Raw genomic sequence first — 57,671 nt, forward strand, 5'->3', positions numbered from 1 at the left:
CAACCCGCCCTCCCCGCAGGCGAGTTGAGCCCTACGCAGCCGATTCACTCCCCGAACGCAGCAGCAGGGGCCCCTCCGCACCCGCCGCGAATTCCACCACCGCCGTGTAAGCCCGCGCGTCCCCGATCGTGCGCTCCCGAGGCGTCTCGCACGCCCCCGGCTCGTCGTCCGCGCCCACCGCGCAGTGCATCCGGACGGTACGGCCGCCGGGCGCCATGAGGGTCAGTACGGCGGTGAGGTCGTCGCCGGTCGCATTGCGGTAGTACGTACGCGCCCAGGTGTCCCGCCCCTGGGTCAGTACGCAGGTCTGCGCCTCGATGCCGTCGGGGGAGGCGAGTTCGGGTCCGCAGTGGGAAGTGCCGACGGGATCCCGACCCAGCAGCAGCGGACTCCGGACCGGGCCGGGTCGCGGTGCGGCCGCCCTGTCGGCGACGCGTTCGGATGTACGTACGACCGCGGGATTCTCCTGGCCCGCCGGCCCGGCGGAGGCCACGGCCAGCGGCAGCGTGGCCGCGAGGACGGCGACGCCCGTCAGCGTCGGGAGACGAACTCTTCGGAAGCCCGGGGGTCGCCCTCCGGAGGAACGCAGCATGAAAGGGACGATAACGACCAAGAGTGGGCGCGCGGTTCGCCGCGCGCCCGATTCCCCTACAACTCGGGTGCGCTCACACCCGGACGAGTGAGGGCCTCCACCACGGCGTCCACGACGGCCTCCACATCGGGCACCCAGGGCGCGGCCGAGCCGGGCAGCGGTGCCCGCTCCCAGCGGATCTGGCCCTGTCCGGTCTCGGACGGGGGCAGCGCGAGATAGCCGCCCTCTCCGTGGAAGCGCAGCGAGCCGGGCACGAAGTCCTTGGCGTACAGCAGCTCACCCAGCTGCTCGAAGGAGTACGGCTTCACCAGCAGCGCCCAGCGCGTGGGGGAAGCGATCACCGGGCCGAGGCGCATGCCCATGTGGTCGAGCGCCCCGAGCGCACGGGGGGCGGCGAGCGCCGGCAGGCTCACCGCGCACGGGGCCTGGCCCCCGGTGGCGAGGATGACCGGCGCCGCGGGGCGGTTCGTCCACCACCAGCGCACCATGCGCTCGTCGGTGGTGGCCGCGAGGAGACCGGGGTCGAAGGGGTGAGCACCGGGAACCGTGCACTCCGGATCGGGGCACCCGCAGCGCGCCCGCCCTTGCGGGTCCGGCGCGACGCCGGGGAGTACGGGCCACTGCCATGCGGTCGCGAATGTCAGGGCCGCGCCGAGCATCTCAGGCCTTCCATTGTTCCGCCTGGAAAGGAGCCTGCGTCGCCTTCCGAGGATCTCGCGCATGAGCGCTCGTTCCTTTCCGTTGCACGCCTGGCAACACCGAGGACCACATCACATCATGTGTCGATCACTTCACTGTGCGTACCTGCTGACGCATCACACCCCGGCCAAGGACAAGGGGAACCCCTATGGGTCGAGCATTGGCTTCGTCCGCGTCCATACTGCGCCTATCAACAGCATGGGCATGGCGTGGGGGTGGCGGCGCCTGGCGATTGCTGTCCCGCGTGTTGCTTGCCGCCTCCGCCACGGGAGGATGGGGCACGGTCGTCGATGGTTAAGACGCCCGGGTCCGTCGCCAGGTTCCGGGAGGATCCCAACCACCCCTGGCCTTCACCGAGTACGTACCCATCACGACCGCTGTGACGCTCCGTCGAACAAGGCCAGTCGACCGCAATACGCCGTAACCCGAGGCAGTTTTAAGCCAACTTTGCTTTTCTCAAGTTCCCCATCGGACACCAGGAATCCCAGCAGGACAATGCTGGACATCCCCTCACGAGTACGTGTACATGTGGAGACAGTGCTAGCGGCGCAGAATGACATGGGGGTTTGCGATGCTTTTGAGCAAAACGCACTGGTCCGAAAGTCGGACGCCATGAACTCCCCTCACCCTCCGAAAGTGGCCGGAATCGATTCAACTGTTCCGGCCCCCACACACACTGTCGCGCCCGCGCCTGCCGTCCCCGGTACCTCTGCAGCCCCTTCCCCAAACCCCCCGGGCGCCGTTCTCCAGGACCGTCTCGCCGGCTGGGTGTCCGATCTCACGACGCTGCACGAACTGACCGAGCGGATGGTCCGCACGGCGTCGCTGAGTGACGCACTTCATGAACTTCTGCGTGCGGGAGCCGCCCTCGTGGGTGCCCGGCGCGGTCTCGTCGTCATGGAGCCGGGGGACGGCCTCGGCCCGGACACGACCATCGGCCTGGGCCTCGCCCGCGCCGATCTCGGTCACATCGAAACGATTCCGCGCCGCTGCATGTCGTACGGGAAAATCCTGGACGGACTGCCCGGCGGCGAGGGTGAGATCGCACAGCCCGATTTGTTCTCCGAGGACGGGCTCGACCCGCGTCACCGCGAGGTGGCCGCCCGCCTCGGCTATGCCGCGAGCTACGCGCTCCCACTGTCCACCGAGACGGCGGGCCGACTGGGTGCCGCCGTCTGGCTGTACGACGAGCCCGCCGAACCGGTTGAGGGGCAGCGGCACCTCGTCGGCCTGTACGCCCGGTACGCGGCCGAACACCTGGCCCGGCTGGTCGAACTGGAACGCACGCGCGCGTGCATGACGACGATCACCGACGAGCTGCTGCCCTCGCGGCTGCCCCGGGTCTTCGGCGTCCAGCTCGCCGCCCGGCATCGCACCGGTCCGCGCGGCGGCGGCGACTGGTACGACGCGCTGCCCCTGCCGGACGCCGCGCTCGGTCTCGCGGTCGGGTCCGTCACGGGGTCGGGGCCCAGCGCGGTGGCCGCCATGGGACGGCTGAGGGCGTCCCTGCGGGCGTACGCCGTGATGGAGGGCGAGGACCCCGTCGCCGTCCTGTCCGACCTGGAACTGCTGCTCAGGCTGACCGAGCCCGCTCGCAGCGCCACCGCCCTGTTCGCGTACTGCGAGCCCGCCTCGCGCAAGATCACGATGGCCGGGGCCGGGCACAGCCCGCCGCTGCTGATCGGTGAGCGGCGCACGGAGTTCGTGGAGACGTCGCTGTCGGCGCCGCTGGGCATGCTCGCCTGCTGGGAGGCGCCGAGCGTTGAATTCCGGGCAGCGCCAGGAGAGACGGTTCTGCTGTACACGGACGGTCTGCTGCAGCGCACCGGCGACCCCATGGACCGGGCCTTCGCTCGACTGCACGCGGCGGCGGCGAGCGTGCCCAGGCCACTGCGTGCGGACCCGGGGGCGATCGCCGACCATGTGCTGCGGACGGTGCTTCCGGAGGAGCTCGACGCGTCCGACGGACTGGAGGACGTGGTTTTGCTGGCGGCACGCTTCGAGTGAGCCGCGCGGAGGGCACGTGGCTCGGAGGGCACGTAAAAGGGCTTCCGGCCCCCTGGGCCCCCTCCCGTACGACCGTACGATGGAGGGGGTCCAGTGCCGTATCTAGGAGGATGACCGTGGCCGAAGAGCTCACTCCGGAGACTGGGGACGAGTCTGAAGAGCCGATCAAGCAGCGCAAGAACGGTCTGTACCCCGGTGTGTCCGACGAGCTCGCCGAGAACATGAAGTCCGGCTGGGCCGACACCGAGCTGCACGGCCTGGAGCCCATCCCCCAGGCCGCGTACACCGCCGCCCGCCGCGCCGCGCTCTCCGCGCGCTTCCCGGGCGATCGGCTGGTCATTCCCGCGGGGAACCTGAAGACCCGCTCGAACGACACGGAGTATGCCTTCCGCACCTCCGTCGAGTACGCCTACCTGACCGGCAACCTCACCGAGGACGGCGTCCTCGTTCTGGAGCCCAAGGGCGACGGCCACAAGGCGACGATCTACCTGCTGCCGCGCTCGGACCGGGAGAACGGCGAGTTCTGGCTTTCCGGCCACGGCGAGCTGTGGGTCGGCCGCCGCCACTCTCTGGCCGAGGCCGAGCAGCTGTACGGCATCCCCGCCGCCGACGTCCGCGAGCTGCCCGACAAGCTGCGCGAGGCGACCGGCCCTGTCCGTGTCGTGCGCAGTTACGACGCCGGGGTCGAGGCGGCGCTCACCGACAAGGTGACCGCCGAGCGCGACGAGGAACTGCGGGTCTTTCTCTCCGAGGCCCGGCTGGTCAAGGACGCGTTCGAGGCCGGCGAGCTGCAGAAGGCCGTCGACTCGACCGTGCGCGGCTTCGAGGACGTCGTACGGGTCCTCGACAAGGCCGAGGCGACCAGCGAGCGCTACATCGAGGGCACCTTCTTCCTGCGCGCGCGGGTCGAGGGCAACGACATCGGTTACGGATCCATCTGCGCGGCCGGCGCGCACGCCTGCACCCTGCACTGGGTACGCAACGACGGTCCCGTCCGCTCCGGGGACCTGCTGCTGCTGGACGCCGGCGTGGAGACCCACACGCTCTACACGGCAGACGTGACGCGCACGCTGCCGATCAGCGGCACGTACAGCGAGATCCAGAAGAAGATCTACGACGCCGTGTACGAGGCCCAGGAGGCCGGTATCGCGGCGGTGCGGCCGGGCGCCAAGTACCGCGACTTCCACGATGCCGCGCAGCGCGTGCTGACCGAAAAGCTCGTCGAGTGGGGTCTGGTCGAGGGCCCTGTGGAGCGCGTGCTGGAGCTGGGGCTGCAGCGCCGCTGGACGCTGCACGGCACCGGTCACATGCTCGGCATGGACGTCCACGACTGCGCGGCGGCGCGGACGGAGACGTACGTGGACGGCACGCTGGAACCGGGCATGTGCCTGACGGTGGAGCCGGGCCTGTACTTCCAGGCGGACGACCTGACCGTGCCCGAGGAGTACCGCGGCATCGGTGTCCGCATCGAGGACGACATCCTGGTCACCCAGGACGGCAACAAGAACCTCTCGGCTGGGCTGCCGCGCCGCTCCGACGAGGTCGAGGCGTGGATGGCGTCCCTGAAGGGCTGACTTTTCGCGCTTTTCGCGAGTGCTCGACGAGGACGTCACGCGGGGCCGAAATGGCCTCCCTATAAGGGCTGATACGAGAGTGATGGCCGGGTGCCCTTCTGGGTACCCGGCCTTTCGGTGTGTCTAGGGGGGCGGCTTTGGTGGACGACTTCTGGTCCGGCGTCGGTGTCGATCTGCATCTGGAGCCGGATGCGCGGGCAGGGCGTCGGGCGGGGCTTGAGCGGGCTCTTCGGGATGCCGTACGCGAGGGGCGGCTCGCTCCTGGGACGCGGCTGCCCGCGACACGGCGGCTGGCGGCCGAACTGGGCGTCTCCCGTGGGACGGCGAAGGCGGCGTACGACCAACTGGTGGCCGAGGGCTATCTGACGGCTCGGCAGGGTTCGGGAACCGAGGTGGCGGCGCTGCCCACGACATCTCTGGACGCGTCCGGGAACGGGGCACACGCGCGTGCGCCCCGTTTTGATCTGCGGCCCGGCAGTCCGGACGTCGGTACGTTCCCGGCGGCGGCCTGGCTGCGGGCGTTGCGGCGGGCCATCGCGGTGGCGCCCTCCATGGCGTACGAATACGGCGATCCGCGCGGCCGCATCGAGTTGCGGACCGCCTTGTCGGGGTACCTGGGGCGGGCGCGCGGGGTGATCGCGCCGCCCGAGCGGATCGTGATCACGTCCGGTTACGTTCAGGGGCTCGCGCTCCTCACGCGCGTACTGGGGTCCGGGGTGATCGCCATGGAGGACCCGGGGCTGCCCTTCCACCGGGACGTGGTGCGGCACAACGGCGGTTCCGTGGCCCCGGTGAGCGTCGACGAACGGGGCGCCCGCGCCGAGGAGTTGGGCGGCGTGGCGGCTGTCGTGGTCACGCCCGCGCACCAGTACCCGACCGGAGTCACGCTCCACCCGGAGCGGCGGCGGGCGCTCACGGACTGGGCACGCGCGCGTGGTGGGCTGATCGTCGAGGACGACTACGACGGGGAGTTCCGCTACGACAGACAGCCCGTGGGCGCACTCCAAGGGATGGCACCGGGACAGGTCGTCTACCTGGGGACGGCTTCCAAGACGCTCGGGCCCGCGCTGCGGCTGGGCTGGATGGTGCTGCCGCCGCACCTGGTCGACGCGGTCGCCGACGCCAAGCTGCACAGCGACCACCACACCGAGTCGATCGGCCAGTTGGCCCTCGCCGAGCTGATCACCAGCCACGCCTACGACCGGCACATACGCGCCTGCCGACTGCGGTACCGGCGGCGGAGGGATCAGCTGCTCGCCCGGCTGGGGCCGCGCCGCAGTGTGCTCGGGATCGCGGCCGGGCTGCATGCGCTGGTGGACGTGGCGTACGAGGACGCGGTACTCGCGCGGGCCGCCGAGGAGGGGCTTGCGGTGGGGTGCCTCGGGGAGCACTGGCACGGGGCGCGTGAGGGGCGGCCCCAGGGGCTGGTGGTGGGGTACGGGACGCCTCGGGAGCGGGTCTATCCGGAGGCGTTGGAGCTCTTGGGGCGGGTGCTGGAGGACTGAGGGCGCGGGCACGCGGGTTTCTCGAGGGCTGGGCAGGGAGCACGGGTGCCGGACGATTGAGCAGGGGCACGCGGGTTTTTCGAGGCTCGTCAGAGGGCACGTCGGCGCTGGAATTGGGGCATGAAATGGCTTGCTGATTGGTTCTGTTGAGGGGCCCACTGTCTCCGTAGCGTCGTCCCCATGACGAACTCGCTTCTCCCGCCCGCGGGCCCGCAGCGCGTCCTGGCCGTCGCCCAGTTGAGCAACTCCGTCGGAGACGGGGCCTTCTACGTCACCTCCGTCCTGTACTTCACCCACATCGTCGGGCTCGCCCCCACGCGCGTGGGCCTCGGGCTCACCATCGCGTGGGCGGTCGGGTCACTGGCGGGTGTGCCCCTGGGGCGGCTCGCCGACCGGCACGGCCCGCGTGGCACGGCGGTGCTGCTGGCGCTGGCGACCGGTCTCGCGGTGGCGTCCTTCCTGGTCGTACGCGGCTTTGTGCCGTTCGTGCTCGCGGCGTGCGGGTACGCGGCGGCGCAGTCGGGGCTCGCGGCGGCCCGGCAGGCCCTGCTGGCCGGGCTGGTGTCCCGGGAGGAGCGTACGGGGCTGCTCGCGCACCTCCAGTCGACGCTCAATGCCGGTCTCGCGGTGGGGGCGGGACTCGGCGGGCTCGCGCTGCACATGGGGACGCGGGAGGCCTACCTCGGGGTGTTCGCGCTGGACGCGGTGAGCTTCCTGCTGTGCGCGGGGGTACTGCTGCGGCTGCCGGCCGTGAGGCCTGTGCACGCGCGCGTGGGCGCCGGTCAGGGGCGCGGAGGGAACGGCAGGGGCGACGCCCTCGGAGTGCTGCGCGACCGCCCGTACGCGGTCGTCACGCTGCTCAACACCGTGCTGCTGCTGCGGATGCCTCTGCTCAGCCTGGGCATCCCGCTGTGGATCGCCGAGCGGACCGATGCCCCGGCCTGGCTGGTATCCGCGCTGTTCGTGCTCAACACGGGTGCCGTGATGCTCTTCCAGGTGCGTATGGCGCGCGGGGTGACGGGCCTCGCGTCGGCCACGCGCGCGGTGCGGCGTTCGGGGCTGGTGATGCTGGCGTCGTGCGCGGTGTTCGCGCTGTCGGCCGGGGTCTCGGCCTGGGTGGCGGTGGGTTTGCTGGTCGCCGGCGCGGTGCTTCAAGTCGTGGCCGAGATGCAGCAGTCGGCGGGTTCCTGGCATCTGTCCTTCGATCTCGCCCCTGCCGACCGGGTCGGCGAGTACCAGGGCTTCTTCGGCACGGGCGTCACCGTGGCGCGCACGGCGGGACCGCTGGTGCTGACGGCGCTGCTCGTGGGGTGGGGGACGCCGGGCTGGCTGGTCCTCGGCGGACTCATGCTGGCGGCTTCATACGGGATGGGGCCCGCGGTGCGGTGGGCGGACGGAAGGCGGGCCACCGCACCGCGGGTCAGGCAGCCCGTGCCGGTGAACTGACCACCACCGGGAGCGGGAGCGAGTCCAGGAACAGGGCGCCCGCGAGGAGGCCGCTGCTTCCGCGGGGGCTCCACGCGCGCGCATGGAGGACGTCGTCGAAGGCGGCCAGAGCCGCGCGGCCGGCTTCCGTGGCCGTACCGCCCGCTTCCAGGACGCCGCGAGCGCCCGCCTGGACGTGCCGCAGGCCGTGCGGGCCCGCCGTGTACAGCAACTCCGTGTCCTGAAGGGTGGACATGACGGTGAGCAGGGCGTCGAGGCGGGCGTACGGCTCGGGGGCGCCCGCCGAGCGTGCTGCGGCCAGCGCGCTCAACGCCCGCCGTACGTGCGGGAATCCGGCCCGGGCCTCGCCCCGCGCCCCCGCGGCGCCGTACTCCACCGAGACGGAGGAGCCGCGGGAGGGGCGGCGCGGCGCTTTCCGGTCGGGATGTGCCGCGAGCCGCTTGGCGGTCGCGGCGAGGTCCCGGCCGGTGGCCCGGGGCTCCAGGGCGGCCGCGGCGACCAGCAGGCCGAGGACCCACAGTGCCCCTCGGTGGCCGCCGCCCGCGAGCCCTACCGAGTGCTCGGTGGACCGCCCGATCGCGCCCAGTTCGGCGCGGAGTTCGGACGTCGCCGAGCCGGTGCGGTGCGCGGCGGCCGCCATCGCCGCCAGACCGGGCTCCAGCGCCTTGGCCGACCAGCGCAGGGAGTTGTGGTCCCGGCCGGTGGCGCGGGCGCCGCGATCGCGCGGGTCGGGCAGTCCGGGCTTGGGGGCCAGCGCGAGTTGCCCGGTCAGGGCGGTCACAGCGGCCTGCGCCAGCGTTTCGTCCGGCGGGTTGCTCATCGACGTAAGCCTTTGCGTAAGCGTTTACGAGGAAGTGGCGGCAGAGGAGGCCGACGCGGGACAGGCCGTGACGCCGCCGTCTCCGCGGGGGTCGCTTTCCCGTCATGCGAGGAAACGTAGGGAGGGCAACCGTCAGGGAGCTGATGGGCAGCTGTGAGGGGCCTGAGAGTGGGTGTGCGACGGACGTCGCTCGCCGTCTCCCGTGGGCGGCATCACAGCTCGGGGAGGATTGCGCGGGGATGGGGTGAAACATAGCTTGTACGACTGCTGTGCGGGTCAAGGCATGTGAAAGGTGTTCCTGGTGGGACGACGCGAGAAGCCGGTCGACCCCGATGCCGGTCCCGTACAGCGGCTCGCGCACGAACTGCGTCTCCTCAGGGAGAAGGGCGGGAAGCCCCCGTACCGGGAGATGGCCAAGCGCGCGGGCTACTCCACGACCGCGCTGTCCCAGGCGGCGGCCGGTGAGCAGCTGCCGTCCCTGGCGGTGGTACGGGCGTACGCCGAGGCGCTGGATGCCTACCCGGACGAATGGGAACGGCGCTGGCGGGAGGCGGACACCGATCTCCGGGCGCCCACGCCGGACGAGAGGCCGCCGTATCGGGGACTGGCCCGCTTCGAGCCGGACGACAGCGATCTGTTCTTCGGCCGGGAGACACTCGTCGCCCCACTGGTGGAGTTGGTGCGCGAGCACCGGTTCGCGGCAGTGTTCGGGCCGTCCGGCAGCGGCAAGTCGTCGCTGCTGCGGGCGGGGCTGATCCCGCGGCTGCGGCAGGGGGCGGAGCGGCCGGCGGTGATCCGTGTGCTCACTCCGGGTGAGCGGCCGGCGCGTACGCACGAGAAGGCGCTCGTCGCGCGGGACGGCGACGGGGAAACCTGGGTGATCATCGATCAGTTCGAGGATCTGTTCACCCTGTGTCAGGACCGTGCTGAACGCGGCCGGTTCCTTGATCTGCTGCTCGCCGCGCGACGGCCGGAGAGCCGGCTGCGCGTGGTGATCGCCGTTCGTGGTGATTTCTACGGGCACTGCGCCGGCCACCGTGACCTGGCCGAGGCCGTCTCCCGGGCCAATCTGCTGGTCGGGCCGATGAGCCGGGACGAGCTGCGCGAGGTGATCACCGGCCCGGCCACCTCCGCCGGCCTGAACGTGGAACGTGCTCTCACCGCCGGGATCATCGACGAAGTCGTCGACCAGCCGGGCGCGCTGCCCATGCTCTCCCACGCGTTGCTGGAGACCTGGCGCCGCCGCCGCGGCAGGTTGCTGACTCTGGCGGCGTACGAGGAGACAGGTGGCGTACGCGGCGCGATCGCCGCCACCGCGGAAGAGGTGTACGGCGGGCTGTCGGCGGAGCAGGAACGTGTCGCTCGGCGGATTCTGTTGCGGCTCATCGCACCCGGATGGGAAGCCGAGAGTGGGGGAGAAATCGGGACTGGGGGAGGTACGGCGGACACCCGTCGTCCGGCGTCCCGGGCCGAACTCGGCAGCGGTGCGCAGGACGTGCTGGAACGTCTCGTCGTCGCCCGTCTGGTCACCCTGGACGGCGACACCGTGGAGCTTGCGCATGAGGCGCTGATCACCGGCTGGCCGCGCCTGGCCGGCTGGATCGAGGAGGGCCGGGACCGGCTGCGCGCGCAGCGCCGGCTCGGCGAGGCCGCTCGCGCCTGGGAGGAGCTGGAGCGCGACCCCGGCGCGCTCTACCGAGGTACGCGGCTGGCCCGTGCCGAGGAGTTGTTCGCCCGGCAGCCGGACGACAGCGGCACGCGGCCGGAGGAGGACGACGACCTCACCCGGCACGGGCACCCGAACGACGACCTCACCCCGCTCGAGCGGGCCTTCCTCACCGCTTCCCTCGCGGCCCGGGACGCCGAGCGGGAAGCCGAGACCCGCACGGCACGGCGGACGCGTTCCCTGACCGTCGGTCTGTCGGTGTTCCTCGTCCTGGCGCTGGCCGCCGGTCTGGTCGCCTGGCAGCGCGACCGGGTGAGTGAGGAGGAAGCCGCCAAGGCCGCCGCCCGCCGCCTGGCCACTGTGGCCGGCAGTCTGCGCTCCACCGATCCCCGTACCGCTGCCCTGCTCGGGGTGGCGGCGTGGAAGGTCGCCCCGCTCACCGAGTCCCGCTCGGCGCTGCTTGGCGCGCTGGCCCAACCGGAGCGCGATGCCTTCACCGATCCCCTGGCCGGGAGGGGCGTCCGGCGTTACCTCGCCGACGGCGGCCGGACCCTGCTCAGCGTCGACGGCACCGCGGTGACCGCCCGGAACGTGGCCGACCACAAGGTCACCGCCACCTACCGCCTGCCCAGCGGCACGGAGGTGGGCGGTGTCGGACCCGACTCCCGGTTCCTCGATGTCACCGGGCCGGACGGGGGCGCAAAGCTGTGGGACCTTCCGCTGGGGAGACCTGCCGCCGAGCTGGGCGGCGTTTCGCTGCAGGGCAGCGCGTCCGACGGGAGCGCGTACCTCACGGGACCCACGGACGGCCCGGGCACGGTCGGGCTGCACCGTGCGGACGACGGCGAGGTCCTCTTCAGCACCGGCATCCCGCGCACGCTCTCCACCTCGGCCGTGGGCCCTGGCGGGCGTCTGCTCGCGCTCTGCCCCGCCGAAGGGCCGCTCCAACTGTGGGACACCGCGGACGACAAGCGGCTGCCGGGAGACTGGGAGCAGGCGGACGAGACCCTGTGCGGCACCGGATCCGGCGCGGACGGCGGCCCACGTCTGCTGCGGTTCAGCGCGGACGGCAAGCGGCTGTCCGCCGCCTACAACACGACAGCCCTGGTCTGGGACGTCCGCAGCGGACGTACGATCGCCGAATTCTCCAGTGGCGGGATCACCGGCTTCACCCAGGCCAGTCTCTCGTCCGACGGGGAGTTCCTGGCCACGGCGGACGACCACGAGCTGGCCGTATGGCGGCTGGCCACCGGCGGTACGCAGGTCTTCCGCCGACCGCTTTCCAAGGATGAGGCCACCGGGCTGACCTGGGACCGGGGCATGCCTCGGCTCCTGCGCTACCTGGATGGCGCCACGGTCCACACCTTCGACCTGACCGACCGGCTCACCCCGCGGTGGCAGAGCACTCCGGCCGACGCGAGCGTGCTCAGCCCGGACGGCGCCGCCCTGGCCACCGTCACCCGGTCCGGCGGCGGCTACCGTCTCGAACTGCGCGCCACCCGGACAGGAACAGTCCTCGCCCGCGCGAAGCTCGGCGTGCTGCCGGGTCAGTTCGACGAGGAGACCCCCCGGCTGGCCTTCAGCCCGGACGGCCGGGCATTGGCCGTCGCCGATGCCGTGTCCTCGCGGGGCGCGCTGCGACTGCGCTTCACCGTGTGGGACGTACCGGCGCACAAGGTGCGTACGGTTTTCGACACTTCCGGTGCGGTCGGCCGCCCGGCCACCACTCTCGCCCTGGGGCCCGGCGGCCGCACGCTGCTGGCCGGCCGCTCCGCCACCGACAGTGACGGCTATGGAACGGAGATCTGGGACACCGAGAAGCACCGGCGGTCGGGGACCGTGGAGGGCTTTTCCGGGGTGGCACTGGCCGTGCGGCCGGACGGGGATCTACTCGTGAGCTCCGACGACCAGTACGCCGATCCAGGGACCGGCGACGTCACCGGGCGCGCCCTCGCCGACGGCCGGGAGGTCACCGCGCTGGCGTTCAGCCCCGACGGCACCCGGCTCGCCGTCGGCGACTCCACCGGGCACGTCACCCTGTGGGACGGCGACGTCCGGCACCGTACGGGTGCGCTCACCGGCACCTCCGACACGGCCACCCAGGGCGAGCCGGAGGCCGTGGGGGCGCTCGCCTTCTCCTCCGACGGCGGCACGCTGGCCGTGGGCGGCGCGTACGGAACGCTGCGGCTGTGGGACACCGAGGGACAGCAACTCCTCGGGACCGACCTGCCCACCCCCGGCGACGAGATCCGCTCCCTCGCCTTCGCCGAGGACGGCGGCACGGTCTACGCCGGCGGCGCCCACGTACCGCTCCAGCGTGTCCCCGTCGCCCCGGACCAGGCCGTCCGCACCATCTGTGCGCGCACCGGCGGCGGGCTGACCGAAGCGCAGTGGCGGACCTATGTCCCTGACGCGCCGTATGAGCAGACGTGCGCCCAACGCGATAGAGGCGCCTGAAGCGTCTGAAACCGTGAGAAATCAACCGGGACTGATTGTTCAGGGTGGCTCTGTGCGTCGCTGAAAAAGGCCTCTGACCCGAACGATCAATGACCAGAACGACCGCGGCGTCCCGTCGTCGGCGTCCGCCCGTCTCCTCCGTCAGGTTCTGGTCTCATGCGCACTCGCACTCTGCTCCCTTCGCTTCTGCTGCTCGCTGCCCTCTCCTTCACAGCCCTCTCCTTCACAGCGGCCTGCTCGTCCGGTTCGGACGGCTCCGCGGGTACGGGATCCGCCGGCGGGCGTCCCGGATCCACCCCCGCCCCCTCGCCGGTCCGCACCATTGATCCGTCGAAGATCAAGGGTCTGGAGATCGTCAGCGACAGCAGCGAGCACCGTTCCTGCTCCTTCGCGACGAGCTATCCGGACGTGCCCGGCGCGGAGGCGATGACGGCCGCGATGAAGAAGGACGTGGAGGAGCGCCTGGCCAACTTCCGCTCGGGGGTGTGCGAGGGAGGCTCGGCCACCGCGGAGGGCCGCGAGCTCAACATCAGCCATCACTTCCTGGCCGCCTCCGGCGACGTGCTCGGCGTGCGGCTCAGCACGCAGGACCACAGCGGCGCCGGGTCGGGGCTGTCGACGAGAACGTACTGGTACGACGGCAAGGCCGACGCGTACCGACCGGCCCTAGGGCTAGTCGCCGAAGACTCCCGAGACGCCTTTGTCGGCGCCTTGAAGGATCAGCTCAAGGGCCGCGAAGGCTTCGACCCCGACCTCTTCGACGCCACGCTCTCCGAGGACTCCATCACCGCCGCCCTGGACGATATGACCTTCACCGCCGACGGCGGACTGCGCGTGACCTTCGACCGCGGCGAGGTCGGCGTCCCGCCCGCCGGGACCTACATCGTGACCCTGTCCAAGGGGACGGTCACCCCCTGGCTGTCCGCGTTCGGACAGCGTGTCCAGCGGCAGGCCATGAAGCCCAGCCGCTCGCTCAACCTGGGTGCGACACACGTCCCCGAACCGGCCGTCCCCACCCACACCGCCCCCGGCGACGACGACACCGACTGCAAGAAGGTCAAGTGCATCGCGCTGACCTTCGACGACGGACCGGCGGCGCCGGAGACCGGGACCCTGCTGAGCTACCTCGCGCAGTACAAGGCGCGCGCCACCTTCTTCACCACCGGACAGAACGTCGCCGCCCACCCCGAGCTGGTGCGCGCCGAAGCGAAAGCCGGACACGAGGTCGGCAACCACTCCTGGAACCACCCCGATCTCACCAACCTCACCCCCGAGCAGATCGCCTCCCAGCTGGGCCGCACCAGCAACGCCATCAAGACCGCCACCGGCAAGGCTCCTACTGTCTTTCGTCCGCCCTACGGCGCGATGAACGCCCAAGTGAAGGCCGCGACCACGCTCTCGCCGGTGATGTGGGACGTGGACACCGAGGACTGGAAGTACCGCGACGCGGCCAAGGTCGCCCGGACCGTCATCGACCAGGCGCAGCGCAACGACGTCGTCCTGATGCACGACATCCACCCCACCTCGGTCGCCGCGGTCCCGCAGATCCTGCGCACCCTGACCGCCCAGGGCTACCACTTCGTCACCATCAGCCATCTGCGCGCCACCCTCTGAGGCGCTGAGCAGCCCTTCCGTACAGGTGGGCCGGGGTGCTGTTTCACGTGAAACAGTGCCCCGGCCCACCTTCAGCAGCACTACACCGCCACCAGCGGCGCGTCTTTCCTCCACTTGAGGATCTTGTCGAAGCTGACCACCGCGCCGCCCCGGCCCGGCTTGTTGCCGATCTGGACGTGGTCGGCGAGCTCCTCGATCAGACACAGTCCCCGGCCGTGCTCGGCGTCGCCGGGGGCAGGTCGGAGGAGAGCGCGCCTGCGTGCGGAGGGGAAGCCGGGGCCGGTATCGGCCACTTCGATGCGGCATTTCTCGCCATCAAGGTAGGCGGTGACCCGGAAGGCCTCAGCTGACTGCCCTTCGGGCGTTGCGCCTCCGTGTTCGACGGCATTGGCGCAGGCTTCACTCAGGGCGACGGAGAGGTCGTACGAGATATCCGGATCCACCCCCGCGGTCTCCATCGTGCCGATCAGGAGACGTCGGGCGAGCGGGACGCTCGCGGCTTCGCGCCGGAGATGGAGGGACCACCAGATGCTCATGCTCCCGCCTCCTGGCCGCGGCTCGACATACCGTTACGTATTGCCCCAGGGGGCGGTCTGTAAGCGCGAGATTGACGTGATGCCGCCCATACGGCGGATGTTCCGCCGACTGCGATCGGTGTAGATGAGGGCGTCTCCTGCCAGAACGTGATCTTCCGGGCTGTACGGCACCTTGCGGACCTGCTGTATGGAGCGGGTGGGCCCAGTGCGATGATGAGCCCGCAATGAGTGTCCCCCGACTACGCGCACGCACCGGAGGTGATCTCCGGGTTCCAAGGGCCGCGATGTTCGCCGCGGTCTGCGTTGTGCTGGCCGGGGCCGGGCATGCGATCGCCTCCTGCGAGGGCATTCCGCTGTGGTCGCTGGGGACCGGATTCCTCGCCGTCTTCGCCGTCGCGGCGCCGCTCGCCGGGCGTGAGCGCTCGCTGCCGGGCATCGCCGCGCTGCTGGTGGTCGGCCAGACCGTGCTGCATGCTCTCTTCGGGCTCGGCCAGCACGGCACGGCGGTGGCGCCCGGGAGCGCGGACGCCTCGCTCGTGGCGCGGGCCGCGCGGATCGTGTGCGGCACGTCCGTCGCGGCGATCAGCCCGGCGCAGGCCCGGCGGATCCTCGCCGACGCGGGGATCGACCCCAGCGCGAGTACCGGCGCGGGGCACTCGGCGCACCACCACTCCGCGGACGCCGTCACGGCCGCCGCGGATCCCTCGGTGTCGCTGCTGCCCTCGCTGCCCATGCTGCTCGGCCACGTTCTCGCGGGCGTAGCCGCCGGGTGGCTGCTGCGCCACGGGGACCTCGCGCTGCGGCGCCTGATGCGGCTGTCGGCGCACGGGGAGGGGCCGGCCCACGCGCTGCGGCGGGCCCTGGCGCTCGTACGGGCCCTGCTGGCTGGGCTTCCGGGTGCGCCCGAGGCGGTGCCCTGCGCGCCGCGCGCGACGCAGCTCGGGCCGCCGGTCCCCCGTACGACCGTTCTTCAGCACTCGGTGATCAGACGTGGGCCGCCGTCGGACGGGGATCTCGTCCTCGCCGCCTGACGCGACGCACCGCCACTCCTAGGGGTGCCGTCATGCGGCACGCGCGCGTGCCCGTCTTTTCGCGTGCGCAACCCCGTTCTTTCACCGAACCACTGCTGAAAGTGGAGTACTCCCTGCCATGAAGGCTTCCCGTATCGCCGCCGCCGGTGCCGTCGCCGCCTCGGCCGTCTTCGTTCTGTCCGCCCCCGCCTTCGCGCACGTCAGCGTGACGCCTGAGGGCACGGCCGCCAAGGGCGGATACGCGACGGTCAACTTCAAGGTGCCGAACGAGCGCGACAACGCCTCGACCACCAAGCTCGAGGTGAACTTCCCGACCGAGCACCCGCTCGCCTCGGTCATGCCGGCGCCCGTAGACGGCTGGAAGGTCGAGGTCACCAAGTCCAAGCTCGCCAAACCCGTCGAACTGCACGGCGAGAAGATCGACGAGGCCGTCAGCAAGGTCACCTGGACCGCCGACGGCAAGGGCATCGAACCCGGCTACTTCCAGAAGTTTCCTCTGTCGATCGGTGCGCTGCCCGAGAACACCGATGAGCTGGTGTTCAAGGCACTCCAGACCTACTCCAACAAGGAGGTCGTGCGCTGGATCGAGGTTCCGCAGGAGGGTCAGGAGGAGCCCGAGAGCCCGGCGCCGGTACTCGCGCTGTCCGCCGCAGAGGACGGCCACCACGGTTCGGCGGCATCCGACAGCGGCTCCGGCGACGCCGAAGACGCTGAGGCCGCCTCCAACGAGACGACTGAGGACGCGGCCGCCGCTTCCTCCGACACCAGCGACACCACGGCCCGCGTTCTGGGCATCGTGGGCATCGTCGTCGGCGCGGCGGGCGTGGCGTACGGCGTTCTGGCCGGTCGCCGGCGTTCCGACGCCTGACAACCAAGACATTTCTGGTGCGTGCCCTCAGGGTCGTACAGCGCCGTACGACCCCGATGCGGGCCGCAGCTCTCACATCTGGGACCTTTTCCTATGCGCAAGAAGACGTTCGCCGCCGCCCTGGCCGCCGCGGCCGCACTGACCCTGACCGCCTGCGGCAGCAGCGACAACAGCAGCAGCTCGCCCGTCGCCGAGGTGTCCGCCGAGACCGGCTCCGAGAAGGCCGCGACGGTCCTCGACAAGCCCTTCGAGAAACCGGACCTCGTCCTCACCGACACGCAGGGCAAGTCGTACGACCTCCGCGAGGCGACCAAGGGGCAGCCGACGCTGATCTACTTCGGCTACACCAACTGCCCCGACATCTGCCCGCTGACGATGAACAACATCGCCGTCGCCAAGAAGCAGCTGCCCAAGGCCGAGCAGGACAAGCTCCGCATCGTGTTCGTCACCACCGACCCGGAGCGGGACACACCCGCCGAGCTCGGCAAGTGGCTCAAGGGCATCGACCCCGCCGTCGTGGGCCTGACCGGCTCCTTCTCCACAATCCAGGGAGGCGCCCGGCAACTCGGCATCTCCATCGACCCGCCCACCAAGGACAAGGACGGCAAGGTCATCTCGGAGCACGGCACCCAGGTCGTCGCGTTCTCGCCGAAGACCGACGCGGGCTATGTGCTGTACGGGGAAGACGCCACCGTCGACGACTACACCAAGGACCTGCCCAAGCTGATCAAGGGGCAGACACCGTGAGGCGTCCCATCGCGCCGGCCCTCGTCATGGCGGGCTGTCTGGCCCTTGCGGGCTGCGGCGGCTCGGCCGACGGCTCCGACGCGGCCCCTGACCTGTCGGTCCGCTCCGCTTACATGCCCCAGCCGGTCACGGACTCTCTGGCGGCCGGTTACCTGACCGTCGTCAACGAGAGCGACAGCTCCGACGACCTCGTCTCCGCCACCAGCGATATCGCCGGGGACGTCACCGTCCACGAGACGTCCGGTCAGCGGATGAAGGAGGCCGGCCGGCTGGAGATCCCCGCGGGCGGCCGACTCGTCCTCGAGAGCGGCGGCACCCACCTGATGTTCGAGAAGCTGAAGCGCAAGCCCAAGGAGGGCGAGACGGTGTCCGTGAAGCTGCGCTTCACCAAGACAGACCCGATCACGGTCGAGATGCCGGTGAAGTCCGCCACGTACCGGCCGACGTCCACGAAGTCGTCGGGGTCCTCGACGCACTCGAATTCGCATCACTGAGGGAGGGACCACCGTGAGGCAGGCCATCGCTCCCCGCGCACGGATCCTGTTGTTGCTGCTCCTCGCCGTCACCGGCGCGCTGTTCGCCCAGGCCGCGCCCGTCTCGGCACACGCCGCGCTGACCGGGAGCGACCCGCAGCAGGGAGCGGTGGTCGACCAGGCACCCTCCCAGGTGTCGCTGACCTTCTCCGAGAAGGTCGCGATGTCCGACGGCTCGGTGCGTGTCCTGGACCCGAAGGGCAAGCAGGTCGACGAGGGCAAGACCACCGACCTGGGCAGCAACACGTACGCCGTGAATCTGCACGAGGGCCTGCCCGACGGCACGTTCACCGTCGTCTACCAGGTGGTGTCGGCGGACAGCCATCCCGTGTCGGGGGCCTTCACGTTCTCCGTGGGTGCGCCCTCGAAGACCTCCGTCGCGCTGTCCGACCAGGAGGCTGGCGGCGGAGTCGTGGGCGGACTCTACGGTTTTGCACGCTATGTGGCGTACGCGGGATTCGCCCTCTTCGTCGGCGGTGCGGCCTTCGTCCTCGCCTGCTGGCAGCGCGGTGCCGGGGTGCGGCCGGTGCAGCGCCTCGTGGTCTCCGGGTGGATCGCGCTCACCGCGGCCACGCTCGCCATGCTGCTGCTGCGCGGCTCCTACGCCGGCTCCGGGAAGGTCGGGGACATCTTCGATCTGAGTCTGCTCAGCCAGGTGCTGGAGACCAAGACGGGTGCGGCGCTGGTCTCGCGGCTGCTGCTGCTCGCCGCGGGCGCACTGTTCATCGCCGTACTCTTCGGGGCCTTCGAGAAACGCGAGGACGAGAAGGAGAGGCAGGACCTCACCTTCGGCCTTGCCATCGGCGGGATCGTCGTGGCGGCAGGCCTGGCCGCGACCTGGGCGCTGGCCGAGCACGCCTCGACCGGCATCCAGACCGGGATCGCGATGCCCGTCGACGTCCTGCATCTGCTGGCCGTCGCCGCCTGGCTGGGCGGCCTGTCGGCGCTGCTGGTGGCGCTCTACCGCGCCCCGTCCATCGAGGCGTCCGCCGTACGCCGCTTCTCCGGCGTCGCGTTCGGCAGCGTGGCCGTCCTCGCCGCGACCGGGATCTACCAGTCGTGGCGACAGCTCGGCTCCTGGTCGGCGCTCACCGGTACGTCGTACGGGCAACTCCTGTTCGTCAAGATCGGACTGGTGGCCGTACTCGTCGGCGTCGCGTGGATCTCCAGGCGCTGGACCGCCCGGCTGACGTCGGCACCGGAAGCCGTGAGCGAGAGCGATGACTCGGAAGAGTCAGAAGAGGCGGAGGAGCGTACGGACGAGAAGGAGCCGGCCGCCGCGCAGGTGGGCGGCGGCGACCGCAAGCGTGCGGCCCAACTGGCCCGGCAGCGGGCCGCCGTGGCCACCGCCCGCGAGAAGCGCGCCCGCGACGCCGACCCTCGACGCTCGGGCCTGCGCCGCTCGGTGCTCGCCGAGGCGGGTGTCGCCGTGGTCGTGCTCGCCGTGACGACCGCGCTGACCTCCGCCGAACCCGGTCGCACGGTCGAGGATGCCAAGGCTGCCACCGCCGCCGCCTCGCAGCCGGAGAGCGCAGCACTGTCCCTGGAGATGCCGTTCGACACGGGCGGCCAGGACGGCAAGGGCATCGCACGGCTCGAACTCGACCCGGCTCGTGTCGGCGGCAACGACTTGCATGTCTACGTAGAGCGGCCCAACGGCAGGGCCTTCGACATCCCCGAGGTCAAGGTCGCCCTCACCCTCGAGGAAAAGGACATCGGGCCCCTGCCCGTGGTCCCCGACCGCATCGCCACCGGACACTGGACGGCGACCGGGGTGCAGATCCCCATGACGGGCAACTGGAACATCGAGGTCACCGTCCGGACCTCCGACATCGACCAGGTGACCGTCGACAAGAACGCGCAGATCGGCTGAACGACACCATGGCTGAACAGTCCACTCCGGAGACCTCTCCCAAGGGGGTCATTTCGCGGCGGCGGCTGCTCGGTACCGCCGGTGCCACGGGGCTCGCGCTCGGTGCGGCAGGCGGGGCCGCGGGTTACGCCGTGGCGCCCTCCGACGAGCAGGCCGTGCCCCTCAGCTCACTCGGCGCGGACGAGGTGATGTTTCACGGGAAACATCAGCCGGGCATCACCACCGCCCTCCAGGCACGCGGCCACCTCGTCGCTTTCGACCTGGCGGCGGGCGCGGGCCGCAGAGAGGCCGCCGCGCTGCTGCGCCGCTGGTCAGCCACGGCCCAGCGGCTGATGGCGGGCGAGGCGGCCGGCAGCGAGGACACGGCTGTCGCACGTGACGGGGGCCCCTCGTCCCTGACCGTCACCTTCGGCTTCGGGCACAGCTTCTTCGCCCGTACGGGACTGGAGAAGCAGCGCCCCATCGCCCTCGACCCGCTGCCCGACTTCTCCTCGGACCACCTCGACAAGGCGCGCAGCGACGGCGACCTGTGGGTGCAGATCGGCGCGAACGACGCCCTTGTCGCCTTCCACGCCTTGCGCGCGATCCAGAAGGACGCCGGTTCGGCAGCCCGGGTCCGCTGGCAGATGAACGGCTTCAACCGCTCGCCGGGCGCCACCTCTCAGCCGATGACCGCCCGCAACCTGATGGGCCAGATCGACGGCACACGCAACCCCAAGCCGTCCGAAGCAGACTTCGACCAGCGGATCTTCGTACCCGATTCGGAGGAGCCCTCATGGATGGCCGGGGGCTCCTACGCCGTCGTACGCCGTATCCGCATGCTCCTCGACGACTGGGAGAAGCTCCCGCTCAAGGACCAGGAGGATGTCATCGGGCGGCGCAAATCGGACGGGGCACCGCTGACCGGCGGCACCGAGACAACCGAGCCCGAGCTGGAGAAGACGGACGCCTCCGGAAAGCTCATCATCCCGATCAACGCTCACGCACGCATCACCCGGCCCGACCAGAACGGCGGCGCCGCCATACTGCGCCGGCCGTTCTCCTTCCACGACGGCTTCGACGAGGACGGCGTACCGGACGCGGGCCTGCTCTTCGTCTGCTGGCAGGCCGACCCGCTGCGCGGCTTCGTACCGGTGCAGCGCAAGCTCGACCGGGGAGACGCGCTGTCGGCGTTCATCCGGCACGAGGCGAGCGGACTGTTCGCGGTGCCGGGCGGGGCGGCGGAGGGGGAGTACGTGGGGCAGCGGTTGCTGGAGGGGTGAGAAAGTCCCCTGGGGTGGCCGGGACCGGAAGCGTCGGCCCGGCTGCGCACGGCGCATTAGGGTGAGGCCATGCCAGCCAGCTACGCGTATCTCGGCCCCGAGGGCACCTTCACCGAAGTCGCCCTGCGCACACTCCCGGAGACCGCCACCCGGGAACTCGTCCCGATGCTGTCCGTACCCGCCGCGCTCGACGCGGTCCGAGGCGGCGAGGCCGAGGCGGCTTTCGTCCCGATCGAGAACTCCGTCGAAGGCGGCATCACCACGACCCTCGACGAGCTGGTCGCCGGTGAACCGCTGATGATCTACCGCGAGGTGCTGCTCTCAATCACCTTCGCACTGCTGGTCAGGCCAGGCACGAAGCTCTCGGAGATCAAGACGGTCACCGCGCACCCGGCCGCCCAGCCGCAGGTGCGCATCTGGATGAAGAACAACCTTCCGGACGTGATCTGGGAGTCGGCGGCCTCCAACGCGGACGGCGCGCGCCTGGTGCAGGAGGGACGCTACGACGCGGCCTTCGCGGGTGAGTTCGCGGCCCAGAAGTACGGCCTCGTACCGCTGGAGACCGGCATCCACGACGCGGAGAACGCGCAGACCCGGTTCGTGCTGGTGGGCAAGCCCGCCCGGCCCGCGGCGCCGACCGGCGCGGACAAGACGTCCGTGGTCGTCTGGCAGCGCGACGACCACCCGGGCGCTCTGCTCGAACTGCTCCAGGAGTTCGCCGTACGCGGCGTCAACCTGATGCTGCTGCAGTCCCGGCCGACCGGTGAGGGCATCGGCAACTACTGCTTCGCCATCGACGCCGAGGGCCATATCGCGGACCGCCGGGTGGGCGAGGCGCTCATGGGCCTCAAGCGGAGGTGTCCGCAGGTGCGGTTCCTCGGGTCCTATCCGCAGGCCGAGGTCGACCCCCAGGACGTACGCGCGCCGGGGGCAGGTACGTCCGACGGCGAGTTCGCGGCGGCCTCCGACTGGCTGGCGCGCTGCCAGGACGGCCGTTTCTAGCCGGTCCAAGCCCTGTCCATGCCCGTCCATGCCGGTTCTACCAGCCGCTCTTCTTCATCCACAGAAGTTATCCACAGGGCCCGTTCTCGACCTGGGGACAAGTCGACAACGGAGCGTGATGCAGTCGACAAATCGCCCTACGATCCCCAACTGGGCCCACAGCGTGGCAGGTCACGCTTCGTCCACCCGTTTCCCTCAACCAACCCTTTGGAGCGAACCATTTCCACTCGAAAGTGGATGGAGAGCGGGTCGGGTTCGGGGGCTTTTCATCCCTGCATGACGCTTTCGGAACAATCATCTCCGCAGTCCACAGATCTTTCACACAGCCTGTGGATAACTCTCCGAGGGGCGTCGACCCTGTGGACAACCCGCGACCCAAGTCCCGCTCCTCGCAAGGAAATCAGGTCAAGTCGTGGAACCATAACTGCCCCATTCGGGGGAGTTAGGTGTCTTTTATTAACATAGACGATCAACTCTCGCATAACGGTCAGCGGCGACAGATCGGAATACCGGGTCGTGGGCCCGAACACCACACCGGTAGCCTTGAGGGGTGATTGACCTTCGCCTGCTCCGTGAGGACCCCGACCGTGTGCGTGCGTCGCAGCGCGCCCGTGGAGAGGACGTCGCGCTCGTCGACGCCCTGCTCTCCGCCGACGAGCGGCGCAGGTCGTCCGGCGTCCGCTTCGACGAGCTGCGCGCCGAGCAGAAGGCGCTCGGCAGGCTCATCCCCAAGGCTTCCGGCGACGAGAAGGCCGAGCTCCTGAAGAAGGCGGGGCAGCTCGCCGCCGACGTCAAGGCGGCCGACGCGGCGCAGGACGAGGCCGCGGCCGAGACCCAGGAGCTGCTGCTCCAGCTGGGCAACCTCGTGCACCCCGACGTCCCGGTCGGCGGCGAGGAGGACTTCGTCACGCTGGAGACGCACGGCGCGATCCGTGACTTCGCGGCCGAGGGCTTCGAGCCGAAGGATCACCTGGAGCTCGGCGCGACGCTCGGGGCGATCGACGTCGAGCGCGGCGCCAAGGTCTCCGGATCGCGCTTCTACTTCCTCACCGGCATCGGCGCGCTCCTGGAGCTCGCGCTGGTGAACGCGGCGATGGCGCAGGCCACGGCCGCCGGCTTCACGCCGATGCTGACTCCGGCGCTGGTCCGCCCGCAGGCCATGGCCGGCACGGGCTTCCTCGGCCAGGCCGCGCAGGACGTGTACCGCCTGGACAATGACGACCTGTACCTGGTCGGCACTTCCGAGGTGGCGCTCGCCGCGTATCACATGGACGAGATCATCGACGGCGACCGCCTCCCGCTGCGCTACGCGGGCTTCTCGCCCTGCTTCCGCCGCGAGGCCGGTTCGCACGGCAAGGACACCCGCGGCATCTTCCGGGTGCACCAGTTCGACAAGGTCGAGATGTTCTCGTACGTCGACCCGGCGGACGCGCGGGCCGAGCACCAGCGCCTGCTGGACTGGGAAAAGCAGTGGCTGACCTCGCTGGAGCTGCCCTTCCGGGTGATCGACGTGGCTTCGGCGGACCTGGGGTCCTCGGCGGCCCGTAAGTTCGACTGCGAGGCGTGGATCCCCACCCAGGGCAAGTACCGCGAGCTGACGTCGACCTCGGACTGCACGGAGTTCCAGTCGCGGCGCCTGGCGATCCGTATGCGTGACGGCAAGCAGGTGAAGCCGCTCGCGACGCTGAACGGCACGCTGTGCGCCGTACCGCGCACGATCGTGGCGATCCTGGAGAACCATCAGCAGGCCGACGGCTCCGTACGCGTGCCTGAGGTGCTGCGGCCGTTCCTCGGTGGCCGGGAGATCCTGGAGCCGGTCGCCAAGGCCGCCAAGTGAGCGACTCCGCTCCCGCCTTCCCGTACAAGCTCGTCGCGACCGATCTCGACGGAACGCTGCTGCGCTCCGACGACACGGTCTCGGAGCGCACCCGTGAGGCGCTCGCCGCGGCCACCGCGGCGGGCGCCGCGCACATCGTCGTCACCGGACGGGCGGCGCCCTGGACCCGCCACATCCTCGACGAACTCGGGTACGACGGGATCGCGGTGTGCGCTCAGGGCGCGCAGGTGTACGACGCGGGGGCGCACCGGCTGCTCACGACGCTGACCCTCGACCGGCAGCTGGCCGGCCTGGCGCTCGCCAAGATCGAGGCGGAGGTCGGTCCGCTGGCCCTGGCCGCGAGCCGTGACGGCCTCGACGGCGACGTCCTGATCGGCCCGGGCTACCAGGTCCAGGGACAGCTGCAGGCCGTCCCGTTCACCGACCTCGCGGAACTGTGGGCTGAGCCGCTGACGAAGCTGTACATCCAGCACCCGCGTCTGACCGACGACGAACTCGCGGACGCGGCACGTCAGGCGGTCGGCGGTCTGGTGTCCGTCACCATGGCGGGCGAGGGCATCGTCGAGCTCCTTCCCCTCGGTCTCTCCAAGGCCACGGGCCTCTCGCTCGCGGCCCGCCGTCTGGGTGTCAAGGCGGCGGACACGATCGCCTTCGGTGACATGCCCAACGACATCCCGATGTTCGGCTGGTCCGCGCACGGCGTGGCCATGGACAACGCCCATGAGGAACTCAAGGCGGTCGCCGACGAGCTGACCCTCTCCAACGAGGAGGACGGGATCGCGGTGGTACTGGAGCGGTTGCTGGGCTGAGCGCGCAACGCTGCCGCTGTGACCTGGCACCTGGCATGTCACAGCGGCAGCGTTCCGGCAACGTCGGGAGGGGCGGCCCGCGCATGATGCGCGCTCGAAGCGGCCGCCCCGGGCAGCTCCCCGTGCGGGGCGGACTCGACGGAGCGGTAGCTACTCCGGAGTGCGCCGCGGGCTGCCCTGTCGGGAGCTCGACGGACTGCTACTGATGGGCATCGTCGCGCTCCTCTCCCAGAATGTGGCACCGGAGGAACCCGGCGACCTGGACATAACTACTCTGCCCCTACGCCGAGTTGGGCGCCACCGAATTAAAAGGGCACCCCGGCTGGGCGGCCCGGGAGCGGCTGAGCGGCCTTGGCGAAGTCCAGCGGAGCGCTCAGCGGCGCCATCTGCGTCGCCGCGCCTTGCTGAAGAACCAGCCTGCGGGCGGCTCGTCCGACCGCCAGGGCTGCGGTTCGGGGCCCCCTTTCCGCCAGCGGGCCGCGAGCATACGGGCGCGCGCCGACGGCTCGGCCGTCTCGGCGGACCGTATGAAGTCCTCGTCCAGGACGAGGTCGTCCCAGGTGTCCTCGGACTCCCCCTGACCATCGCTTCGTGGTTCCTGCCTTGCCATCCCCGTTCCTCCTTGCCGTGCATTCCTTTGGACAAGTGTGCCGTTGCGCCCGTAAAACCGATCTCAAGATCAAAAGAGGCCCCACGCGCGCGTGACCCCCAACAGCGAGCACGCGCACGTGGAGCCGCCCCGACTCCCCGGAGCGCTTACTCCTCGCCGGCCAGCGTCAGCGTCCGCAGCTTCTGCCCCGCGAACCAGGTGGCGACCACGGTCACCGCGATCAGCAGCACCGTCCCCGTAGCAAGGCCCACATCGGAGGTGACGAGGTCCCCGCCCGTGACCTCGTGGGCCACGGCGAGCGACCACTGCTGAACGCTGAGCGTCCGCGCCCCGGCCACCAGGGACCCGAAGAGGGCTTCCCAGACGAGGGCGTAGACGAGCCCGAAGACCACCGCGTGCCGGGTGATCGTGCCGAGCAGCAGGAAGAGGGCGGCGTACGCGATGGAGGCGACCAGCGCGGCCACGGTGTACGCGACGGCGATCTGCTGACCGTTGCCGTTCAGGATCATCCCGGCGAGGAACGTCGGGATCGCGGAGAACGCCATGGTCACCGCGATGGCGACGATCAGCTTGGTGAAGATGATCGTGGGGCGCTTGATCGGCTTGGCGAGCAGATACACCACCGAGCCGTCGTCGATCTCCGGGCCGATCGCGCCCGTACCGGCGATGACACCGATGATCGGCACCATGGTGGCGAGCGCGAACCCGCCGAGGACGTCGGCGGCGACCTGGTCGTCGGTGCCGGTGAAGGCACGGACCGCCACGGAGATCACGATCAGCAGGACGGGCAGCGCGCCCAGGATGAGAGCCCGGCGGCGGCCGAGCAGGCCGCGGTAGGTGAGCCGGGCGACTGTGGGGTCGTACATCTTCGGCCTCCTACGCCGCGACGAGATACGAGAAGACGGACTCGAGCGACTCGTCCGAGGGCGAGACCGCCAGCAGGCGGATGCCGTGGTCCCTGGCCACCCGCGGCAGCAGTGCCGTGAAGCGCCCGAAGTCGACCGCCTGGATGCGCAACGCGCCCTCCTGGAGGTCCACTTCGATGCCGGATGTCGACGGGTCCGCGATGAGCGCGGCCGCGAGCGCGCGGTCGTCGCTGGAACGCACTAGGTAGCGGTGCGGGCGGTCCGTCATCAGACGCCGGATGCGGCGGAAGTCACCGCTCGCTGCGTGCCGTCCGGCGACGATCACCTCGATGTGCGAGGCGAGTTGCTCGACCTCTTCGAGGATGTGCGACGAGAACAGCACGGTGCGGCCCTCGTCGCCCATGCGGCGCAGCAGGTCCATCAGCTGCATGCGCTGGCGCGGGTCCATGCCGTTGAAGGGCTCGTCGAGCAGCAGCAGGGACGGCTCGTGGACGAGCGCGGAGGCCATTTTCACGCGCTGCCGCATGCCCTTGGAGTACGTCGAGATCTTCCGGTCCTGCGCGTACTCCATCTCGACCGTGGCGAGGGCCTTCTGGGCGGCCTTCTTGCCGAGGCCGTGCAACTCGGCGTTGGCGACGACGAATTCGCGGCCGGTGAGGAAGTCGTACATCGCCTCGCGCTCGGGGACGATGCCGATCTGCCGGTAGATCTGTTCGTTGCGCCAGACCGCCTGGCCGTCGAGTGTGACGGAGCCCGTGGAGGGGGCGAGGAAGCCGCCCATCATGTTGATGAGGGTGGACTTTCCCGCGCCGTTCGGGCCGAGCAGGCCGGTGACACCGGGGCTGATCGTCATCGTGATGTCGTTGACGGCGACCACGTTGCCGAACCAGCGCGATACGTGGTCGATGTTGAGCGTGGTCACAGTCCGACCTTTCGGTAGCGGCGCATCAGGAGGCCGTAGCAGCCGGCGATGAGGCCCAGGACGACGAGGAGATAGACGACGCCCTCACCGCTCGACGGGCCAACTTCTCCGGGGAAGGAGGATGTGGCTCCGAGGAAGGCGGTCTGTACTCCGTCGATGAGCGTGATGGGCGAGAAGAGGCCGAGCCAGGCGATCGCGTCGGTGCTGTTCTGGTCGAATGCGATGGCCTGGACGGTGGACACCGCCCCGTAGGAGATGGTCAGCGTGGCGATGACGGCCGCGATGCCGAAGCCGCGGCGCGGAGTGACCGCCGAGATGACCAGGCCGATACCGGCGAAGAGCAGTGAGAGCAGTGCCACGGAGAGGAGCCCTTGGGCGAAACCCTTGGTCTGGTCCGCGAAGTCGAGTTTGGCCAGCAGTGCGCCCACATAGAGCACGACCAGGGGTGCGGCGGTGAGGATGAACATCGCCGAGGCCAGCGACGCGTACTTGGCGCGCACGTAGTCGGCGGTCTCGATGGGGCGCGAGAAGTACAGCGGCACGGTCTTGAAGCGCAGGTCGCGCGACACGGACTGCGGTGCCTGCGAGGCCACGTACAGGCCGATGACCGCCTGGAGGAAGATCGCGTACTGCGTGTAGTCGACCGGCAGGTCCTTCGCCTTGGTGGCGACCGCGACGGCCACCATGATGGCGGCGGGCACGCACATCACCACGAAGAGCAGCATCGGCAGCACCTTGGACTTCACCGAGCGGCCGAGGCCGTACGCGCCGCGCAGGGACTGCGAGTAGAGCGAGCGGCGGGCGTAGGCGCGGCCCAGGCGTGGGCCGTCGTAGTTGCGGTAGCCGATGTTGTGGATCCGGGTCTGCTCCCCGGTCCGGGCCGGGCTCTGCTCAACCGCCATGGCCGACCGCCTCCTTCCGCTCTTCGTCCCGCGCGTCGTCGGCGTCCTTGAAGACCTCCGAGATGTGGTGCCTGCGCTGTTCCATACGGACCAGGCCGAGGCCGAGGTCGGCGACGATGTCGCGCACGAGGTCGTACGTCTCCTCGCCGTCCGCCGTGAGGAGCAGGATGTGGCCGGCGCCCGGCAGTCCGCTGCCGTCGTGGGTGTCGATCCCGCGCGCGTGCAGCACCTCGCGCACCGCACGGGTGCCGTCCGGGTGGTCGTCGGTGTCAGTGACCTCGATCGCGAGGGTCGTCGTGGTCTGGGTGAAATCCGTGGTGGAGCTGGACCGCAGGAGCTTGCCGCCGTCGATGACGACGACGTGGTCGCAGGTTCGCTCCAGCTCGCCCAGCAGGTGGGAGGTGACCAGGACCGAGATACCGAAGTCGGTGTGGATGCGGCGGATCAGGCCGAGCATCTCGTCGCGGCCGACCGGGTCGAGGCCGTTGGTCGGCTCGTCGAGGAAGACCAGCTGGGGGTCGTGGACGAGGGCCTGCGCGAGCTTCACGCGCTGCTTCATGCCGGTCGAGTAGCCGCCGATGGGGCGGTAGCGCTCCTCGTAGAGGCCGACGTGGCGCAGCGTGTCCGCGGTGCGCTCGCGGGCTGCCGCCGGGGGCAGGCCGGACATGCGCGCCATGTGGACGACGAACTCGGTGGCCGAGACATCGGGCGGCAGGCAGTCGTGCTCGGGCATGTATCCGACCCGCTCACGGATGTCGCCGCCCTTGGTGGCGACATCGAGGCCGAGCACTTCGGCGCGGCCCTCGGTGGCGGGGGACAGACCCAGCAGGATCTTGATCAGTGTGGACTTGCCGGCTCCGTTGGCTCCGACGAGTCCCGTCACACCGGGCCCGACGTCCACGGAGAGCCGGTCAAGCGCGGTTACCCTCGGGAACCGCTTGCTCAGGCTTTCGGTCGCGATCACAGTCACGATTCGAAGGTAGTGGCGCAGGCCACAGCAGGACGTCACCCCAGGGAGCTGTATCGGCGTCACTCTCCGGTATTACGGGCCCGTAAGGGTCCCCCTGAGGTCGAACAACCCACGGCAGTTGTCCACCTCCGGCTGGTTGTCCACATCGGGCGAGTTGTCCACAGGCCCCGCACCTGCCTGTTGACGCGGCTTCCAACAATTGGAACATTCGACAGGGCCCGGCACGCAACCGCTGACGGGCCTGATCGGCCTGTGTAAAGGGGGCGCGTGAGCAAGCGAGGCCGTATGGGCACGGGGGATCGCATGACAGGCGAAGGTCTACTCAAGGGCGCGCGCGAGCGCTGGGTGCGGACGGGCAGGGTCGAGTTGTGTGTCGCCGAACTGGGCGACCCCTCGCAGCCGACCGTCCTGCTCGTCCACGGCTACCCGGACACCAAGGAGGTGTGGTCCGAGATCGCTCCACGCCTCGCCGAACGCGGATTCCACGTGGTGATGTACGACGTCCGGGGCCACGGCAGATCGACCGCCCCGCAACCGCTGCGCGGCGGGTTCACGCTGGAGAAGCTGACGGACGACTTCCTGGCGGTCGCTGACGCGGTCAGCCCCGACCGGCCGGTGCATCTGATCGGGCACGACTGGGGCTCGGGCCAGGGCTGGGAGTTCGCCACCGTCGGGCGCACCGAAGGGCGGATCGCCTCCTTCACATCGATGTCCGGCCCCTCCCTGGACCACCTCGGGCACTGGATCAAGAAGCGCACGACCCGCCCGACCCCGCGCAGACTCGGTCAACTCCTCGGCCAGGGAGCCAAGTCCTGGTACATCTACGCCCTGCACATCCCCGTCCTGCCCGAACTCGTCTGCCGCGGCCCGCTCGGCAAGCAGTGGCCGAAGATCCTTCGGCGAGTCGAGAAGATCCCCACGGACGAGTACCCGACCGCCTCCCTGCCCTCGGACGCGGCACACGGCGTATGGCTGTACCGGGACAACGTACGGAGGCGGCTGCGCAACCCGCGCCCGGACGCGTACGCACACGTGCCCGTGCAGCTCATCACGCCCCTGGATGACGCCTTTCTGTCCCAGCGGCTCTACGACGACCTGGAGCATTGGGCCCCGCGGCTGGTCCGCCGCACACTCCCGGCCAAGCACTGGATCCCGCGCACCCGGCCGGATCAACTGGCCGCATGGATCACCGAGTTCGTTACCTCGGCCGAGAAGGGAAGACCCGCACCGGTGGCGACCGTCAAGTACTCGGACCGTTTCGGCGGGCAGCTCGTGCTGGTCACCGGAGCCGGCAGCGGCATCGGGCGGGCGACCGCCCTGGCATTCGCCGAGGCCGGCGCACGCGTCGTGGCCGTCGACCGGGACGCGGAGAGCGCGGCCCGCACCGCGGAGCTGTCCCGTCAGGGCGGAGCCCCCGAAGCGTGGGCCGAGGCAGTCGATGTCGCTGACGAACAGGCCATGGAGAAGTTCGCCGACAAGGTCGCCGCCGAGTACGGAGTGGTCGACGTACTGGTGAACAACGCCGGGATCGGACTCGCCGGCTCCTTCTTCGACACCACCACGGAGGACTGGAAGAAGCTCCTCGACGTCAACCTGTGGGGCGTGATCCACGGCTGCCGGCTCTTCGGCAGGCAGATGGTCGAGCGCGGACAGGGCGGCCATATCGTCAACACCGCGTCGGCGGCGGCGTATCTGCCCTCGAAGGCGCTGCCCGCCTACAGCACCTCCAAGGCTGCGGTGCTGATGCTCAGCGAATGCCTGCGCGCGGAGCTGGCGGGCCAGGGCATCGGCGTCTCGGCGATCTGCCCCGGCTTCGTCAACACCAACATCACCTCGACCGCGCACTTCGCGGGCGTCGACGCCGAGGAGGAGAAGCGGCGCCGGAAGAAGGCCGCGCGGCTGTACGGGCTGCGCAATTACGCACCGGAGAAGGTGGCGGACGCCGTCCTGCGCGCGGTCGTCCGCAATCAGTCCGTGGTGCCTGTGACTCCCGAGGCCCGAGGGGCCCACCTCATGGCCCGCTTCGCACCCAGGGCACTGCGCGCGATCGGACGGATGGAGCCACCGCTGTGAGGAGATGGCTGAGGAAACACGGAAAGCGACGGAGAGTTGTCCACAGGTAACGTCAACTTGTCCTGTGGATAACGCACTTGGCTGTGGATCAAACCTCCGCGCCCAAATAAAATGCGTGATCAGCGTCTCGCCAGGCACTCTGGCGCCATGAACGAATCCGAGACCGATGGCGAGATCGGAGCGGAGATCGATTCCGGGACCGACTCCGCGATCCATTTCGAGATAGATGAACGCCGCACCGTGAAGGTGTCGAAGTACCTCTCAAAACACCTGCGGCATCAGCCCGACCGGATCGGGCTCACGCTAGACGAAGGCGGCTGGGTCGAGATCGAGACGTTGATGGCCGCGGCGTCAGCCCACGGCTTCCGGTTCACGCGGGCCGAGCTCGACCACGTGGTGGCCACCAACGACAAGCGGCGCTTCGCGATCGAGGGCAACCGGATCCGCGCCAGCCAGGGCCACTCCGTCGAGGTGGACCTCGGTCTGTCCCCGGCGACGCCGCCCGCATACCTCTACCACGGGACCGTCGCCCGCAACCTGGACGCGATCCGCGCCGAGGGCCTTAGGCCCATGAACCGGCACGACGTGCACCTCTCTCCGGATCGCGAGACCGCGACCCGCGTCGGTGCCCGCCGCGGTCGTCCCGTCGTGCTCTCCGTGGACGCCGCCGCCATGCACCGCGACGGCCACATCTTCCGGGTCAGCGCCAACGGCGTCTGGCTCACGACCGTCGTTCCCCCGCGCTACCTGCGGTTTCCCGAGCGGCACTGAACTGCCGCATCGGCAGGCCCCTGGCGGCGTGGGCCCGTATGTGCGGTCCGTCGCACGGTCGTGCGGGCATCTGCGGGACAATGACGGCGTGACCTCAGCGACCCGCCGGCCCCAGACTCCGGCCTCCACCGTTCCACCCCGGCTGATCGCAACGGATCTGGACGGCACCCTCCTGCGCGACGACCACTCCGTCTCGCAGCGCACGGTCGCCGCTCTGGCCGCCGCCGAGGAGGCCGGCATCGAGGTCTTCTTCGTGACCGGCCGCCCCGCCCGCTGGATGGATGTCGTCAGCGACCATGTCCACGGCCACGGCCTCGCCATCTGCGGGAACGGCGCCGCCGTGGTCGACCTGCACGGCGGCGCCGGCAACCACCGCTTCGTCAAGATCCGGGAGTTGGCACGGGAGAACGCGCTCGATGCCGTACGGCTCCTTCGTGAGGCCGCGCCGGGAACGGTGTTCGCCATCGAGCAGACGTACGGCTTCCACCAGGAGCCGTCGTACCCGAAGCTGCACATGGAGATCCCGGACAACCTCGCGCCCGCCGAGAAACTCCTGGCGCCGGACGGTCCCGGCGCCGACGAGCCGGTGCTCAAGATCCTCGCGTTCCACCACGAGATCGCCCCGGACGACTTCCTGATGACCGCCCGCCTGGCCATCGGCGACCGCGCCAACGTGACCCGTTCCAGCCCCAGCGCACTGCTGGAGATCAGCGGCCCCGGGGTCTCCAAGGCCAGCACGCTCGCGCTGTGCTGCGCCGAGCGCGGCATCTCGCACGAGGAGGTCGTCGCCTTCGGGGACATGCCGAACGACGTGGAGATGCTCACTTGGGCAGGCACGTCGTACGCGATGGGCAACGCGCACCCCGACGTGATCGCCGCGGCCTCCGGACGCACGGTCGCCAACAACGAGGACGGGGTGGCGGTCGTGATCGAGTGGATGCTGGGTCTCTCCTAGTCGAGAGAGGCCGACTCTCCCCCTAGAGCCGCGCCCCGCGCTCGGCCAGCCACCGCACGGGATCGACACCCGAGCCGTGATACGGCGTCAGGCGCACCTCGAAGTGGAGATGCGGGCCGGTCGAGTTGCCGCTGGTGCCCGACTGGCCGATCCACTGCCCGGTTGTCACCCGCTCCCCCTGGTCGACGGCGACCGTCGCGAGATGCGCGTACTGCGTGTAGTAGCCCCCGGCGTGCCGCACCACGGCCTCGATGCCGAACGGGCCACCGCACGACACCTTGACCACGCGCCCCTTGCCCACCGACCGCACCGGCGTACCGATGTCCACCGCGAAGTCCTGCCCCGTGTGCCGGCTCGCCCAGTGCTCACCTCCGGTGCCGAAACCCGCGGAGAGTTTGTACGTCTCCAATGGCGCGACCCACGCCGCTGTGGAGCCCGTCTCCGGCTGGTCAAGCCGGACAGCGCCCCGGCACGCACCCGCCGCGACCGAGGCGTCAGCCTGCCCTTGAAGTGTCGACTGCGCCTTCTCGAGCCTCCGCTCGATGCCCTGCTTCATCTCGGCGAGCCGTACATTGCGCCGTTTCAGCGCCTGCCAGGCCTTCGCGGCCTTCGCCTCGTCGGCGGTGAGCCGTGCCTCGGCGCGGTGGCTCTTCGTAACGGCGTTGTTGACCGCCAGGTCCGCCTGCCACACGGCACGCTGACCACGCATCAACTCGTCGGGGCTGTCCGCGAGCAGCAACTGCGCGGTGTAGGAAAGCCCTCCACCGCTGCGGTACTGCTCGCGCGCCATCCGGCCGAGGTCCCCGTGCAGTACGGCGACGTTCCGCCGCTCCCGCGCGAGAAGCCGCTCAAGCCGCTGCGCATGGGCCCGCTGCACCTCGGCCTTCCTGCGCCCTGCCTCGTACCGCTGCGTCGTGGCGGACGCCTTCTCGAAGAGCCGTACCACCTCGGCGCTGAGGCCACCGGGATCGCCGGCGTCACCCTTGGCAGCCGTGGGTCCGGCCGCCAGAAGGGCCAGCGCGCACAGCAGCACCGGTACGAGCAGGGGGTGGCGGCGAGATGGGCGCATGCAACGGATGGTGTCCTGCGCCGGAGCCGCGATCCTGTTCATGTCGTACGCCTGGGGGACCGAATGCCACGGACGGACCACTTCGCTGCTCCGAACAGCGGCCTGGTTCAGGGCACTTGAATGGCTCGTCAGCGGGGCGGCGCTTCGTGCGGCGGCTTCGCCGGCTCAACGAACCGCCGCCAGCAGCTCCGACGCCTCTTCCCGGCAGCGCATCTCCCGCAGCGGACCGTCCACGGCGGTCAGTTCCCCGTACGTGCCTCGCTGTACCACGCGCCCGTCCGCCAGCACGATCACCTCGTCCACGGCCTCCAGACCGGCCAGCCGGTGGGTGATCAGCAGTGTCGTGCGGCCCTCGGTCGCGGCGAGCAGATCTGCGGTCAGCGCGTCGGCCGTCGGAAGGTCGAGGTGCTCCGCGGGCTCGTCGAGGACGAGGACCGGGAAGTCGGCGAGCAGCGCACGGGCGAGCGCCAACCGCTGCCGCTGCCCACCGGACAGCCGCGCCCCGTGCTCGCCGATCAGCGTGTCGAGCCCCTCGGGCAGACCGTCGGCCCAGTCGAGCAGCCGGGCCCGCCCGAGCGCGTCTCGCACGTCTTCCTCGGTCGCGTCCTTCCGCGCGAGCAGCAGGTTCTCGCGCACCGAGCTGTCGAAGAGGTGCGCGTCCTGCGCACACAGCCCGACCAGGCGTCGTACGTCGTCACCGCCCAGGTCGTACGCGTCCACGCCGCCCAGCGTGTACGTTCCCGCGCCCGCGTCCAGGAACCGCAGCAGCACCTGCGCGAGGGTCGTCTTGCCGGAGCCGGAGGTCCCGACGACGGCGATCCTCTGCCCTCGTGCGAGCGTCAGGTCGAGCCCGGCCAGCGCGTCCCGGTCCTGCCCGTGGTGGCGGGCGGACAGTCCCTGGAGGACGAGCGGGAACGGCGACGCCGGTGCCTCTCGTGGCATCTCCGGTTCGCGTACAGGATCGGGGGCGTCCAAGACCTCGTACACGCGCTCCGCGCTCTTGTGCACCCGCTGCCGGTACTGCACCGCGAGCGGCAGGCCCAGGACGGCCTCGAACGCGGCGAGCGGGGTGAGGACGACGACGGCCATCAGCACGCCGCTGAGGCGTCCGTCGGCGACTGCCTGGGCGCCGACGAGCGCGGTGACCGCCACGGTGAGCCCGGAGACGAGCGCGATGAGCCCGTCGCCGAGCGCGGTGGCGGTCGCGGTCCGCGACGCGATGCGGGTCAGCGCGGCATCGGCCCGCCGCACCTCGGCGGTGCGTGCGGGCAGTGCCCCGGCGACCGTCAACTCGGCCGTCCCCGTGAGGAGATCGGCCACGCGGGTCGCGAGGACGCCGCGGGCGGGGGCCAGCCTGCGCTCCGCGCGGCGCGCGACGGCACCGGTCACCAGCGGGACGCCGGCTCCGGCGGCGAGCAGCCCGAGGGCGAGGGCGGCCCCGGCCTCGGGCAGCAGCCAGGCCGTGAACCCCACGGATGCGGCGGACACGACGACCGCGGCGGATGCGGGCAGCAGCCAGCGCAGCCAGTAGTCCTGCAGCGCGTCGACGTCGGCGACCAGCCGCGAGAGCAGGTCACCGCGCCGTGCGGTGCGCAGCCCCGCGGGAGCGAGCCGCTCGAGCCGGCGGTACACGGCGACGCGGGTGTCGGCCAGCATCCGCAGCACGGCATCGTGCGACACCAGCCGCTCGGCGTACCGGAAGACGGCCCGCCCGATCCCGAACGCCCGCGTGGCCGTGACGGCGACCATCAGATACAGCACGGGAGGCTGCTGCGAGGCCCGCGAGATCAGCCACCCGGAGGTGGCCATCAGGCCCACGGCACTGCCGAGGGCGAGGCTGCCGAGCACGAGAGCGAGCGCGAGCCGACCGCGCCTGGGTCCGGCCATGGCGCGGACGCGGGCGAGGACGCCACCCCGTTCCTCAGTGGTGAGCGGCGGTTCGTCCTGGTCGGCCGTGGAGACTGCCACCGCTCCGGTGCGGCGCGCCTCCGTACCGCCGGCGTGCGTAGATCCGGCTCCCGCGTCGGGCACTGCGGACTCCAGCCGCACCACCCGATCCGCCACCCCCAGCAACGCCGGCCGATGCACCACGAGCAGCACCGTCCGCGCCACCGCCAAGCGCCGGACAGCTTCTACGATCTCGGCCTCGGTCTCCCCGTCCAGCGAAGCCGTCGGCTCGTCGAGCAGCAGCACGGGCCGGTCCGCGAGGAAGGCCCGGGCCAGCGCGAGCCGTTGCCTCTGTCCCGCGGACAGCCCGGCCCCGTCCTCGCCGAGTACGGTCCGTATCCCGTCGGGCAGCGCGTCCACAAACTCGAGCGCGCCCGCGTCACCCAGCGCCCTGGCCACCTCGGCGTCGTCCGCGTCCGGCCGAGCCAGCCGTACGTTCTCGGCGATGGACCCCGCGTACAGATGGGGCCGCTGCGGCACCCAGGCGACCTGCGAACGCCACTTGGCCATGTCGGCCTCGGCGAGGTCGACTCCCCCGACCCGCACCCGGCCCGACGTGGGCTTCACGAACCCGAGCAGCGCGTTCAGCAGCGTCGACTTGCCCGCGCCGCTGGGGCCGACGACCGCCACCGTCTCGCCGGTTTCGACCGTGAAGGACACATCCGATACGGCGTCGGACGACCGCTCCGAGTACCGGACCGTCACCTCGTCGAAGCGAATCCCGCCGGAGGCGGGCACGATCGCGGTCCCGGAGTCCGGCACGGGCGTCTCCAGCACCGAGAAGATCTCCTCGGCGGCGGCCAACCCTTCCGCAGCCGCGTGATATTGCGCCCCCACCTGCCGCATCGGCAGATACGCCTCGGGCGCGAGAACGAGGATGACCAGCCCCACGTACAGATCCATCTCGCCATGGACGAGCCGCATACCGATGGTCACCGCGACCAGGGCGACCGAGATCGTGGCGAGCAGTTCCAGTGCGAAGGACGAGATGAAGGCGATCCGCAGCGTCCGCATGGTCGCCCGTCGGTAGTCGCCGGTGATCCGCCGGATCGACTCGGCCTGCGCCTTCGCCCGCCCGAACACCTTGAGCGTGGGCAGGCCGGCGACCACGTCCAGGAAGTGCCCGGACAGCCGCGACAGCAGCCGCCATTGACGATCCATCCGGGACTGCGTGGCCCAGCCGATGAGCACCATGAAGACGGGGATGAGGGGCAGCGTGCCGACGATGATCGCCGCCGACACCCAGTCCTCCGTGACGATCCGCGCCAGCACCGCCACTGGCACAACCACCGCGAGCCCCAACTGCGGGAGATAGCGCGAGAAGTAGTCGTCGAGCGCATCGACTCCGCGGGTGGCGAGCGCGACCAGCGACCCCGTCCGCTGCCCGCTGAGCCAACCAGGCCCCAGCGCGCCCGCACGCTCCAGCAGCCGTCCTCGCAGCTCCGACTTGACCGCTGCACCGGCCCGGTGCGCGGCGAGTTCCGTGAGCCAGGAGACGAGCGCCCGACCACCTGCGACCGCCACCAACAGCAGGAGAGGCGTACGGAGTTCGGCGACCCCAAACCCGTACTGAAAGGCGCCGACCACCATCTCGGCGATGAGCATGGCCTGGGCAATGACCAACGCTGCCCCGGCAGCGCCCAGCACTACGACCGCTACCAGGAAGAGGCGAGTGGCGCGGGCGTACCGGAGCAGTCGCGGGTCGATCGGTTTCACGTGAAACACACCCTCGGGTCAAGCAGGTGTGTTTCACGTGAAACACACCTTCTCCTCAACGGGCACGTTTCACGTGAAACGTGCCCCGGAATTCAGCTGGCGAGCGAACTCAGTGCACGGCCTCAGCGATGTGCTGCGTACCGATCCGCTTCCGGAACACCCAGTACGTCCACGCCTGGTAGATCACCACCACCGGCGTCGCGATCACCGCACACCAGGTCATGATCTTCAGCGTGTACGGGCTGGACGAGGCACTGGTGACCGTCAGGCTCCACTCGTCATTGAGCGAGGACGGCATGACGTTCGGGAAGAGGGTCAGGAAGAGCATCGCCACGGCGGCCACGATGGTGATGCCGGACAGGGCGAACGCCCAGCCCTCACGCCCCGCCTGGTTCGCCCCGATCGCCGCGACCAGTGCGACCACCGCCACGATCATTGCGGCCAGGCTCGTACTGTCGCCCTTGTCGGCCTGGGTCCAGCCCAGGAAGACCAGCGCGAGAACAGCCGTCACCACACCGAGTCGCAGCGCCAGTTGCCGCGCCCGCTCCCGGATGTCACCTAGCGTCTTGAGCGCGGCGAACACCGCCCCATGGAAGGTGAACAGTGTCAGCGTCACCAGGCCGCCCAGGATGGCGTACGGGTTGAGCAGGTCCCAGAGGTTGCCGACGTACTCCATGTCTCGGTCGATCTTCACGCCCCGCACGATGTTGCCGAAGGCCACGCCCCACAGGAACGCGGGGATCAGCGAGCTCCAGAAGATCGCGCTCTCCCAGTTGCGCTGCCAGCTCTCCTCGGGCCGCTTCGCCCGGTACTCGAAGGCGACTCCACGGACGATCAGGCAGACCAGGATGAGCAGCAGCGGTAGATAGAAGCCGGAGAAGAGCGTGGCGTACCAGTCGGGGAAGGCGGCGAAGGTCGCGCCGCCCGCGGAGAGCAGCCAGACCTCGTTGCCGTCCCAGACCGGCCCGATGGTGTTGATCAGTACTCGCTTCTCGGCCCGGTCGCGGGCGAGCAGCCGGGTGAGGACACCGATCCCGAAGTCGAAGCCCTCCAGGAAGAAGTAGCCGATCCACAGGACGGCGATGAGGACGAACCAGACGTCGTGAAGTTCCATGGCTCTGCAGCTCCCCGGGCCTAGTAGGAGAAGGCCATCGGCTTGTCGGCGTCACGGGAGTCGCCGCCGATCTTGGTGGGCGGATTGAGGTCGGCCTCGGTGAGTTCGGGCGGTCCGGCCTTGATGTACTTCGCGAGCAGCTTCACCTCGATGACGGCGAGGATCGCGTAGAGAGTCGTGAAGACGATCATCGAGGTGAGGACCTCACCCTGCGACACACCGGGGGAGACCGCGTCGCGGGTCTGCAGCACGCCGTACACGACCCACGGCTGGCGGCCCATCTCGGTGAAGATCCAGCCCCAGGAGTTGGCGATCAGCGGGAACCCCAGGGTCAGGAACGCGATGCGCCAGTACCACTTGGTGAGCGTCGGGCCGAGTGCCTTCCTGGGCAACAGCACCAGATACGGCACCTCGTCGTCCCCCACGCGCAGGTGCTGCGGCAGCAAGAACTTCTTCCGTGTCAGCCAGAGCCCGACCAGACCGATGGTCAAGGACGTCATGCCGAAGCCGATCATCCAGCGGAAGCCCCAGTACGCGACCGGGATGTTGGGCCGGTAGTCGCCTGGGCCGTACCGCTCCTGTTCGGCCTTGTTGACGTCGTTGATGCCGGGGACGTACGAACTGAAGTCGTCCTTGGCGAGGAAGGAGAGCAGCCCTGGAATCTCGATGGCCACCTTGTTGTGGCCCTTGTCGACGTCCCCGTAGGCGAACACCGAGAAGGGCGCGGGCGCCTCGCCGTCCCACAGTGCCTCGGCCGCCGCCATCTTCATCGGCTGCTGCTCGTACATGATCTTGCCGAGGACATCTCCGCTGATCGCGGTGAACATGCCCCCGATGACCACGGTGACCAGGCCGAGCCGCAGCGAGGTCTTCATCACGAGGATGTGCTTCTTGCGGGCCAGATGGAAGGCCGCGATGCCGACCATGAAGGCGCCACCTGTGAGGAAGGCCGCGGAGAGGGTGTGGAAGGCCTGGGCGAGCGCGGTGTTCTGGGTCAGGACCAGCCAGAAGTCGGTGAGTTCGGCACGGCCCCGCTGCTCGTTGATCCGGTAGCCGACGGGGTGCTGCATCCAGGAGTTGGCGGCGAGGATGAAGTACGCCGACAGGATTGTGCCGATCGAGACCATCCACATGCACGCGAGGTGGATCTTCTTCGGCAGCTTGTCCCAGCCGAAGATCCACAGACCGATGAACGTGGACTCGAAGAAGAACGCGATCAGCGCCTCGAAGGCGAGCGGAGCACCGAAGACGTCACCGACGAAGCGCGAGTAGTCGGACCAGTTCATGCCGAACTGGAACTCCTGCACGATGCCTGTCACGACACCCATCGCGATGTTGATCAGGAAGAGCTTCCCCCAGAACTTCGTCGCCCTGAGGTACTTCTCGTTCCCCGTACGCACCCAGGCGGTCTCCAGGCCGGCGGTGAGCGCGGCGAGCGAGATGGTCAGGGGGACGAAGAGGAAGTGGTAGACGGTGGTGATGCCGAACTGCCATCGCGCCAGGGTCTCCGGCGCCAAAGCCAGGTCCACGTCGTCATTCTCCTTACGTCGCCGTGGTCACAGCGGCAGTTTGACCCGCTTGTTCGCAGACATCACGGGATCAACCGGGCAAGCTTGTGAACGCGTTCACATTCACAAGCAATTATGACGCATGGCTGTTCGGAGCATGAGGGGTGGGGGGTCCCTAAGTTCGGACCATTCGGGTCCCTGGCACGAAGACGCAGGTCAGAGCCTAGCGACACGAATACGGGTGCAGCAGACCACCGGCAGAGCCCCGTCCACGACGGAACCCTGCCGGCCGCCGGAGGCTAGAGCTCCTTGCGGAACCCCTCCGTCGTCTTCAGGAAGATGTCGTTCGCCTCGGTCTCACCGATCGTCACGCGCACGCCCTCCCCCGGGAACGGCCGCACGACGACCCCGGCCTGCTCACAGGCCGCCGCGAAGTCGACCGTACGCTCGCCGAGCCGCAGCCAGACGAAGTTCGCCTGCGTCTCGGGCACCGTCCAGCCCTGCCCCCGCAAGGCCTCGACTACGCGCGTGCGCTCGCACACCAGCGAGCCCACCCGGCCGAGGAGCTCGTCCTCGGCACGCAGCGAGGCGACCGCCGCGTCCTGCGCGAGCTGGCTCACACCGAAGGGCACGGCGGTCTTGCGCAGTGCCGCCGCCACCGGCTCATGGGCGATCGCGAAGCCGACGCGCAGCCCGGCGAGTCCATACGCCTTGGAGAACGTACGCAGCACGCACACGTTCGGTCGCTGGCGGTAGATCTCGACGCCGTCCGGCACCTGGGGATCGCGGATGAACTCCCGGTACGCCTCGTCGAGAACCACCAGCACATCGCGCGGCACCCGGTCGAGGAAGCGCTCCAGCTCGGCCCGGCGCACCACGGTGCCGGTGGGGTTGTTGGGGTTGCAGACGAAGATCAGCCGCGTCCGCTCGGTGACCGCGTCCGCCATCGCGTCGAGGTCGTGCACGTCCCCCGGCGTCAGCGGCACCTGCACCGGCGTCGCCCCGCTGATCTGCGTGATGATCGGGTACGCCTCGAAGGACCGCCAGGCGTATATGACCTCGTCACCGGGACCGCTCGTGGCCTGCAGCAGCTGCTGGGCGACGCCGACGGAGCCCGTGCCGGTGGACAGATGCGTGAGCGGCACCGCGAACCGGTCCGCCAGTTCACTCATCAGCCCCGTGCACGCCATGTCCGGGTACCGGTTGAAGGATCCCGCCGCCGCGGCCACTGTCTCCATCACCCCGGGCAGCGGCGGATACGGGTTCTCGTTGGAGGACAGCTTGTACGCCACCCGACCGCCGGCCGCAGCGCCCGCGGCGGGCTTCCCAGGCTTGTACGTGGGGATACCCTCCAGCTCGGCACGCAGCTTGGGGCTCGTCTCGCTCACCGCAGTCCTCCTCGTGACCACCACCGGCTTCCAATACTGCTCACCTTAAGAGGATTCGGCGCCGCTGCGTATGGCTCGGGACCGACCACGTAGGCGGTCCTCGGGCATCGGCCCACGGAGGCGTACGAAGTGGGGGGCGCGCCGCTGTCCGGTTCAAGCGCCGGTGGCTCACGCCGTGGCGCGCATCCCCCATGCAGGTGAGTTGAGACCTCTTCGAAACATCACCCCTTCGGCAGGCTCATGCGTCCCGACAAGTGACGTACTGTCATTGAATCGCTCAACTACCTTCCTTTCCAAGCCAATTGAGTGCTGTCGACCTTGCAGAAACGTGCCTGTCAACGAGTGAATATGCGCCCGCACTACCCCACCGCATGAGCCCTACTATCGGCTCGCCATGACAGCAGCAGGGAAGCACCAGGTGAGCCGGGCGGAGACCTCCCGTCGAAGCAGTCGGCCGGGCCGGGCGGGCATCAGAGACGTGGCCGCCGCCGCGGGGGTCTCCATCACGACCGTGTCCGACGCACTCAACGGCAAGGGCCGGCTCCCGGACGCCACCCGACGCCATGTCCGCGAGGTCGCCGACCGGCTGGGCTATCGCCCTTCCGCCGCGGCCCGCACGCTCCGTACCGGAAAGTCGGGCCTCATCGGCCTGACCGTCACGACCTACGGGGATGAACCTTTCACCTTCACGGAGTTCGCGTACTTCGCGGAGATGGCCAGAGCCGCCACCTCGGCCGCGCTCGCCCGGGGCTACGCCCTGGTCATCCTCCCCGCCACCTCGCGGCACGACGTGTGGTCGAACGTGGCCCTGGACGGAACCGTCGTCATCGACCCCTCCGACCAGGACCCTGTCGTCAGCGAACTCGTCCGGCAGGGTTTACCGGTGGTCTCCGACGGCCGCCCCGCCGGCTCGCTGCCGGTGACCGCCTGGGTGGACAATGACCACGAAGCCGCGGTCCTGGGCATCCTCGACCACCTGGCCGACGCGGGAGCCCGCCGGATCGGCCTGCTCACCGGGACCTCGACCGACACGTACACACATCTGTCGACGACCGCGTACCTGCGCTGGTGCGAGCGCGTCGGCCAGGAGCCGGTGTACGAGGCCTACCCCGCGCACGATCCCTGCGCGGGATCCGCCGCCGCCGACCGGCTGCTCGCCCGGCCCGACCGGCCCGACGCCGTGTACGGACTGTTCGACCCGAACGGCACCGACCTCCTCGCGGCCGCCCGCCGCTACGGTCTGCGCGTACCGGAGGATCTGCTGCTCGTGTGCTGCAGTGAGTCCGCCGTGTACGCCAACACCGAGCCGCCCCTCACTACTCTTTCGCTCAAGCCGCGTCACATCGGCACAGCCGTGGTCCAGCTCCTCATCGACGCAATCGAGGGGGTCGAATCAGACCAACCGGTCGAGCAGGTGATACCCACGGAGTTGATCGTGCGGTCCTCCTCCGATCGACGGCCGACGCGTACGACCGTCAGCCCGCCCCGATCACCCGAGGAGAGGTGACCTCAGGCGGTGACATCCGGTGAGAAGGCCCCTCCCAATTCGGGAGAAAACCACGGTGAACTGCGGTCCTGCCCCGATTCACCACCCCTGGGTCATCACATGGCGCGATCCGCATTCCTATGATGGGCGCACGACACCGCGGGCCGCTGCGACCAGGCAGTCCAATGCGGTGCAGATGCGGCGCGATGGTGGTGGAGGGGTCGATGACTCAGGGGGCCGGTCAGGGACCCGAGGTGCGGACGCCGACGGTGCGCGACTTCCGCGCGCCTACGGACGTCCACGAAGCCGATCCGTATGCGCAGCCCTACGGCCCGTACGGCCAGCCCGGACCCCATTGGCAACAATCGCCTCATGCGCAGCAGATGCCTCCCGGCGAAGGCACCAGACCGGGTGAGGACGACGAGGGCTACACGCCGACGCAGCGCGATCTGCCCGTCATCAACCGCGGTGACACCCTTCAGGTGCCGGTCAGCCCCGAAGCCGCGACCGTCCCGCAGTCCACCGCCGGGCCCGGCCCGCTGTATGTCGTCGGCGACGTGCACGGCTACCTCGACGAACTCGTCGCCGCGCTGCGCGAGAAGGGCCTCATCGACATCGACGGCCGCTGGTCGGCGGGCACCGCACGGCTGTGGTTCCTCGGGGACTTCACCGACCGAGGGCCCGACGGCATCGGCGTCATCGACCTCGTGATGCGGCTGTCCGCCGAGGCCGCCGCGGCCGGCGGCTACTGCAAGGCGCTGATGGGCAATCACGAGCTGCTGCTGCTCGGCGCCAAGCGATTCGGCGACACCCCCGTCAACTCCGGTGCCGGTACGGCTACTTTCCAGGCCGCCTGGCTGCTCAACGGCGGCCAGAAGACCGATATGGAACGCCTCGAAGATCACCATCTGCAGTGGATGGCCCGCCTCGACGCGATGGAGCTGGCGGACGGGCACCTGTTGGTGCACTCCGACACCACCGCCTATCTCGACTACGGCGACTCCATCGAGGCGGTCAACGACACCGTCCGCGAAGCCCTCACGCGCAACGACGCGGATGAATGCTGGGACCTCTTCCGCAAGTTCACCAAGCGCTTCGCCTTCCGCGACGACGGGGGCGCGCAGGCCGTGCGCGAACTCCTCGACATGTACGGCGGCTCCCGGATCGTTCATGGTCACAGTCCCATTCCGTACCTTCTCGGCGAGGTCGGCTCAGAGGAAGACGACGATTCCGCGGGCCCGGTGGTCGAAGGACCGCATGTGTACGCGGACGGGCTGGCCATCGCGATGGACGGCGGCGTGACCATGGCCGGAAAGCTATTGGTCCAGCAACTGCCCCTGGATAGCTGACCCTTTTCCGGGCAGGCGTTCTTCCACCTGGGACAGGGCCTACCGAGGGGCAATTTCTGGAAACCCCCTGTCACCTCGTGCCGTCCCGGCTCTACCATCAGCTTATCCGTAGCAGGCTCCCCTCCGTTTCTGCCCGACGGCTCGTCAGCATGCCGAGCCCCAAGCCCTACGGAGCATCGGGGGATGCACATGAACAGCGTTCCGCAGCACCTGCTGAGCGAGGACCGCCAAGAGTACGAGCGGATCCTCGATGAGGCGCTGCGCTCCGCACCAAACCGTCCAGAACTCGCCGCTGTCGGCCAGCGCCTCAACCCCGAACAACTGCGCACCATGGCGCTCGACGCCTCCGCTCTCATCACTGCGGCCGCGGCGACCGAATACCAGCACTACGTGAAGGTCCGTGAGGAACTGCGCCAGCCGGCGCCGCCCACCTCACGCGTCCACGAAGGATCCGGCTCCACGGACCCGGGCACGAGCGCGGTGGGGCTCGCCGCCACGGTGGGGGAGGCCGCCGGGGCGGGCGCCGTCGCCGTCGCCGCGGTACTCACTCCCGTCCTCGCCGGCACCGCCTCGGCGATCTTCCTACTCGTCGGCTACCTCCTGAAGATGCTCAACCCCGAGCCGGCATTCGCCCAGACCCTCCTCACCACCGGGTGGGTCTTCGGCGCGGTGACCGCGGCCGCGATCCTGATCGCCGCGGTCGGTCTGCTGCTCACCGCACTCCGCAACGGAGAGAGTTCGCTGCAGGCCGACGCGCGAGGTGAACGCAGTGAGGAGCTGACCGGGGCCAGGGAAGCCTGGCACGAGGCCCTTCTGGAGCGCGGCATCATGCCGTTCCTCCGAGAGGCACTCGCCGACCCGGGCTCAGCTGCCCTCGGCCGTACGACACCGCCACGACCGACCAGCCGAATCCCCCATCTCGGCTACAACCGCCCGGGCTTCAGCAGCCCCGACGGCGGCCCAGCGGCAGGTCCCCGCCCCCGCTACTCGAGCCCGGACTTCTCAAGCCCGGACTTCGGGGGACCGGAGCATCAGCCGGAGTAGGGACGGCCGGGCGAGACCAGAGGCAGCCGAACCGGGACCCCGAACGCCCGGCCGGCCGGACAAGCCGTACGGTCACTCCGGCCCACGACCACGAAGTCGAGGGCCGGAGCCCGGAGCCGTGCGCTGTCGCTGTGCCCGGAGCGGTGTGCTGCCGCCGTGCCCGGACCAGGTTCAGTCCGCGAGCGGCAGATACACCCGGTTTCCGCTGGCCGCGAACTCCTTCGACTTCTGCACCATTCCTTCCTCGATCTCCGCCTGCGTACCACCGTGTTCGCGGCGGATGTCCTGGGAGATCTTCATCGAACTGAGTATTACTTAAAACCACACATGCGCTAGAGTCGTTCCACCAGCCCGTTCAGTGGACCGAGGGGGACCCGTGGGCAAGCGCGAAGAGGTCATCAGCAACTTACGAGGCGTACCTGAGGGACTGCCGTCCGTCGAGGAAGTCCGCGCCATGGTTGCCGCCGATCCCGATCTCAAGTGCGTCGTCTGCTACGCGCGGATCTCGTTCGACGGCCGAGTGAAGGACGCCCACGGCATCGAGGATCAGCACCGCGACATGACCGACGCCGCCCGCAGGTTCGGGTGGCTGGTCGTCTACCGCTACACGGACAACGACAAGAGCGCCAGCAAAGAAGGCGTTGTTCGCGACGACTTCGAGCAGCTGATCAGCGATCTTGCGACAGGAACGACTCCCGAGGGCTACCCGATCCACGGTGTCATGGCCGTGAACGACGACCGTCTGTACCGGCGTCCGAGCGACTGGGAGCGGTACCTGAAGGCGTTCACCTCTCACGAGGGACGCGTCTACCACGACTCGAACGGCGTGCAGGATCTGTACGCAGAGGGGTTCGAGATCAAGGGACTTGTGGGTGTCGCCATGTCGCTCAGCGAGACGAGGAAGAAGCAGCGGCGAAGCCGGAACAGCCATCGCAGCCGTGCGGTCCGTGGGCAGGCCGTCGCAGCTTGGCGCCCCTTCGGATGGGAGGACGACAAGGTCACCTTGCGCTCGGAGGAAGCGGAAGCGATCCGCCAGGCCGTAGAGGACGTGATCGCGGGAGCCTCCATTTCGGAGATCACCCGGCGGTGGAAGGAGGCCGAGTTCATCACGAGTCGCGGCAACCCCTTCCAGTACCAGACCGTGAAGCAGGTCCTCATGAACGCACGGCTCTGTGGCTACCGCGAGATCAAGGGCGAGATTGTCCGCGACGGCGACGACCAGCCCATCGTGGGCGAGTGGAAGTCGATCATCACGCCAAAGCAGTGGTTCGCCGTCACTGCCAAGATCAGGGAACGCGGGGGCGGGACCGGCATGCCTCGCGGTGGGCTAGTCCACAAGTACCTTCTGACCGGCATTCTCCGTTGCGGCAACGTGCTGGAGGACGGCACGACCTGCAACAACAAGATGATCGGGATCAAGGCGAACGACTGGCTCAAGTACCAGCACGCCTACATGTGCAAAAAGACCGTGGACGGCGGCTGCAATAAGACGTACAAGCGGGGCGACAAGACGGACGAGATCATCGAGAAACTGGTGATCGCGAAGCTGGAGAAGGACGCCGCGAGCAAGGCCCAGGACGTGCCTGACTGGGACAAGACCGAGGCGTTGGAACGTGCCATCAAGAGCCGCAACGAACTGGAGCGTCGTTGGCACGACGACGAAGATACGGACATCGACGACGAGACGTTCTTCCGCAACCTCCCGGTCCTGGAGAGGCGAATCAAGGAGTTGCGTGCCGACGAGGCCAAGCACGAGGCGTTGAAAGCCGAAGCCGAGTCGGCGCAAGAGGACATCGCGAAGGCGTGGAAGTCGAAGACGATCACCCAGAAGCGTGATGCGATCAAGAAGGTTCTGAGCGCGGTGGTCGCGGTGCCCGGCGGGAAGGGCAACAAGACCTTTGATCCCGACCTCCTTAAGCCGGTTTGGCGGTCCTCCGGCGAGTGAGCTGAAGCCCAAGGATCTCCCCCACACTTCGCAACTGATCATCGGAGAGCGGGGGAGATTCGCGTAGATGCCGCTCGATCCATGCATTGACGGCCGCCGCTTCCTCCCGCTCCGGATCGGCGCGTGTCGCTCGGGGGCTACTCAGACGGCATCACCGCCCACAGACCAGGGTCCTCCCGCGCCAACTCGCGCCCTCTGGCAAGGTCATCGGCGATGCCAGCAGCGATGAGCGCAGCTCCCGGAGTGTGGCCGGAGCCGACGTAGCGCCAGTGCGCATCAGTGACCGTGCCGGGCACGGTGTCAAGTCCCACGTGTTCGGCCCGGTCGGCGCGCAGGGCCGCGTATGTCGTCGAGTAAGCGCGGGATTTGGTCAGGATGTGGCCCCGGTAGCCGAGGGTGTGGGCCCAGGTGCGCAGGTGCAGCGGCGCGTACTCGGGGAGGCCGCCGAGGCGCCAGCAGGTACGCATGAGGGTGCGGACGTGGTCGGAGACCGCCGCCGCCTCGATGTCGTCCCAGGTAGTGACCTTGTGGTCGATGCCGGCGCCTGTCTCGCTCGCTCCTTTGGTGACGTACTTGGCCACGTACGCCGCCACAGCGTCATCGTCGGGTCCAGTGCCGTCGACGCGGAGCGGCCGAGCGTCGACCTGGACGCCCCAGCGCAGTGCCAGCTCACCCACGGCGCGGCTGTAGGGCGTGCGGACCAGAACCCGCCGGGCGGACGCACGCACTGCGTCGATGAGCCGGTCCGCAGTGCCCCAGGCTGGTGGTTCGTCGTCAGGTCCGGCCGGGCCGTCGAGGCGTACGACGGCGTGGACGTGGACGGCCGCACGCCGCTGGTATTCGGCGACGCGCGCGAACGACAGGCGCGCATGGTCGCGGAAACGGGACTGCGTCAGGCCGACCGCCGTAGCGAGTTGCCGCCGGACGCCGATGACGAATCGGTCCCAGAGCTTGCCCGCGTGCGCGTGCCAGAGCACGTGCGCGGCGTAGTCGTAGCAGTCGGGGCAGAGCGGCTGACCTACGTCAGGCTCGGCGGGATCGTGAACGGCGTTGCAGCCGACAGGGCGACCGTGTTCGCACGTACCGCCGTCGCGGCGGGGACGGCACAGCTCCCCGGCACGATGTACGGGACCGAAGGACGGGGCCGTGAGTGTCACGAAGAGCCGGGGCCGGTTGCGTACCGTCGCCGGGACGTTCTTGCCGCCGATCAGGCCCGCACGGACGAGGTGGAAGGTGTCGCCCGCGTGCAGGCGGGAGCACGGGGCGCAGACGGTCGCGCGCCTGTTGCGGCAGCGGACGGAGAGCCGTTCACCGGGTTCGGTGCGGGTGTCGTAGTGGTGCAGGATCTCGCCGGTCGCCGCGTCCAGGGTGGTCGTCGCGCCGCACAGGTGGACGGGGTGGGAGCAGCCGCCCGTGGCGGTGATCTGCTCCAGCCAGCGAGGGAACTTGGGGTCTTGGGCGATACGTAGCGCGTCGCGGTCTGCTTCGGGGAGCTGACGCAGGCGCGCCGCGCGGTCGAGGGCGGCGCGCCTGTCAGCCGAGGTGAACTCGGGTGTGATGGTGGTGACCTTCCGGGGTGGGCCGCCGCAGCGGCACGGGTGATGGTTGGTGGCGCGCAGTCGTCCATGGGGATCACTCCTCGCTCGGTCGGGTGTGGTGTGTGCGGATCAGCGGATGGTTCCGGTGCCCCGGCAGACGCGGCAGCGCCGACGCCGTCCGGTCCAGGTCCTACGGGCCCCTTCGCCCTTGCAGATGGGGCACCTCACTCGGCTCATGGGCATGGCGTACGTTTCCTTTCTCTGCTCAGGTGTGGGAGAAGCCGCTGATGACCCAGGTGACGAGCCCGTGGACGGTGAAGACCACGGGGGTCTGGCCGAGGTAGACGCCGAAGAGGCCGACGCAGACCGCTTCCCAGGCACGGACGTCGCGGGAGCGGACGAGGAGGACGGTGATGATCCCGAAGATCACCGCGAACGTGAACGCCGTACCTTCGCTGATCACTTGTCGTCTCCTTCCAGCCCTGCGAGAGCGCGGCCTATGGCGGGCAGTTCCGGGGTCATGGCGGCGTGCTTCCGTGCCGTCGCCACGGCCTCTTCCGTCGGCGTCAGGTGCGAGCGGGCCCGGCTCCAACCGCCGTCCGGGCCGGTGCACACGGCCACGCCCCGTTCCTCCGCAGTGATCGACTGCGCGACGGTCACCGCGTCCTTGTTGAGGTCGCCCAAGGTCATCTCGGCCGTGCCGGGGTCGTTGACCCTGTGGCAGATCCGGCCGCCGAGCTGGGCCCGCAGCGCGGTGACGCCGGGCCCGAGATCCGAGCCGACGCGCTGCCCGGCAACGACCAGGTGCATGCCGAGCGCGGCACCCAGCTGCGCCAGGCGCAGGAGGAGCGTGGAGCACTGTTCGGCTTCCGCCTTGCTCTCCCGCGTGCCGTCGGACAGGTACAACTCCGCGATCTCGTCGACGAGCACCACGACCGGTACCGGCCGCAGTTCGTCGGGCAGTTCCCAGATCGAGCGGACTCCCGCCGACCGGCACGCGCTCATGCGGTCCTGCATGTCGACGACGAGCGCGGTAAGCACTGCGACCGCTTCGCGTCGGCATGTTGCAAGAGCGCTCAACCGGCTTGCGAACAGGCCGAGTTCCATGCCGCCCTTGCAGTCGATGCCGACCAGGGCGACAGGCTGCGGGGCGAGTTGGGTGATCACCCGGGCCAGCAGGGTGGACTTGCCGGACCGGGTGGCGCCCGCGATAAGCCAGTGCGGCACGAGCCGCAGGTCCATGACCCACGCGCCTCCGCTCTCCAGTGCGCCGATGAGCGCGGACAGCAGCACGGCGGGAGCCGTCGCTAAGCCGGGCCGCTCCAGCGGATCACTGGCCGTCGCGGTCAACAGCACGAGCCCGCGTTCCGGCGACGTGACCCGCACGGCGTGGACCTTCCACGCGTGTACGAGGGCATCGGCTGCCTTCAGGTACGTCGCCGGGGTCTGGCCCGCGTGCAGGCGCACGGTCACGGTCAGGCCCATGCGATTGGCGCGCGGGAACGAGATCCGCGGAGCCACCGGCCGCAGCGGATCGCCCTTGACCACCAGGTCGCCGAGCAGCCCGCGCGGCGGACGGCGCGACACGGCAAGGTCGTTGAGCATCGCGACCTTGCGCCAGGTGATCAGGACCCGGCACACGGTCACCGGGTATCCGGCGATGTACCAGTGCCAGGCCGGACGATGCCGCCGCACCAGATCACCCACGACGAGCACCCAGGCCAGCAGGGCGAGCCCGAAGGCCAGCGCGATCGGACCGCTCATCACGCACCACCGCCCTTGGCGTGCGCGGGAGTTCCGTGCACGGGCGTGATGGCGTCAGCGCGGAAGCTGATCCCGTGCCGGTCGCCCATCGACCACGCGAACGCGGTCAGTCCGGTGACCTTGAGGATCTGGCCTTCCTCGATGCCTTTCGGCTCACCGCTCACGGCGATCTCGATCACGGAGATACGCCGCCGGTCCTGCCGCACCGTGACGGCCACGGTGTAGATCGTGTTGCCGTCGCGGTCTTTCTTCACCTCCTGTGTCTCGGAGTTGCTGATCTTTGCTTCGGGCGCGATGGCGCACCGCAGTACGCCGAGCCGCGCCGTGTCCACGGGAATGGACTGCATTTCGTGGCCTCCCTGGCCAGTCAGGACGCCCGACACATTCGGACGTCACTTGTCCTTACGAGTTATGACTATGAGGTTCTGTACGGACGGGAGTCAACTACTTATGCTGACGAGTGATGTCACGCGTGCGACGTGACTACAACCTCAACCCGAAGGTGCCCAGATGACGGAGATCCAGCGCCCCGGAGCCCTGTACCAGCAGGTGGCCGCCGCGATCCGTGAGGCGATCCTCGCGGGCGAGTTCGCGCCGGATTCGCTGTTGCCGTCCGAGGCTCAGCTCATGGCCCGCTACGGGGTCTCGCGCCCGACGGTCCGCAACGCCATCGCGGCCCTGCGTGCGGAAGGGTTGATCGATGTCCGTCACGGCAAGGGCAGTTTCGTACGCGCCGACGGCCAGCCCGCGCTCACGATCGAGCGCCGCGTGAGCCGCACGGCGGACGGTCGGTTCGTCATGCCCAACGGCGACGTGTGGGACGAGGCCGAGGAGCCGAGCACGTACCGGACGCGTACAACGAAGGCCACGGGGCGACTGCTCGAACTCGGCGAGGAGGAAGCGCTGTTCGGGTGTGACCGGCTGCTCGTCGACTCCGGCACGGGTACGCGTGCGATGCACCGCACGCTGATCCCTTTCGAGGTGGCCGAGGGCGTCCCGCTGCTTGCTGAGGAGCCGTGCAAGCGACCGGCTGCGATCTACTGGGTACTCACCCAGGCCGGGCACAAGCTGTGGTGGTCCGAGACGGTCCGCGCCCACATGCCGCTGCCCGACGAGCGCACCACGCTCCAGCTCCCGGACGCGACACCGATCCTGCACCTGGCCCGCATCACGCACGGCACTGACGACCGCCCCTTGATCCTCGAAGAGCTGCGCGTCGGTGCGGACCGTGCCGAACTCGCCTACCGGATCACCGCCGACAAGCAGCCCGCGCGGCGCGCCCGCACCTGAGCGCCGACGGCCATCGGTCGAAACCCTCTTCACTTCCTCAAGGGCGCGCCTGCGGCGCGCCGGGGCGCCCGGCCGCCCCGGCCGGGCGTGCGGCGTGTCCGCCGGTCCCGTCCGGTCGCCCGACGCCCCGCACCGCAGAACGCCCGAGGAGGCGAGGCGTCGACCGGCCGTCTCAGGTCGGGGCGCACGGGGCTGGGGGTCGACGGCCTCCGAGACTTTAGGCAGCTCCCATGGGGCGAGCCTCGAAGACCAGGGGGCCGATCGGGCTATTGCGGGCAGCTCCAAGGACTGCCCGATCCGCTGGCGAGCGTAAGGCCCCCTGGTCACTCGCCCCATGGCAGCTACCGCCCAAAGTCTCTGCGGCCGGCGACGTGCCCACGTGCGGCGTTCACCAGGACAAAGGCGCCTCATGCTGCACCGCCGTCGCCGTCTGCGAGTTCCTCCAGGAGCTCGGCGAGCCGGTCCACGGCGTCCGGCCAGCCCGCGACCCGTACGACCCCGCGCCCCTCACCGTTGGTCGATGCGACCGCACGCACCTCCGACAGCTCGAACCCGGCAGCGAGAAGCGCACGGTTCAGCCTGTCGGCCGTCTCCCGAGCGTTGCGCCAGCCCGCCACGTAATCGACGGCAGGCACCCACAAGCCGGAGTCCGCGCCCTCGACGTCGAGCCCGTCACTCAGCCAGTCCTCACCCGCGCCAGTCACCTTGCCCACCTCTGCCCTGTTCTAGGTAACGGATCATCAACTCTCTTTGGCCCAGGGCAGAAACGCAGCGCAGCGGCCCCGGTACCATCAGGCACCGGGGACCGCTGCGTCCCCTTGCCGGACCACCCCGGTTGCTGCCAGGCGCGGGGGTGGTCCGGTCTCGGTATGAGGTTGTGAGCGCGGCCCCTCAGTCGGGAGGGGAGCCCCCGGTGGTACCGAGGAGCCGCGCCGTTTGGCCGGAGGGGTCAGACTCCGGCCGGTGTCCGGGCCGCCGCCCACTCCCGATCGCGGGGGAGTGAACAGGCAGCGGCCCGGAGATCATCAATGCGGTCTGTCCGTAGTTCCGCCGTCGAGGTCGAAGCGGCACCAGACTGTCTTGCCGCCCCGCTCTTCCGGCGTCCACCAGACGGCCACGGCCAGACGCTGAACGATCAGCAGCCCACGGCCCGTGTCGGGCAACACCGCCTCCGACAGCTCCCCCATCAACCCCGGAGAGAACGCCTCTCCTGCGGGAAGCACCGGAGGCGTCGAGTCCTCGTCAGCGACGCCGATGAACAGCCATTTGGGCCACAACTTGAACGTCACGTCGATGCGCCGAGCACTGCCGGGCTGCGCAAGGCAGCGGTCCGGCGACGCGTGGTTCACCACGTTCCCGACCAGTTCCGAGACGGCCAGCCGGGCATCGTCCACGAGGTCTTCCACGCCCGCGCCCTGAAGGAACGTAGCCGTCATGTCGCGCGCCACGCGCACGGTGTCGGGGAACTCGGCGAAGAGCGTCAGCGCCAGGAAGTGCCCGGCGGAGGACGGTTCCGGCGCCGCGAACCAGTGAGCGAACGCGTCCAATTCGTTCACCACGTGCTCGGATTTTCTGGCGTCCATCAGGTCCCCTTCCGAACCCCTCGGCGGGCCTTACGGCACCGCTCGCTTCTGGCAAGCCAGTACACGACGCGGAGGGCATGGCCGGGAGCGTTCACCAGGGGGTTCACGTGAACACCCGCAAAGGCAGAGGGGGTTCACCGGTGAACCCCCCAAGGCGTGTCTGCTGTGACACGATGGATACTCGCCGTCATTCTCGGGTTGGCAGGGGAGCATGAGCCGAGAGCCGAACGTGCAGTTAGCCGCCGTCATGGACGAAGCGAAGGTCTCGAACAAGGGGCTCGCGAAGCGAATGCGGGATGCCGCCGCGCAGCGCGGCACGAGTCTCGGAACAACGCACGTATCCGTGCAGCGATGGCGGGACGGCTCAGGCATCCAGCCCCAGACAGCGGCGATCATGGCGGACGTACTCGGCGCCAAGCTGGGCCGCCGCATCACACCCGGCGATCTCGGCTTCTTCGACCACGCTCGGTCAGCCACTCCGCAACCGATCGGCTATCCGAGCACCGTCCCCGACGTGCTGACCATGTTGGGCGGACTCGCCGACGAACGCGTCGAGGCCCCGGCCCCGGCCCCGGACCAACTGGTCATCGCGGACGGCGACCTCAGCTCTGCCGTCCTGTCATGGATGATCGCGCGCCCCGACGGCGTCCAGGCTGACAGGCCCGCTCACCAACGCGTCGGCATGCGCGACGTACACGCGATCCGAGACGCTGCCAGCTTTTTCATGCAACTCGACTTCAAGTACGGCGGAGGCCGCGGCCACAAGGCACTGCGCCACTACTTCCGCGAGGAAGTTCTCCCCCTGCTCGATGCCAGCCACAGCGAGAAGGTCGGCAACGCATTGTTCGGCGCCGCCGCCGAGGTCTCCCAGTTACTCGCGTGGACCGCGTACGACACCGGAAACCACCAGCTCGCCCACCGCTACCTGACCTCCACGCTGCGCCTGACCCAGGTGAACGGGGATCGCATGTTCGGCGCCCGTATCCTCACCAACCTCAGCCACCAGGCCAACTATCTCGGCAACCACGCCCAAGCCATCCAGTTGGCGCGCGCCTCCCTGGAAGGCGGCAAGGGGCAGTCCACACCCCGCGCCATGTCATTGTTCGCGGCCCACGAAGCCCGCGCTCTGGCCAACGCTGGAGACGCCCGCGGAGCTGGCCGAGCCATGAACGACGCCGAACGCTACTTCGAGCGCGCCGACACCGCCACGGACCCGGATTGGCTCAGCTACATGGACGCCGCCGAGCTCGAAGGCGAGATCTGCCACTGCCTCCGCGACCTCAAAGAGCGCCGCGACGCCGTCGAATACGCCCAGCGGGCAGTGGACAGGACCGACCCGAAGTACGCCCGCACACTCGGGTTCTGCCGCATGGTGCTCGCCCAGAGCCAGCTACTGAACGGCGAGTTGGAAGCCGCCGTCACGACAGCCGGTCTGGCCCTTGAGGGCGGTGACACCCTTCAGTCGTCACGCTTCCAGCGCTACGTAACCGACTTCCAGCGCGAGGTCAGCACTCACGCGGCGAACCCGATCGTGGCCGCCTTCAACGACCAGGTGCACGACGCACTCGCCCGCCTGGAGGACGACGAGTAGCCGCTACCAGGGCCGCCAGTCCCGAGGCGCGTCGTCATTGCGCAGCCCGGCGATGCGCCGGCGGTACTCGGCCGCCGTCTGCTCGTCTTCCTGCACGTTCTGCATGAGCCACGTCGTCATGCCGAACTCTTGCAGGCCACGCAGCGTCTCGTACCCCTCCCAGTCGTACAGGTCCCGCCCGTACGCGGCGACGAAGTCGGCGTACTGCTCGTCGGTCTGCCACCCAAGGCTGTGGTGCTCCACAGCGGTGACCATCAGGTCCCACTCCGGGTGATCGAAACAGAAGGCTTCGAAGTCGATCAGGATCACTTGCCCTTGATCGTCCACCATGAGGTTCTGCACATGAGCATCACCGTGCACCGGGCCCTTGGGAGTCTCGAACCGCAACTCCGCGTACTTGTCTTGCAGTTCCCGCCACCGCTTCCGCAGGAAGACCTTGTCATCCTCCGGGATCACGGCCCGGTTGAGCCGCAAGTCTTGCTTGTCGAAGGGCTCGAACGAGGGCAGCTCAAGCCCGTCCGGCACCCTCAGAGAGTGCAGATCCCGCAGGACGCCCCCCAACTCCCCATAGGTCGCCTTCCGATCACCCTCAACGATCAGATGCCAGAACGTCACCGGGTGCCCCTCGATCACGAACGGCTGCTCAAGATCCTCAACGATACGAGCCGCAGGGAACCCCTCCTCTGCCAGCCACCGCGAAACGGCCACCTCGACACGCGCTTTCGGCAGCCACTCTTCCCCACGGGCCACACGCACGATCACCGGAGCCGAGGCCAGCCGGAACAACGCGTTCTCCCCGAGGCGGATCAACTCCGCGCCTCTGTCGTCGAGCCCCGCAGCCCGGCACGCGGCAGCCATCACCCGCGTAGCCCCCGCCGACGTGAACCCCTCTTCCGAACCCCGAGCAGCGTCAACCGCCATGCCCGCACCAGCTCCCCTAGTCGCGCGCGATCAACCAGCGCACGCCAACGGGTGACCAACCCGACGCACGCCGGACACGACCACGACCGTACCTGCTGCCCATAGCTCGGACGAGGACGTGTAGAGCGTTCACGGCCCTGGTCGAGTTCGCCGCTTCCGGGGGAGGCAACGCCTGCACGCATAGCAACCTCCGCGCTCACCCGGATGGAGTAATCGTCGCGCCGGGGACTTCCCGCCATGTCGTACTGGAAAGCGCGGTGGCGGGTGCCACTGCCGCCTGCCAGTGATCTATCTCAGTCAGATGAGGTAACTCCGGTGCCTGAGAAACAGACCCCAAGGACCAAGAAGAAAGCCCGCTGGCTAGGAAGCCGGGGAGATAAAAAAGTGCAGCGCGCGGCCGATCTTGCTGCTGAAAGGGCAGTGGAGAGTGTCACTGAGCGGACGGCAGAACAGGCAAGCTCCAAGGCCCCCTGGCTCGAACTTCCCCTTGCCTGGATTTCCTATCTACGAACAGAGATTGACCGCCAGGAATGCAGGGATGAGGAAGGAGAGGATTGCGAACGGAGAAAACTCATCGCTGGCGTCAGGAAGCATCTAAGGATTGCAGAAGCGTCATGCATAGAAAAGCAACGATGGTTCAACCGGTTCAAGAGGGCCAATAAGCTAGAACGAATATGGGCCAATGTGCGCGCCGCCGAAGTGAATCTTCTTGCTCTAAGTTCGGACGATGAACTGCGAGCTCGCGGTAGCTACGTCAAGGCGATGGTGCAAAATTACCTCCAGGAGGGCAGTCCGCAGCGAGACCAAGCAGAGAATGTCCTAAATGAGCTTAGATGCACTCCGCACTGTAAAGATTCATGCGCGTCCGGACAATCGGTCGGTGAATGTAAGACCTCTCACCACGGGAAAGGAGTTATATCGCCACAGGATCGATTCATCGTGGTTCAGGCACTCGGTATTTCCTACTGGGCACTCGACATAAGAACGAGGCGAGTTCGAATATTCACCAACATTTTGTGGGTGGCGACCGGATTCACCATGGTGTTCGCGGTATTGATCGCCGTTTGGGGTGCCATCGATCCACAGACCCTGAGCATGTGCTTTGATCACCCACAGAAGGGTGACCTAATCGTCGATGATCCTCCTAATAGAATGCCTGAAAGAGTGGTCGTCTGTCCTACGGGGGCGGAAAATGTTCTCAACAGTGAAGCAGCCGATGGGAAACGCTTCCTGGACGACTATGCCGACCCCTTGGACGTCCTCTCGGTTGAGCTCGCTGGACTTATCGGCGCCGCACTGACGACAATTGCGGCCCTAAGAAGGATACATGACAGCCACACGTCCCCATATGCCCTACCCCTGGCGGCGGCCACGCTGAAATTTCCCCTAGGAGCGCTATCGGCTTTTGTTGGCGTTGTGTTCATCAGTGGCGCGTTCCTTCCCGGACTGAGCGCACTGGACACGCCGATAC

General features: G+C 69.3%; 46 protein-coding genes and 1 pseudogene (1 of these 47 running past the window's edge). 25 read left to right on the forward strand and 22 right to left on the reverse strand.

Annotation, left to right across the window (positions count from 1 at the left end; genetic code table 11):
* Positions 1–31: 31 nt before the first annotated feature.
* Together G6048_RS07775 and G6048_RS07780 are read right to left on the reverse strand one after the other, a co-directional pair.
* Positions 32–592 carry a hypothetical protein gene (locus G6048_RS07775; protein ID WP_165338702.1) on the reverse strand — a complete coding sequence of 187 codons (561 nt, stop codon included), beginning with the start codon at positions 590–592 and terminating at the stop codon, positions 32–34.
* Positions 593–648: 56 nt separating this feature from the next.
* Entirely contained in the window at positions 649–1,314 is a 666-nt protein-coding gene (locus G6048_RS07780; protein ID WP_165338703.1) for a bifunctional DNA primase/polymerase, read from the reverse strand.
* Positions 1,315–1,786: 472 nt separating this feature from the next.
* Between G6048_RS07780 and G6048_RS07785 the strand changes: the two genes are divergently transcribed.
* The 4 genes from G6048_RS07785 to G6048_RS07800 all read left to right on the forward strand — a co-directional run bounded on the left by G6048_RS07785 (position 1,787) and on the right by G6048_RS07800 (position 7,823).
* Positions 1,787–3,298 carry a PP2C family protein-serine/threonine phosphatase gene (locus tag G6048_RS07785; protein ID WP_165338704.1) on the forward strand — a complete coding sequence of 504 codons (1,512 nt, stop codon included), beginning with the start codon at positions 1,787–1,789 and terminating at the stop codon, positions 3,296–3,298.
* 116 nt (positions 3,299–3,414) lie between these two features.
* Positions 3,415–4,872 carry an aminopeptidase P family protein gene (locus tag G6048_RS07790; RefSeq protein ID WP_328825703.1) on the forward strand — a complete coding sequence of 486 codons (1,458 nt, stop codon included), beginning with the start codon at positions 3,415–3,417 and terminating at the stop codon, positions 4,870–4,872.
* A gap of 140 nt (positions 4,873–5,012) precedes the next feature.
* Positions 5,013–6,377: a MocR-like pyridoxine biosynthesis transcription factor PdxR gene (gene pdxR, locus G6048_RS07795; RefSeq protein ID WP_165338706.1), complete on the forward strand. Its 1,365-nt coding sequence runs from the start codon at positions 5,013–5,015 to the stop codon at positions 6,375–6,377.
* Positions 6,378–6,557: 180 nt separating this feature from the next.
* On the forward strand, positions 6,558–7,823 hold the full coding sequence (locus G6048_RS07800) for an MFS transporter (RefSeq protein ID WP_165338707.1): 1,266 nt from the start codon (positions 6,558–6,560) through the stop codon (positions 7,821–7,823).
* Here G6048_RS07800 and G6048_RS07805 read toward each other — a convergent pair.
* Positions 7,798–8,643, reverse strand: coding sequence for a triphosphoribosyl-dephospho-CoA synthase (locus tag G6048_RS07805; protein ID WP_165338708.1), 846 nt, complete (start codon positions 8,641–8,643; stop codon positions 7,798–7,800). The two genes, G6048_RS07800 and G6048_RS07805, sit on opposite strands and share 26 nt — an antisense overlap.
* A gap of 301 nt (positions 8,644–8,944) precedes the next feature.
* Here G6048_RS07805 and G6048_RS07810 point away from each other — a divergent pair, with 301 nt between their 5' ends.
* Together G6048_RS07810 and G6048_RS07815 are read left to right on the forward strand one after the other, a co-directional pair.
* Complete coding sequence (locus G6048_RS07810; RefSeq protein WP_165338709.1) at positions 8,945–12,766, forward strand: nSTAND1 domain-containing NTPase; 3,822 nt, start codon at positions 8,945–8,947, stop codon at positions 12,764–12,766.
* A 156-nt stretch (positions 12,767–12,922) separates the two neighbouring features.
* Complete coding sequence (locus G6048_RS07815) at positions 12,923–14,380, forward strand: polysaccharide deacetylase family protein (protein ID WP_165338710.1); 1,458 nt, start codon at positions 12,923–12,925, stop codon at positions 14,378–14,380.
* An 80-nt stretch (positions 14,381–14,460) separates the two neighbouring features.
* Here the strand turns inward: G6048_RS07815 and G6048_RS07820 are convergent, their stop codons facing one another.
* Positions 14,461–14,916 carry an ATP-binding protein gene (locus tag G6048_RS07820; RefSeq protein WP_165338711.1) on the reverse strand — a complete coding sequence of 152 codons (456 nt, stop codon included), beginning with the start codon at positions 14,914–14,916 and terminating at the stop codon, positions 14,461–14,463.
* Positions 14,917–15,140: 224 nt separating this feature from the next.
* Here G6048_RS07820 and G6048_RS07825 point away from each other — a divergent pair, with 224 nt between their 5' ends.
* From G6048_RS07825 to G6048_RS07865, 9 genes are all read left to right on the forward strand, one after another.
* Positions 15,141–15,947, forward strand: coding sequence for a hypothetical protein (locus tag G6048_RS07825; RefSeq protein ID WP_165338712.1), 807 nt, complete (start codon positions 15,141–15,143; stop codon positions 15,945–15,947).
* Between the two features lie 118 nt (positions 15,948–16,065).
* Positions 16,066–16,815 (forward strand): YcnI family copper-binding membrane protein, encoded by a 750-nt coding sequence (locus G6048_RS07830; protein ID WP_165338713.1) that lies wholly within the window; start codon positions 16,066–16,068, stop codon positions 16,813–16,815.
* 93 nt (positions 16,816–16,908) lie between these two features.
* The gene (locus G6048_RS07835) at positions 16,909–17,562 is read left to right on the forward strand and encodes an SCO family protein (RefSeq protein WP_165338714.1); all 654 of its coding nucleotides are present in this window, start codon (positions 16,909–16,911) and stop codon (positions 17,560–17,562) included.
* Positions 17,559–18,056 carry a copper chaperone PCu(A)C gene (locus G6048_RS07840; RefSeq protein WP_328825704.1) on the forward strand — a complete coding sequence of 166 codons (498 nt, stop codon included), beginning with the start codon at positions 17,559–17,561 and terminating at the stop codon, positions 18,054–18,056. The genes G6048_RS07835 and G6048_RS07840 overlap by 4 nt, the downstream gene beginning before the upstream one ends.
* A 13-nt stretch (positions 18,057–18,069) precedes the next feature.
* Positions 18,070–19,968 (forward strand): copper resistance CopC/CopD family protein, encoded by a 1,899-nt coding sequence (locus tag G6048_RS07845; protein WP_165338715.1) that lies wholly within the window; start codon positions 18,070–18,072, stop codon positions 19,966–19,968.
* A gap of 8 nt (positions 19,969–19,976) precedes the next feature.
* A complete protein-coding gene (gene efeB, locus G6048_RS07850; RefSeq protein WP_165338716.1) occupies positions 19,977–21,230 on the forward strand; it encodes an iron uptake transporter deferrochelatase/peroxidase subunit in 1,254 nt (417 codons plus the stop codon).
* Positions 21,231–21,299: 69 nt separating this feature from the next.
* Entirely contained in the window at positions 21,300–22,232 is a 933-nt protein-coding gene (gene pheA / locus G6048_RS07855) for a prephenate dehydratase (RefSeq protein WP_165338717.1), read from the forward strand.
* Positions 22,233–22,782: 550 nt separating this feature from the next.
* On the forward strand, positions 22,783–24,069 hold the full coding sequence (serS, locus tag G6048_RS07860) for a serine--tRNA ligase (protein ID WP_165338718.1): 1,287 nt from the start codon (positions 22,783–22,785) through the stop codon (positions 24,067–24,069).
* Entirely contained in the window at positions 24,066–24,878 is an 813-nt protein-coding gene (locus G6048_RS07865) for an HAD family hydrolase (protein WP_165338719.1), read from the forward strand. Before serS ends, G6048_RS07865 begins: the two co-directional genes overlap by 4 nt.
* A 373-nt stretch (positions 24,879–25,251) precedes the next feature.
* Here G6048_RS07865 and G6048_RS07870 read toward each other — a convergent pair whose 3' ends face one another.
* From G6048_RS07870 to G6048_RS07890, 5 genes are all read right to left on the reverse strand, one after another.
* The gene (locus G6048_RS07870) at positions 25,252–25,488 is read right to left on the reverse strand and encodes an SGM_3592 family protein (protein ID WP_165338720.1); all 237 of its coding nucleotides are present in this window, start codon (positions 25,486–25,488) and stop codon (positions 25,252–25,254) included.
* A gap of 146 nt (positions 25,489–25,634) precedes the next feature.
* Positions 25,635–26,354 (reverse strand): ABC transporter permease, encoded by a 720-nt coding sequence (locus G6048_RS07875; protein WP_165338721.1) that lies wholly within the window; start codon positions 26,352–26,354, stop codon positions 25,635–25,637.
* Between the two features lie 10 nt (positions 26,355–26,364).
* Positions 26,365–27,276: an ABC transporter ATP-binding protein gene (locus G6048_RS07880; RefSeq protein ID WP_165338722.1), complete on the reverse strand. Its 912-nt coding sequence runs from the start codon at positions 27,274–27,276 to the stop codon at positions 26,365–26,367.
* Positions 27,273–28,178 (reverse strand): ABC transporter permease, encoded by a 906-nt coding sequence (locus tag G6048_RS07885; RefSeq protein WP_165338723.1) that lies wholly within the window; start codon positions 28,176–28,178, stop codon positions 27,273–27,275. Before G6048_RS07885 ends, G6048_RS07880 begins: the two co-directional genes overlap by 4 nt.
* Positions 28,168–29,142 carry an ABC transporter ATP-binding protein gene (locus G6048_RS07890; RefSeq protein ID WP_165338765.1) on the reverse strand — a complete coding sequence of 325 codons (975 nt, stop codon included), beginning with the start codon at positions 29,140–29,142 and terminating at the stop codon, positions 28,168–28,170. Before G6048_RS07890 ends, G6048_RS07885 begins: the two co-directional genes overlap by 11 nt.
* Before the next feature lie 309 nt (positions 29,143–29,451).
* Here G6048_RS07890 and G6048_RS07895 point away from each other — a divergent pair, with 309 nt between their 5' ends.
* The 3 genes from G6048_RS07895 to G6048_RS07905 all read left to right on the forward strand — a co-directional run bounded on the left by G6048_RS07895 (position 29,452) and on the right by G6048_RS07905 (position 32,947).
* The gene (locus G6048_RS07895) at positions 29,452–31,221 is read left to right on the forward strand and encodes an SDR family oxidoreductase (RefSeq protein WP_165338724.1); all 1,770 of its coding nucleotides are present in this window, start codon (positions 29,452–29,454) and stop codon (positions 31,219–31,221) included.
* A 222-nt stretch (positions 31,222–31,443) separates the two neighbouring features.
* On the forward strand, positions 31,444–31,992 hold the full coding sequence (locus G6048_RS07900) for an RNA 2'-phosphotransferase (RefSeq protein ID WP_165338766.1): 549 nt from the start codon (positions 31,444–31,446) through the stop codon (positions 31,990–31,992).
* 88 nt (positions 31,993–32,080) lie between these two features.
* Positions 32,081–32,947 (forward strand): Cof-type HAD-IIB family hydrolase, encoded by an 867-nt coding sequence (locus G6048_RS07905; protein WP_165338725.1) that lies wholly within the window; start codon positions 32,081–32,083, stop codon positions 32,945–32,947.
* A gap of 22 nt (positions 32,948–32,969) precedes the next feature.
* On the opposite strand, the gene G6048_RS07910 is transcribed toward G6048_RS07905, so the two are convergent.
* From G6048_RS07910 to hisC, 5 genes are all read right to left on the reverse strand, one after another.
* A complete protein-coding gene (locus G6048_RS07910; RefSeq protein WP_165338726.1) occupies positions 32,970–34,016 on the reverse strand; it encodes a M23 family metallopeptidase in 1,047 nt (348 codons plus the stop codon).
* 165 nt (positions 34,017–34,181) lie between these two features.
* Positions 34,182–37,688 (reverse strand): thiol reductant ABC exporter subunit CydD, encoded by a 3,507-nt coding sequence (cydD, locus tag G6048_RS07915; RefSeq protein ID WP_165338727.1) that lies wholly within the window; start codon positions 37,686–37,688, stop codon positions 34,182–34,184.
* Positions 37,689–37,788: 100 nt separating this feature from the next.
* Complete coding sequence (cydB, locus tag G6048_RS07920; RefSeq protein WP_165338728.1) at positions 37,789–38,793, reverse strand: cytochrome d ubiquinol oxidase subunit II; 1,005 nt, start codon at positions 38,791–38,793, stop codon at positions 37,789–37,791.
* Between the two features lie 20 nt (positions 38,794–38,813).
* Positions 38,814–40,322: a cytochrome ubiquinol oxidase subunit I gene (locus tag G6048_RS07925; protein WP_165338729.1), complete on the reverse strand. Its 1,509-nt coding sequence runs from the start codon at positions 40,320–40,322 to the stop codon at positions 38,814–38,816.
* Between the two features lie 278 nt (positions 40,323–40,600).
* Positions 40,601–41,689 (reverse strand): histidinol-phosphate transaminase, encoded by a 1,089-nt coding sequence (gene hisC, locus G6048_RS07930; protein WP_165338730.1) that lies wholly within the window; start codon positions 41,687–41,689, stop codon positions 40,601–40,603.
* A 394-nt stretch (positions 41,690–42,083) separates the two neighbouring features.
* Between hisC and G6048_RS07935 the strand changes: the two genes are divergently transcribed.
* The 3 genes from G6048_RS07935 to G6048_RS07945 all read left to right on the forward strand — a co-directional run bounded on the left by G6048_RS07935 (position 42,084) and on the right by G6048_RS07945 (position 45,568).
* Positions 42,084–43,196 carry a LacI family DNA-binding transcriptional regulator gene (locus G6048_RS07935; protein ID WP_165338731.1) on the forward strand — a complete coding sequence of 371 codons (1,113 nt, stop codon included), beginning with the start codon at positions 42,084–42,086 and terminating at the stop codon, positions 43,194–43,196.
* A gap of 203 nt (positions 43,197–43,399) precedes the next feature.
* On the forward strand, positions 43,400–44,524 hold the full coding sequence (locus G6048_RS07940; RefSeq protein ID WP_165338732.1) for a metallophosphoesterase: 1,125 nt from the start codon (positions 43,400–43,402) through the stop codon (positions 44,522–44,524).
* A 183-nt stretch (positions 44,525–44,707) separates the two neighbouring features.
* Positions 44,708–45,568 (forward strand): hypothetical protein, encoded by an 861-nt coding sequence (locus G6048_RS07945; protein WP_165338733.1) that lies wholly within the window; start codon positions 44,708–44,710, stop codon positions 45,566–45,568.
* Between the two features lie 171 nt (positions 45,569–45,739).
* On the opposite strand, the pseudogene G6048_RS07950 reads toward G6048_RS07945, so the two are convergent.
* Positions 45,740–45,871, reverse strand: a pseudogene (locus tag G6048_RS07950) (thiamine biosynthesis protein ThiC); the annotation flags it as partial.
* A gap of 73 nt (positions 45,872–45,944) precedes the next feature.
* Between G6048_RS07950 and G6048_RS07955 the strand changes: the two are divergent.
* The gene (locus tag G6048_RS07955) at positions 45,945–47,513 is read left to right on the forward strand and encodes a recombinase family protein (RefSeq protein ID WP_328825705.1); all 1,569 of its coding nucleotides are present in this window, start codon (positions 45,945–45,947) and stop codon (positions 47,511–47,513) included.
* Between the two features lie 137 nt (positions 47,514–47,650).
* On the opposite strand, the gene G6048_RS07960 is transcribed toward G6048_RS07955, so the two are convergent.
* The 4 genes from G6048_RS07960 to G6048_RS07975 form a co-directional block, all read right to left on the reverse strand.
* Positions 47,651–49,015, reverse strand: a complete 1,365-nt coding sequence (locus G6048_RS07960; RefSeq protein WP_165338768.1) for a replication initiator — start codon at positions 49,013–49,015, stop codon at positions 47,651–47,653.
* A 301-nt stretch (positions 49,016–49,316) separates the two neighbouring features.
* The gene (locus G6048_RS07965) at positions 49,317–49,514 is read right to left on the reverse strand and encodes a hypothetical protein (protein WP_149513641.1); all 198 of its coding nucleotides are present in this window, start codon (positions 49,512–49,514) and stop codon (positions 49,317–49,319) included.
* Complete coding sequence (locus tag G6048_RS07970) at positions 49,511–50,815, reverse strand: FtsK/SpoIIIE domain-containing protein (RefSeq protein ID WP_165338734.1); 1,305 nt, start codon at positions 50,813–50,815, stop codon at positions 49,511–49,513. The genes G6048_RS07965 and G6048_RS07970 overlap by 4 nt, the downstream gene beginning before the upstream one ends.
* Complete coding sequence (locus G6048_RS07975) at positions 50,815–51,162, reverse strand: SCO3933 family regulatory protein (protein WP_165338735.1); 348 nt, start codon at positions 51,160–51,162, stop codon at positions 50,815–50,817. The genes G6048_RS07970 and G6048_RS07975 overlap by 1 nt, the downstream gene beginning before the upstream one ends.
* Positions 51,163–51,325: 163 nt before the next feature.
* Here G6048_RS07975 and G6048_RS07980 point away from each other — a divergent pair, with 163 nt between their 5' ends.
* A complete protein-coding gene (locus G6048_RS07980) occupies positions 51,326–52,105 on the forward strand; it encodes a GntR family transcriptional regulator (protein ID WP_165338736.1) in 780 nt (259 codons plus the stop codon).
* Positions 52,106–52,512: 407 nt separating this feature from the next.
* On the opposite strand, the gene G6048_RS07985 is transcribed toward G6048_RS07980, so the two are convergent.
* A complete protein-coding gene (locus G6048_RS07985; protein WP_328825706.1) occupies positions 52,513–52,809 on the reverse strand; it encodes a hypothetical protein in 297 nt (98 codons plus the stop codon).
* A 321-nt stretch (positions 52,810–53,130) separates the two neighbouring features.
* Positions 53,131–53,688: an ATP-binding protein gene (locus G6048_RS07990; protein ID WP_165338738.1), complete on the reverse strand. Its 558-nt coding sequence runs from the start codon at positions 53,686–53,688 to the stop codon at positions 53,131–53,133.
* Positions 53,689–53,899: 211 nt separating this feature from the next.
* Here G6048_RS07990 and G6048_RS07995 point away from each other — a divergent pair, with 211 nt between their 5' ends.
* Positions 53,900–55,279: a tetratricopeptide repeat protein gene (locus G6048_RS07995; protein WP_165338739.1), complete on the forward strand. Its 1,380-nt coding sequence runs from the start codon at positions 53,900–53,902 to the stop codon at positions 55,277–55,279.
* A 3-nt stretch (positions 55,280–55,282) separates the two neighbouring features.
* Here the strand turns inward: G6048_RS07995 and G6048_RS08000 are convergent, their stop codons facing one another.
* On the reverse strand, positions 55,283–56,200 hold the full coding sequence (locus G6048_RS08000) for a phosphotransferase enzyme family protein (protein WP_165338740.1): 918 nt from the start codon (positions 56,198–56,200) through the stop codon (positions 55,283–55,285).
* Between the two features lie 315 nt (positions 56,201–56,515).
* Here G6048_RS08000 and G6048_RS08005 point away from each other — a divergent pair, with 315 nt between their 5' ends.
* Positions 56,516–57,671: the 5' portion of a hypothetical protein gene (locus G6048_RS08005; protein ID WP_165338741.1), read on the forward strand. Its footprint extends 140 nt past the window's final position; the window shows 1,156 of its 1,296 coding nt (coding positions 1–1,156); the start codon lies at positions 56,516–56,518; its stop codon lies beyond the right edge, outside the window.

The organism is Streptomyces ureilyticus (assembly GCF_011045025.1).
In the GTDB taxonomy this organism is placed as follows: Bacteria; Actinomycetota; Actinomycetes; order Streptomycetales; family Streptomycetaceae; genus Streptomyces; species Streptomyces ureilyticus.

Coding starts and splice junctions, on each gene's coding strand:
- G6048_RS07775 (WP_165338702.1), bottom strand. CDS start 592: ATGCTGCGTTCCTCCGGAGGGCGACCCCCGGGCTTCCGAAGAGTTCGT.
- G6048_RS07780 (WP_165338703.1), bottom strand. CDS start 1,314: ATGCGCGAGATCCTCGGAAGGCGACGCAGGCTCCTTTCCAGGCGGAAC.
- G6048_RS07785 (WP_165338704.1), top strand. CDS start 1,787: ATGCTGGACATCCCCTCACGAGTACGTGTACATGTGGAGACAGTGCTA.
- G6048_RS07800 (WP_165338707.1), top strand. CDS start 6,558: ATGACGAACTCGCTTCTCCCGCCCGCGGGCCCGCAGCGCGTCCTGGCC.
- G6048_RS07805 (WP_165338708.1), bottom strand. CDS start 8,643: ATGAGCAACCCGCCGGACGAAACGCTGGCGCAGGCCGCTGTGACCGCC.
- G6048_RS07815 (WP_165338710.1), top strand. CDS start 12,923: ATGCGCACTCGCACTCTGCTCCCTTCGCTTCTGCTGCTCGCTGCCCTC.
- G6048_RS07820 (WP_165338711.1), bottom strand. CDS start 14,916: ATGAGCATCTGGTGGTCCCTCCATCTCCGGCGCGAAGCCGCGAGCGTC.
- G6048_RS07825 (WP_165338712.1), top strand. CDS start 15,141: ATGAGTGTCCCCCGACTACGCGCACGCACCGGAGGTGATCTCCGGGTT.
- G6048_RS07830 (WP_165338713.1), top strand. CDS start 16,066: ATGAAGGCTTCCCGTATCGCCGCCGCCGGTGCCGTCGCCGCCTCGGCC.
- G6048_RS07835 (WP_165338714.1), top strand. CDS start 16,909: ATGCGCAAGAAGACGTTCGCCGCCGCCCTGGCCGCCGCGGCCGCACTG.
- efeB (WP_165338716.1), top strand. CDS start 19,977: ATGGCTGAACAGTCCACTCCGGAGACCTCTCCCAAGGGGGTCATTTCG.
- pheA (WP_165338717.1), top strand. CDS start 21,300: ATGCCAGCCAGCTACGCGTATCTCGGCCCCGAGGGCACCTTCACCGAA.
- G6048_RS07870 (WP_165338720.1), bottom strand. CDS start 25,488: ATGGCAAGGCAGGAACCACGAAGCGATGGTCAGGGGGAGTCCGAGGAC.
- G6048_RS07875 (WP_165338721.1), bottom strand. CDS start 26,354: ATGTACGACCCCACAGTCGCCCGGCTCACCTACCGCGGCCTGCTCGGC.
- G6048_RS07885 (WP_165338723.1), bottom strand. CDS start 28,178: ATGGCGGTTGAGCAGAGCCCGGCCCGGACCGGGGAGCAGACCCGGATC.
- G6048_RS07895 (WP_165338724.1), top strand. CDS start 29,452: ATGACAGGCGAAGGTCTACTCAAGGGCGCGCGCGAGCGCTGGGTGCGG.
- G6048_RS07910 (WP_165338726.1), bottom strand. CDS start 34,016: ATGCGCCCATCTCGCCGCCACCCCCTGCTCGTACCGGTGCTGCTGTGC.
- cydB (WP_165338728.1), bottom strand. CDS start 38,793: ATGGAACTTCACGACGTCTGGTTCGTCCTCATCGCCGTCCTGTGGATC.
- G6048_RS07935 (WP_165338731.1), top strand. CDS start 42,084: ATGACAGCAGCAGGGAAGCACCAGGTGAGCCGGGCGGAGACCTCCCGT.
- G6048_RS07940 (WP_165338732.1), top strand. CDS start 43,400: ATGACTCAGGGGGCCGGTCAGGGACCCGAGGTGCGGACGCCGACGGTG.
- G6048_RS07945 (WP_165338733.1), top strand. CDS start 44,708: ATGCACATGAACAGCGTTCCGCAGCACCTGCTGAGCGAGGACCGCCAA.
- G6048_RS07970 (WP_165338734.1), bottom strand. CDS start 50,815: ATGAGCGGTCCGATCGCGCTGGCCTTCGGGCTCGCCCTGCTGGCCTGG.
- G6048_RS07975 (WP_165338735.1), bottom strand. CDS start 51,162: ATGCAGTCCATTCCCGTGGACACGGCGCGGCTCGGCGTACTGCGGTGC.
- G6048_RS07980 (WP_165338736.1), top strand. CDS start 51,326: ATGACGGAGATCCAGCGCCCCGGAGCCCTGTACCAGCAGGTGGCCGCC.
- G6048_RS07990 (WP_165338738.1), bottom strand. CDS start 53,688: ATGGACGCCAGAAAATCCGAGCACGTGGTGAACGAATTGGACGCGTTC.
- G6048_RS07995 (WP_165338739.1), top strand. CDS start 53,900: ATGAGCCGAGAGCCGAACGTGCAGTTAGCCGCCGTCATGGACGAAGCG.
- G6048_RS08000 (WP_165338740.1), bottom strand. CDS start 56,200: ATGGCGGTTGACGCTGCTCGGGGTTCGGAAGAGGGGTTCACGTCGGCG.